We start from the raw sequence: 53015 nt of genomic DNA on the forward strand, positions 1-53015 counted from the left end.
GGGAATAAATAAGTGCAGAACCGTGACCTGCTGAAAGAACAAAACGGTCTCTGTTTTGCCATGTTGGGTTTTTAGGGTTGTGCTTCATATGGTCTGCCCATAATGTATAGGCCATAGGTGCAGAACCTAGTGGTAGACCTGGATGACCTGAATTGGCTTTTTGTACTGCTTCTGCTGCCAGTACACGAATCGTGTTAATTGTTTTTTGCTTAATACTCATGACAGATTTCCTTTCTACTTTTAAATTTTTTAGATGTATTTTATTTCTAAAATTATTTACTTAATTTTTGTTCGAATCCTGCCCAGTCTTGCAAGAATCTCTCGATACCAGCATCTGTAAGCGGATGTTTAGTCATTTGTATAATAACACCATAAGGAACTGTAGCGATATGTGCGCCTGCTTTAGCTGCATCTATAACATGAAGTGGATTGCGTACGCTTGCTGCAATGATTTCAGTATTAATGCCATGGAGTTCAAATATTTGAGCAATATCACTTACAAGATCCATACCCGTTCCGCCGATATCATCTACACGTCCGAGGAACGGACTTACATAAGTTGCACCCGCACGAGCGGCAAGTAACGCTTGACCTGCTGAAAAGATTAAGGTGACATTGGTTTTAATACCTTTAGCAGTTAAAATTTTAGTAGCTTTTAGTCCTTCTGGAGTCATAGGAAGTTTAATAACAATATTTTTATGAATTTTTACAAGTTCCAGTGCTTCTTCTACCATTTTGGGAGCTTCAAGGGAGATAACCTCTGCACTGATAGGTCCATCTACAATGTCAGTAATTTCTTTAATAACTTCTTCAAATACAAGACCTTCTCTTGCAATGAGTGAAGGATTTGTTGTTACACCGCAAATAACACCAAGATCATTTGCTTTTTTAATTTCTTCAGTATTAGCAGTATCAATAAATAATTTCATATTTAAAACCTCACTTTTTAGAATAGAATTAAGACAACGTGTTGTTGTGTCGTCGTGTTGTACCTACAAGTTAAATATAATGCATTTTACATCATTTTTCAATCCTTATTATACGAAAATAAATAAAAATTGTTTTTATCTGTGTTGCTCGATATAAAATTGAAATTGATCAGAGCGATAAATTGCTTCAAAATATTCTATAACAACTTCATTAGAATCTGGGAGCATACCAAATACTTGTCCTTTAAAAAGCATAACAGGAGCGCCTTCATCAACTTGTAACTGAAGGGCAACTTCTTCATTTGCTAGAATGGCTTCCACTGTACGTATAGCTTTATTAATAGTAATACGATAGTCTTTTTCAAGTACTTTATAAAGGGATTCTTGATTGAAATCTATCGCTTCTATACCTGGAACAAGGTGATAAGGAATATAGCTTTTATTTTTATTAATAGGAATCTCGTCGCCATATACAACGCGTTCCATATAAAATGTTTTTTCATCTTCAGTTATATCCAGCATCTTACAAACCCGTTTAGAAGGTTGTCTGATACCTGCGTCTAGTACATGCGGTTTTGGGGTTAAGCCATATCTTTTGATATCCTCACTGCAGCCAGAGAGTCGGATAAGCCCTTGTTCAAAGCCACGGCCTTTTACAAAAGTTCCTTTACCTTGTCTTTTATATAAATAACCTTCATTGACTAGTTCATCTATAGCCTTGCGAACAGTTGTGCGGCTTAAATGATAAGTCTGCATCAGTTTAGGTTCCGAAGGAATAGCAACGTCAGCCTTGATGGCTTCATTTTCTATCATATCTATAATAATTTTTTTGAGTTGATAATACATAGGGATAAAACTATTTTCTCTGTCCATCTTTGCACCACCTGTGTGTTTTCATCTATTATAAACTATTTCATGTAAAAAAAATACTTTAAGCTTAAAGTCTGCGCGCATACTTATAATAATAATCAATAAGTAAGGTTAATGCATAGTCAAAAACAAGAAAACCTAATTGTCCTAAAATCCATAGAACTATGTAACTTACAACAGAGGCATTTAAAACAAAATAGTTAGTTATAAAAGTTTGAATGTTACTAAAAAGCTTATAGCCTAATACATTTTGCATAAGTAATAGCAAAAAGATAGAGATACTATTGAAAAAGATAAGCTTCAATACTATTTCGAGAGGAAGAGATCTTTTTCTTTCAATAAGGTATTTAACAATGCCATAGATACCAAAAAAAAGACTGTATAGAAGTGCAATGTTTAATGGCACTATGATGAAGGAAAGACAAGAAGAACTGATATAGATGAGACAAGCTGTTTTAAGGCTTCCCCTTATAAGACCAATAGGAACCATAAAGGAAGCAAGTGTTAATAGTGTTAAAGTATTAGTTGTTAAAATAGATGTTAAATATAAACAAATAATACTTAATGCGCTTAAGATACCACCTAAAGTCAAGTGGGCAGTTTTCAAGGTTTAATTCACTCCCTTATAATCCTATTTTTCTTTGCAATTACAGGCATGTATAACTTTTGTATATTGATCCATCATGCCTAGGGTAATAATATTTTCAAGAAGTTCTTTGTTTTTATTAACCGGAAGAAGATCTAGATAATATTTGCAGTTATAGCCACAATTAAGAATGGTAAAAGATACAGTATCTTTAATTTGTGGGAGAAGTTCTAAATAAGTCAAATGCGCCTTATTATAGAGAAAGTCAAGCGGATTAAATTTTCCATGTGCTATATCTTTTTGTAAATCGTCTAAAGCATCGATCATATAAATCCATTTACCGAGCGCATAACCAAACTTAAATAAATTCTCCCTCGTCTCATTACTATCTTCTGAAACTGTACAAGGATACATCTTAAAAATATGTGCCACGATTAAGCTAAATGGATCACAAATTTCATCTATAGAAGAGAAGTTTTTCTCTTTTTCCAGCTTGTAAAGATGATTTAAGTTCTCTTCTATAATAAGATTAATTTCACAAACAGAGGGAGAAAATTTCTTTTTATAAGGAGCAAGTGCAAGTGCTAATGTTTTACTCTTTAGACTTTTATCATCTAGAACATCATCTAATAATTTGTAGTACACTAGACTAATATTTATATTGGCAGCATAGGAAAGGGCTTTATTTTCTAGAACAACTGGCTTTTTTTTAAATGGACTTGTCAGGCACTTTTTAGTGAGGGTATTTACAGCAGTTGGATTTAAGCTGTCTAAGAGTATAGCCAAAAAAGTCATGTCATAATTAAGAACCATCCGAGGGAGGTTGCCAAACTCCTTTTTAAGATGAAAACAAAGACCGCAATAATAGCTTTTAAAGGTTGTATATTCGTGCATTTTAAGCTCGTCTTTAAGCGGGGTTATATATCCAAACAATTAAAACACTCCTTTTTGAAGAGACTTTTTTAAATACATTCAATTAAATCTCCCCCCATACACTCACAGCAACTATCTAAGCAAATGAGATCACAACAACTAAAATGACAGCAGCAATCGTCGCAACAACAGCAGCAGCAGCCTCTTCGACGATGAGAATAAGGACTTCTATAGTAATCGTTACTGTAAGGGTGATAGCGTCCCATAAGCTGAGTGAGAGCCTCTTGATAAACAGCATTATCAGGCGCCATAGATAATGCGATTTGGAGATGGTCTCTTGCTGAGTCAAACCATGTTTTATGAATAAGTAGTAAGCTGTATAAATAATGCCACTGGTCCGTTTTAGTGGTGAGCGTATTAAGCTTAGCTTCTGCAAAAGTAAGCTTACCTTTTTTAATGAGAAGGCGTATTTCTTCATAAAAGCTTACAGGTATTGTTTCATTTAAAATCATATTTTAATCACTCCCTTTATAGTCTATTATACTCAAAATAGCAATTAAGTATATACATTAATGTATGAGAAATAGAACAAAAAATAGTATAGAGAAACAACATATAAACTTGAGTTATTCATCACTATAATGTTGTTTCACAGAATGATTTCACATCACATATTATTGTGAATAACTAAAATTTAAAGATGTGAAATCTATATTAAAGCAAAAATTTAACACTAGGAGAAAAAAGAGATAATTCGACAAAATTTAGTAACAGCTTAGCTATTTTTGAATATATTATAACAGGACATCGCGTTCTAATATATTTCAAGAGAGAGGGATGTATATAATGCCAAGAAATGAATATGAGCAGAATGAATTTGTAATGAATCAAAACACACAAAAGCTTATAAAAGAGGCACAGGTAGCCTTTGATGTTTTAAAAAATATTGCTGCACAGATTCCGATGGTTTCAAACGTAACTCAGTTTGCAGAGAGTGATGAAGATGGGGACTTTATTGATGAAATTCTCACTTTAGAAACTGAAGATGATGAATCTGATTTTGATGCGTTTGATGATGAGGACGATGCAGATGCTGTCTATTATGGAAGAGGAATGAATACTGACCAGTTTGGTTATGGCCGTGGCTACAAACCACCGTATGTACCTTATCCACAATCTTATCCATGTGTATGCAGAAAATGTGATTTATTAAAAGCAAAGGCATTTACAAACTTGTTACTAGGTTTAAATGATCTAAAAGATGCTTTTGATCTTTTGCCAATAGTAAAAAATAAGTTTGAAGAAGCTGTTGATTCATTGCAAGATGCTCAAAAACTCTTTAAGAAGGCAAGATTCTGCTCAAATAGATTTGGCTGTAGATGTTTTTGCAAAAGCCGTCCTAAACGCCGCTGTAAATGTCCTAGAAAATAATACACTATATTAGTACACCATTTGAAAGTCTAAAGCAAAAGGGTAAAAGTCCATATCTAAGGACCTTTACCCTTTTACTTACTTAAGGATTGTTTAATTTTCATTAAAGCATAATCAATAGCAGAAGATAAGTTGGCAGTGTCTTTGCCGCCGCCTTGGGCAGAAAAGTAGCTTCCGCCGCCCTTCCCATCAATTAACGTCATAGTGTCTTTTAAAAGATTGCCCATATGCATTTTTTTAAGGTCTTTTGAACACATAAAGATGAGATTAGCTATATCCCCGCTGTTTATGCCAAAGAGAACAATAACATCTTTTGAATCAGTAAGTTTAGAGGCAAGAAGTGTTATATATTTAGGATCCACATGATCATAGAGTGCTTTAACGATCTGAACATGTTGGATCTTCTCACTGTTAAGGAGTAGATTTTGAACCTCATAATCAGCTACTTCAGACTTGAGTTTTCTATTTTCTGAGGAAAGTTTATCAAAATCCTGTGTTAATTTTTCTATTTTTATAAGTGCATCTTTTTCACTGCATTTTAAGGAGCTGCTTAAGGATAAAACAAAGCTACTTTTTGCAAAATAGTCGTTAATAGCTCTTTTGCCGCACAGAAAGTATACTCTCATACCCCCTTTATACTTTTCCCATTTGTTAATTTTAAGGGCTTGTACTTCAAGGGTAGAACGAGGATGCGTACCACAACAAGGGTTTAAGTCTAAATCACCGATTTTAACAAGTCTTAAAGGGGAACGCGTTTGTGGAAGTGGTTTTTTTAGAGGCAGTTTTTTGAGTTCAGATTTAGACGGATACAGTGTTTCAACCGGGATATTATCAAAGATAATATCGTTTGCAAATATTTCAGCTTTTTGAATCATAGAAGCACCTAAGACAGAGTCTATATCAATTGTTATAGACTCTTCGCCTAAATGAAAGCCGACTGTATGCGCGTTAAAAAGTTCAAGAAAGCAAGCCGAAAGTATATGTTGTCCTAAATGCTGCTGCATATAATCAAATCTTCTTTCCCAGTTTAGCGTGCATTTAGTTTTATGAATTTTTATGGGTTTTTTATCAGTAACATGATAAATATGGCCATCACTTTCATAAACAAAAGAAATAGGGGAATCTTCTATAAAGCCTGTATCACTTGGCTGTCCACCGCCCTCAGGATAAAAATAAGTTTGATCTAGTTCGATGTGAAACGTATTTTCTTTTTCTATAACAGCAGTGATCTCGGCGGTAAAAAACTTTTTATAAGCATCTTCGTAATAAAGTTTTTGCATATTTTGAGCTCCTTTTTAATTTCTGGGGTATTCCTTTAAAGGGATTATAATACAAAATACCAAAAGATAATAGTAGATGATGTAAAAATAGGAGCAGCAAGTACATACCATAAATTAAAATAATAAAGAGAATTATAGTGATAAAAGCTTGAAAACATAGTAAAATAAAAATATACAAGGTTATTTAAATAGCCAGAATATGCATTAGGGGGTGTTGTAATGAGAGAAAATCAAACTTATGTCATTACCATAAGCAGACAGTTGGGCAGTGGTGGATCTTACCTTGGTCAAAAGATAGCAGAACTATTGGATATTAAATATGTAGATAGGGAAATATTACTGCAAGGTGCAGAAAAGATGGCAAATCAAGAATCTTTTTGGATGAGCTTTGTTGCTAATTGTTCATATAGCTGGCCCTATGTACCGCCTAGTTATACGATGATAGCAGAAGACAGACTGCATGATAAGTTTGGAACAATGATGCAAAGAGTAGCAAAGGAACATAACTGTGTGATTGTAGGCAGATGTGCGGGATTTATTTTAAGTAAACATCAAAAAACAATCAATCTTTTCTTATATGCAGATAAAGAATGGCGTATTAAACGGGTACAAGAACTTCATGGACTTACAGAAAAAGAAGCAAGAAAAGCAGTGGGTAAAAATGATTCAGAAAGAGCAAATTATCATTATTTACACACAGGTGAAAAGTGGAGAGATGCAACCCAATATGATCTTTGCATTGAAACAAGTAAAGTCGGCCTAGACAAGGCAGAACAAATAGTTATAAACTATATTAAGTCACGCCTTGAAGAATAATACGTGGAGGAAAGCAATGAATATAGAATGTACAAAGGAAGAATTTAAAATTCTTTTAGACTTAGTTTATGCAGGAAATGTGCTTATCAATGGGATGAGGGCTCAAGAAGAAAGAATACAGGCTTATTCGATCATGGAACAGCAGATATTTGCAAAGGCAAAAGAATTTGAACTTGAAGATCTCATAACGTATGATGAAGAGTTTAGAGAATATATGCCTACAGCTGCCTATGAAGAAAATGGTGTTGATGAATATATAGATGCTTATGATACGCAGGTGTTTTGGGAAGAGCTTGTTATGAGGCTTGCCAGAAGAGACGCTCTTAATTATGTGGGAGATGTAGATCAAAATATGACCAAGTCAAAGCTCAAGGAGATGCAAATGAACCTAGAAGAAAAATACGAAGAAGAATTTGAAGAAAGTGGTTTAATGCATCTTAAAATTGTTAAACAGACTGAAGAGAATCTATGATGAATAAAGTACAAGCAGAAATCAAAAATGAGATAAAACAAGATTTTGAGGGTATGGCGGCTAAAGAGATTTGGGAAAAGTCTTATAACCAAATGTTAGACAGCAAAAAACATATCTTAGAATATATTGACTGTATTAAATTATTAAGTAAAGAAAAAATAAACAATGAGCAAACGCAAGCTGTATATATTTTTATAGAAGAACATATAGATGCGATGAAAGCGAGCATTAAGCCAAATACTATTTTGCAGCTTAAAAAGGAATTAAATGCTAAATTAGGGCAATTTGCTCCTAAAAGGAACAAGCAGCCAGATAATCACTTTTTAAAATTTTTTATAGAGGCATACCCTAAGAATAAAAGATACAAAGAATATACATGGGTACTTATGGATCTAAGTCGCATAAATGATGATCAGATACTGCATACACTTAAGTATATTAATGCTTGGTGTTTAAAAAATAAGCTAAATAGTGCAGAGAAAAAAGATATCATAGTGCTTGTAAGAAAATTAATTAGTAAAGGGAATTTAAAGTACATCAATCAAGTCAAAAGCTTAGAAGGACTTACTAAGGGACTTAAGATTAAAATTATTGATGTAAATGGTAAATTTGAAGTAACAGTTTATAACAAATCAATGAGAGCAAAATAAAAAGCAGAGCTTAGCTCTGTTTTTTATTTTGCTTTGTATTTAAGGATAGTTTCATTGACAAAAAAATGTTTAAGGCTATACTAGGGGTAGGGGATAATAAATTAGAAAATTTAAAATAGATAGATATTGGGGAGAGTGAAAAGATGCGTGTAAAAAAAATAATAATGTTTATGAGCTGTTTAGCAATGGGGATTCAGCTGCAAGCGACAGCTGTAAATAGCAATAGACTTAATGAATGGAATATCTCTAAGAACATGGAGCAGCCTGTAACAAGGCAGACATGCAGAGTGCTTTTAGAAGAGACATTTAATACGACAATACATAAGCCTGAGTTTAGCACAAGACCAAATGAATATATTACAAGAGAAGAAATGGCACTTATGATTGTCAATATATTGGGATATGAAGACATTGCAGCCAGACTAAAGACGGCTTCAAGCACTTTTAAAGATGTCAAAGAAAACGTCGGAGCCATCCATATTATGAAAGATCTAAAACTTATAAATGGTGACAATGACAGCCATTTTAATCCCAATAAAAAACTTACTGGTCATGAAATAGCAACAATTATAAAACGCCTGAGCGATAGATTGAATATGAATGTTAAAGAAGTACATAGCACTTATGCCATTAAGTCAAGTGATCAGATAGCACTTATTAAAAATATAGATACTCTTAGCTTTGGGTGGGGTCAGGTTGAATATGATCAAATACATAAAAAGATAAGTATTAATACAACATCTGGGAATAAAAATGATTTTAGTGTACCGCTAGGTTTTGAATTACCCTTAGGGATTGCGAAGCAGGAAGCAGTCGAAACTTACTTCATGGTATATTTTAATGATAGACCGATTGATTTAGTAAATGAAGGAAAGCCTATGACACTAGCGGCTTATATTTTTAATAATCCAACAGAAAGAACAAGTCTTATTAGAGAAATCTTAAATGCATCTTATGAAATAGCACAAAAGGGTGGCGTAACTAACTTCGATGGTATAACAATAGATTTTGAGGATTTTTATGATGCATCGCTTCAAACAGGGTTTAATACTTTTTTGAAAGAACTTAAAAGAGAACTGGATAAAGATAACAAGAAGCTCAATGTAGCTGTGCAGCCGAGGGCGTACTATAAGGGCTATGATTATAAAACAATAGGACAAATAGCAGACAGAGTTATTTTAATGGCTCATGATTATGCAGCTAAAACTTTAAGTGATGCAGAAATGCAATCAGGATTTACAGTAACACCTATTACACCCATTTATGCTATTTATAATGCATTAAAGGAGATTACAGATAACGTATCAGGAATAGATCCCAGCAAGGTCATGCTTCAGATCTCATTTGCAAGTACGCAGTGGCAAGTTAAGGATAATAAGATTATCAATAGAAAACCTTATACACCTTCCTATGATAAGTTATTTGCAAGACTTCAAAACCCGGCTACAGAAATAATTTACTCAGATAGTTATCAAAATCCTTATGCTATTTATTATGACAATAATATTAAGAATGTTATATGGTATGAAAATAAACAAAGTGTAGAGGCCAAAATAGATCTTGCAAAAATGTTTGGAATTAATAAGATCTCCTTCTGGAGGCTCGGAACAATACCGAACTACATAGATATTTCTGGTAAAAATACGCAATTGGATATTGCTGCATGGTTAGCGCAGAAAGATAAATAAGAGTATAGCCAAAAATAAAAAAAGCTTTATGTCTGATTTGAGGGCATAAAGCTTTTTTAGGATAAAGATTTATTAGAAGGGTGCCGATAAATAAAGTAAGAGAGTTGATGGGGTGATAAAATGATAGAAAGTATATATGGCGTAAATTATGAACCTTATACGGCTGTAAGTAACAGCAGTAATACTGCTAAATATAAAAATGAAGCGATTCCAGAAGTGTTTGATCTGCAGGAAATATTAAAGAGCCTTGAGGAATATACGTATTCACAAGAGGATGTAGAATACATAGATGAAAACACTATAAATGATTTCAAAAAGAAATTTAATATAGAAGAAAATGATATCTATAAACTGAAGAAGTATGGTTATGATTTAGAACGCTTATATACAGCTGATATGAGTTATTATACAAGTTTGTATAATACAGAGGGCACTCATGGTATACCAGCTGACGTCAATAATAGCTCTAAAGTTAATCAGCTAGGAGAAAAAATAGATATTATAAAAAAACAAAATGATAATATGTATCTTTATTCACTATATGCCAAGGATCCTATTACTATTAACAGCTTATATCAAAGCAACTATAAAGGAAACTTTCAAAAAAGCAAGACTTCTTATAGTGAACAAGATATAACAAAAATACTTGAAATGAATGGATTAACAAGTACTAAGGGCAATATGTGGGCAGCCGGTAAGCTTGCTGAATATGGCATGGCTATCAATAAAAATGATGTGGTTAAATTGCAAAATATGAAGTCTGCTGTAGAGTGTCTGGATAAACAAGAGGAGTTTGATAAGGCACAAGAAGATATAGCCTGTGGCAAAGAGCCCGGAGAAAGACCACTTATTAAAGATGGTCAGGTCATATATGATCCAGAAGAGATCAAAGCGATTAAAGAAGAATTAGGGCAAGTGAAAGACGCTGATATCGAAGAACTTATTATAAATGATGAAGAAATTACAATCAACAACCTAAGAATCACACTATTTAAAAATACAGATTTAGCCTTAAAACGTAACAGCGCTTTGAGTTTTACGGAAGGACAAAGAAAAACTGCTAATGACATCAAAGAACAAATCCATCATATTAGAACACATCTTACAGCCCAAGCAGCTCAAAAAATAAGTGAAAAAATGCCACTTGAAAGTTCTCAGCTCAGCGATATTGTACAAGAACTAAAAAAGGTGGAAAGTGAAACAATTACTCAAGCAGTAAAAGAAGCTGATATCCCTTTAAGTGAAGAAAATATAACAATTATCCAAAATGTTATGCATGTAAGACAGGAAATCATTGAAAATAGAGCAGAAGCCTTAGAACTTGAAATAGTGTCTAATGAGCAAATTAAGCTTAATGAAATACATGAAGCACTTACCAAGTATGCGCAAAATGAAACACCGGTTGAAAGCAGATTTGGAGAAAGCATTCGAACGGTTGAAAATCAAATAGAGCAGTTACTGCAAACTCAAAATATAATACCAACAGAAGAAACGGTACAAGCTGCTAAAGCTTTGGTTATGAATCATATGGAAGTCAACCCGGAAAATATTAAGCAAGCACTTGATATCATGGTCAAAGTCAATACGTTTATTGAAGAAATGACACCAACCAGGGCGGCAACACTTATCAAAGAAGGGCTAAATCCTTATCAAGCTTCTATAGATACACTGCTAAGCTGGATTTCAAAGGAGACCGTTGAGCAGTTAAAAAGCAGTATTGCAGAGACGATAGTAGCACTGCAAGAAAAAGGGATAATAAGCAGTGAGCAAAAAGATGCGTTAATTGGCTTTTATCGTATTATGCAGGCTGTTAATAATAATAGAGAAGAGGTAGTGGGCTATTTATTTAAAAATAACTTGCCACTTACTGTAGAGAAGTTACAAGAAGCAGCTAAATACATCGGAGAAGACGGTATTATTGAAGCAGCCATTGACGATGGTTTTGGAGAAATTAAAGAACTTAAAGTAATGTCACAAACAGCAAAAATGATTTTAGAGGAAAGTAAAGAGCAGATCCATAAAGGTATTGATATTGTTCAAATGTTAGAACAGATGGAACTTCCTATTACTGATAAAAACATTGAAAAGCTTAAAAAAATAAATGCGCTACTTTATCCACTTATCAAAGAAACGTTTAAAAAAGAGCTTGGTAAATTTGAAGGGATGGAGACTTTGCCAAAAAGTTTTTTAGAAAAGCTGGAGGTTATTAAAAAAGTGGATCCTCAAGTAGTAAGCTATATGCTTAGACTAGGGATATCGCCAACTGTTTCCAATATTTACTGGGCTGACAGACTATTTAAAAGTCCAGATACTTATAAGGAACTTCTTAAAGAAGGGGAGCTTATCCAGGAAAACCTGCCAAAGTCTCTTGAAGCTTTTGAAGAGGAACTAGAGCATCAGGAAGAACAAGCCACAAAAAGCAAAGAAGCTGCATTAGAAAAAGGAAATATCCTGGCGTATAGAACCTATAAACAAATTGAAGAAGTCATACATCTTCAAAAAGAACTCTCGCAAAAAGATGGCGTTTATCAAATGCCTTTTATGATTCAAGGTGAAGAAAAAATGGTGCATTTATATTTTAATAAAAAGCCCAATAAACAGTTAGGCACAGATGCATCTACTACAGCTGTTATGACTTATGATACAAAAAACCTAGGAACAATAACAGCTTATATTAACTTCAAGGAAGAGGACATAAGCTATAAAGTTCAAGGCGAAACAGAAGAAATTACTAAAAAGCTACAAGCAAACAATTCATTCCTAGATCAATTATTAGGACAGATCGGTTATTTGGTGAAGTATAGTGAATACGCATCTTATACAAATGATGAGCAAGTAAATAATAAGCCTTCTCTCATAAAAAGAGGCAGCAGTGACTTTGAAGAAATAGTATAAGGGGGATAAGGTATGGCAAAGGATGATCAAAAGAATTCTAATGAAAAAACAAAACAAGACGATATATTAAGTATAGTCGAGCAGTTTGTTTGTTATTTTGAAAAAATAGATAGGGGTGAAAAAATTGACGACAGTATCCGCAATAGCTAATGCCTCTAAGGGAGAATTGCTGTGTATCACCTATGAAATATTTTTGTACAATATCAAAGAAGCGCTTAATGAAACAGAGGATAAAAGAGCAGAGTATGTCAATAAGGCAATTGATGTTATAAAAACATTAGCAGAAGATTTAGATTTTGAGATACCTATAACCCAAGAACTATTTAGACTCTATGTTTATGTTCAAGGGGTTTTAGTACAGCATAAAGTAACAGATGAAAACCTAGAACATGTTTATGAAATAATAGATAAGCTCTATCAAGGGTTTTTAGAAATAGCGCATAGTGGCACAGAACAAGCGGCACCTAGTATGAAAAATACAGAAGCTATTTATGCAGGGCTTACTTATGGAAAAAGTGACTTGAATGAACTTGTAATCGGTGATAAAAATAGAGGCTTTAAAGCCTAAATAAAAAGTATAGGAGAGGGCTGTTAAATGAAAATTAACCATAATATACCAGCACTTAGAACGCTCAATCAACTTAATAAAGTGAATGATAAAGGCAGTAAAACAATGTTAAGGCTATCATCAGGACTTCGAATTAACTCGGCAGCGGATGATGCAGCGGGCCTTGCTATCAGCCAGAAGATGGATACACAAATAAGAGGGCTGAAACAAGCTAATCGAAATGCGATGGATGGTATTTCGATGATCCAAACAGCAGAAGGCGCGTACAATGAAATCCACGCTATGCTTCAAAGAATGAGAGAAATAACGGTTCAAGGCGCAAATGGCACTTACGATGATCGTGATAAACAAACGATTCAAGATGAAATGATGCAGCTTCAAGAAGAGATCATTGCCATACAGCAACGTACAGAATTTAATAAGAAGAAACTTTTAGATGGCTCTCATGATAAGTTTATGCTTCAGGTAGGTGCCAATGAAAATCAATCCATGAAAATCACTGGTGCAGATATGAACTTAGATGATGTGTTAACAAGTATATATGGGATTAGTACAGAGAATGGGGCTATAACACTAGGAGATTTACCAGATGGAACGACTATTGATGTAAATGGGGAAGTATTTGTTATTGGAACTACAGCACCAGCAGTAACAACTGTTCCAGCATCAGCAGATAGCTTAGTTGTGATAAAACTCCCAGCAACACCACCAGGAACTACAGTAAATGGATTCCCAGTTGCAGCGGGGGAGAAAGTAGTATTTAAGACCGGAACAGCTAATGTTACGTTTAATCAAGTAGCAACACCACCATTGGCACTTAATTCAGGGGCATCTGTTATCTTACCTATACCTAATACAAATAATAACACCTTTCTAGATATCAGTGATAACGAAGCTGCAGGTAAGTCATTAGTTAAGATTGATAAGGCTATTGAAACAGCTTCTAAAATAAGGGCTAAGCTTGGGGCTTATCAAAACAGGCTAGAACATACTGTAAGTAATCTTGGGGTGAGTGAAGAAAACCTCACAGCCTCCTTATCACGTATACAGGATGCGGATATGGCCCTTGAGATGTCAACCTATACGCAGCAAAATATTTTATCACAAGCTGCAACGGCTATGCTGGCTCAAGCGAATCAAAGACCACAGCAAATTTTACAGCTTTTACAAAGATAATCAAAAAGAAGTATTTCATAGCCTAACCTATGGAATACTTCTTTTTTAGTCTAATAAAATCTTAAACAAAGGTGTATAAAAGGCTGGAAGTTTAGGCTATACTCCTACAAAAGGAGGGGTATAGATGAAAAAGAAAAAAGAGAATGAAATGCTGGAGAGGGAGAAGAAGCTACTTGCAAGAGAAGTATATAAAGTACAGGAGGAAATGGCAGCGGCCTTAAGCTGTTTTTCTGATGTAATAGAACCTGAACTTGTAGATTATTATACCTACTGCTATAAGGCAAATGAAATCAAGCACAGTTACTTACTTAAAAAATTAAAACGTATTTATTATAATAGGAATTAATAAAAGAGTTATTTATAGAGAGGTATCTGCATATCCATATAATAGTACAGGCTATCTGGAAAGATAGCTAAAGTAATGGGTATGGGGGGGATTATTATGTTTGGAATACATCCGGCAATTTTAATATCTATTGGCATTTGTATTGTCATTCTGTTATGGGTACTGCTTAAAGAAAAATTTATACAAGCAGTTGTTAGGATGATCGTAGGAGGGATTCTTATCTATTTCCTAAATGGACTATTGCCACAATATGCTATAGGCATTAATGCAATAAGTCTAACCTGTTCGGGGATATTAGGCATTCCAGGAGTTGCAATGCTTTATATAGTCGGAGCTGTTGTATAATTTAATGTATAAATAGCAAGCAGAAAGATCTGGGGATAAGTGCTGTTGATAATAAAATTAGCAGCTTGTGGATTTGTGGATAACATTTTCTTTTAATCCATAAAAGCATTACAAAAACAATATTTTTTAGCTTGACGGTTATTAACAATTGTGGTATTATAAATGTGGATATAGGTGTGGATAATATTTGGTTTTACACACTGTATCCACGTTGATGTTAACAAATACAACAACATATCAATCCCTTAATGCTCTATATATATAGGGCCTTTTTTTTGTAAAAAAATAGATATTCAAGATTTCATGGATTACCATATATAGGTATAAATTATTAGGGTTTTGTATAGAATATAAATACCGATGATAACTATCATATATATGGAGGTCTATATGGATCTATTAGAGAGTATTAATGACTATATTAAACATGTAAAAAATAATCCTTATGTGTACAGTATACAAAAGTCAGGTATAGAGGTATTTGTAAATTATATAAAAAGTAATCATTCAACAGAAGGTTTATTAGATATTCAAGATATTAAAGTTGATAAGCTTTTACTTTATTGGATTCCTAAAAATAAAAAATACCTTAGTGAAGTACAGGCCTATCAAATTGTCTACACGGTGCATGATATTTACCAATATTTGATAAAGCGCAGTGATAAAGATAAGGATAATGATAAAGATATAAGTACCCCTACAATATTAGATTTATATGGGGAGGAATATATGAGGGTGTATAGAGTGAGAAATATGCTGCAAAGAGTCACGAAGGATCCTATTTTGGCTACCGATCCTCTTGTAGTAGATCTCAATTACTATAAAAACAAGAAAAAGAAGAATGACTCTGTAGAAATGGTCACAACCTATGAACAAGCTGTTTTTAAAGTACAGGAATGTAAAGAGGGCGGACAGGTTATTCTTACAAAACTTTGTCAAGAAAAGATTTATAAGCTACTTCTAGAATATCCCACTTATAAGTACTTTAAAAAAGGCGATCTAATTCATGCCATTATAAAAAGAAAACTATTTTATGTTTATTGGGAAATAGAGGAAATCAAATCATATTATCTGCCAGAAGCAGAAGTTTACTTATAAATAGAAGCTTTTCTTTAATAGCAAACTTAGGTATAATGATTATATAATATTCTGTAAAATATAATTAACCTAAGCTTGTTATGGTGGATTAATATATGGGTAGCTACATAATCAAAAAACAGTCACCAACATTCATTGTAGATTATAATGATAGAGTGCATAAAGAGCTATAATAGTATTAAAATGAATATGGCGCTTAATATAGGAGGGAATAACTATAATGAAGGTTACACTTATACTTGCTCAATGTACAACACAATACTTAAAAGACAGTATAGCTATTATTACAAGGGTCTTAAAAGAATTAGATGTAGAAGTCACTCAGATACAACTTGATAAACTGCCTTATTTTAATGGCAAAAAGACTAAAGAAATGGATCAGGTCGTTCAAAGTATTTATTCGAGTAAAGGTGTTATTGCGATAACACATGTGCCTATGTTATCAATGCATGGGGCTATGCAGACATTTTTTGACTCGGCAACGATGTATAGTTCAGAAGAATTTGATAAGCCTATTTTAGCGATTACATATAGCGAATGGTTAGGAGAGGTAGAGGCCTCAGAAAAAATTCTTAAAAACTGGAGTATAATAGGGGGAGCAGAAGGTTATAAAATAGGTCTTAACAAAAACATGGCATTTAGTGATATTTCTCAAAGACTTGAAAGATTAACAGAGGATTTCTATAGACTTATGAAACAAGACAGACAGAATATAGCATCAACAGAAAGATGGCTATACAATTATCTGAGGTCAGGACAATCTCTAGAAAGACTAGGTAGTCCTATTGAAGAAACGAGTATAATACCACAAGAAGAGCAACCTTCTTATATAGCAGAGCCACAAATAAAAAGTTTTGTAGACCTTTTAAAGCAAGAAAATAAGATTCAAAGTTCAAAGGTGTTAGCTGAAGAGACACCTGCTAATTTATCCACAAAAGAAAAGACGATTAAAGATATAGCACATCTCTTAAAGAAACAAGTAAGTGAAGAGCCAGAAGAAGATAATGCTCAGACATTTACTGCTATGAGTGCTGGTATATATAAAAAACCCAGTTTAACAAACATGTCACAAGCAAGTGTTAAAAGATTGCATCAAATTCCACATTATTTTATAGCTAAACACGATAAGAGTCTAGAAATGGTACTTAAATATACACTTACTAGTTCTAATGAAGAAGGCTTTATTATTATTAATAATGGAGACTGTGAGTATGTAGAAAATACGACAAGTGCGCCTGTTGTTGAATTTATGCTATCAGAAGAGGTGCTCGCAGAAATTTTAGCAAAAAAGATTACGTATCAAAAGGCATTTATGTTAGGCAGGCTTAAAGTAAAAGGAAATTTTGCTATTTTACCCAAACTAGATCAGATTTTTACATCAATATAAAAGGAGATAAGAAATGAAAGAAGAGTGTATTTTTTGCAAAATTATTAGTGGAGATATTCCCTCATTTACAATTTATGAGGATGAGAGGTATAAAGTGATATTAGATAGGTTTCCAACATCTCCAGGACATGCGCTTATTTTGCCTAAAAGTCATCATGTAGATATATTTGACATGCCGGATGAAACGGCATATGGTATGTATCCATTAGCTAAGAAGATAGCGGTGCTTCTTAGTAAGGCGATGCAAGCAGATGGCATCAATATAGTTCAGAATAATGGAGAAGCTGCTGGACAAGCAGTGTTTCACTTTCACCTGCATCTCATTCCAAGAAAATATGGAGATGGGGTAAGACTTAATCAAACATCTGGTCAGGATACTACTATCGAGGAATTGGCTGAGGTATTTGAAAAAATTAAAAGTTGTGGATCAATATAGATTTCACATTTTAAAATATAACTTTGTTTTATAAAATACCAAAAGCTCCCTTTTGCAAACAAAAGGGAGCTTTTGGTATTTTATCATGTTTTAAATAGATTCACCAAAGTACTCTTTATACCATATCAGGAACATAAAGACAGTCCAGATTTTACGGCTGTTATCTGCTTTACCTTTGCGGTGATTATCGAGTAAACTAATAAGTGCCTTAGTATCGAAATACTTATCTGCTACGCCGCTTGTAAAAGTATCTTTGACAATATTGTAGTAGGTATCTTCTTTAAGCCATACTCTTATAGGAACAGGAAAACCTAATTTTTTCTTATTAGCTACTGCTTGTGGCAGATTGCGTTTGGCAGCCAGCCTCATAGCATATTTAGTGTTTTCTTTATTAACTTTATACTTGACCGGAATTTTCGAGGCTATTTCAAACACCTTTTTATCTAAGAAAGGTACACGAAGCTCGAGTGAATGCGCCATACTCATCTTATCTGCTTTAAGGAGAATATCCCCAGCAAGCCACATATGCATATCCAGATACTGCATTTTAGTCACATCTTCTTTTGTTTTAACCTTATCATAAATAGGTTTTACAAACTCAAAAGGGTCTTTAGCAGAGGTTGTTACTTTAAGGAGTGCTTTACGTTCTTTCACAGAGAACATGTAGGCATTACCTACAAAACGCTCTTCAATATCTTTGCTTGCGCGAATTAAGAAGTTTTTACCTTTAAAACTAAAGGGGACAAGCTGAACTGCGGTAGCTAAAAATTTACGAAAAGCTTTAGGAAGACTTCGATATTTTGCAGTATCTATAGGTTCTTTATAGATATTGTATCCTCCAAAGAGCTCGTCCGCACCTTCACCGGATAAAACCCCTTTAACATGCTTGCTTGCAAGTTCACTTACAAAATACAAAGCAACTGCAGAAGGATCCGCTAAGGGTTCATCCATATGGTACTGTACTTTAGGAAGTACTTGCCAATATTCTTCCGGAGAGATTACTTTGTGTTTATTAGGAATGTTAATTTCTTTAGAGAGTTCTTTGGCATAACTTATTTCGTTATAATTTTCGTTATCAAAGCCTACAGTAAAAGTATTATCACCATTAAAGCAGCTTGCCACATAGCTTGAATCAACACCGCTGGATAAGAAACAACCTACTTCTACATCGCTGATTTTATGAGCTTCTATAGACTCTTTCATCCCTGCATCTATAGTGTCTACAAAGTCTTCAAGGGTACCATCTGTTTCATTAAAAACAGGCTCCCAATAACGGTTTATAGTCATTTTGCCTTCTTTAAGCACAAAGAAGTGAGCGGGAGGAAGTTTGAAAATATCTTTAAAAAACGTTTCAGGAAGTGCAGAATACTGAAACGTAAGATAAGTTTCAAGAGCTTCTTCGTTAAGTTCTTTTTTGACCCCGGGGTGATCAAGTATAGATTTGATCTCAGAAGCATATACAAAACTATTGTTAAAAAGCGTGTAGTAAAAAGGTTTTATACCAAAAAAATCTCTTGCGCCAAATAAGGTCTGTTCTTCTTTGTCCCAAATGACAAAAGCAAACATACCTCTTAAATGGGATAAAAGATCTGTGCCGTATTCTTCATAGCCATGTATAAGGACTTCGGAGTCGCTATGGGTTTTAAAGACATGACCAGCTGCGATAAGTTTTTCTCTAATCGCTTGAAAGTTATAGATTTCTCCATTAAAGGTAAGTACAAAACGACCATCTTCGTTATAAATGGGCTGTGCACCAGCGGCAAGATCTAGGAAACTAAGGCGTCGAAATCCCATTCCAATATAATCATCTATATATTTACCAGAACTATCTGGTCCACGATGCGCTATTTTATCCATCATATTTGTTAAGACTAAATCTTTATCATCTAAATTTGTATCTATAAAGCCACAAAAGCCACACATATGTAAGGGCTCCTTTCTTAAGATATACACAATGACTTTAACATATATCTCGTCTAAAATCAATCTGATGATTAACATACTGTTAGAGTATTACCGGCAAATCATATAATAAACATGTTTAGAAAAATATATTAAAAATTTATTAGGACAATCCCTATAAAATAAAATTCTAAAATATAAAGCTTGTGGAAAGTTATAAAAATAGTTAAGATATACTTAAACCCTTTGGTAATATATGATATAATTATATTGTTTGGACATGGCAGTTTATAATGTTCTTTAAATAGAGGGACAAGTGGCTTACTGGGTGCAGCATAGGAGGAAAGAAATGAGTCTGTATAAAATACTTTTAGTAGATGATGAAGAAGAGATCCGAAAAGGGATAATTAAAAAGATAAAATGGGAAGAGTTAGGCTTTTGTGTTATTGGAGAAGCTGAAAATGGTGTAGAAGCTCTTGATATTATCGATAAAACGGTTCCGGATATTGTTTTTACAGATATTAGAATGCCTTTTATGGATGGTATTAAACTTGCTGAAAATATTAAATATCGTTTTCCTACTACAAAAGTAATTATACTATCAGGTTTTGATGATTTCGAATATGCACAAATAGCTATTAAGCTTGGGGTTATGCGCTATATTTTAAAGCCTATTAATTCTATCGAGATGAATGAGATTCTAAGAGAACTTAAAGGCATATTAGATGAAGAGATATTAGCCATAAATAACATAGAAAATCTTAAAATAAACTATCAAAAAAGCTTGCCGCTTTTAAGGGAACGCTTCTTAAATCATTGGATTACAGAGTATGTAACAGAGGAAGTTATTGCTGAGAATATAAGTAATTTTGAACTAAGCTTAGCAGCAGACAGATTTATTGCAGCGGTGATTAGGCCAGATGATTTTAATAAGGAAACAGCAGACTCTAATTTAGCCAAAAATAAAAGTTTATTAAAAATAGCTATTTTTAATATTTGTGAAGAGATTGTTAATCTTAAAGATTTAGGTATCGCCTTTATGAAGATGAACGAAATCGTACTTATTATCCCTCTCCTAGAAGGGGATGATTTAAAAACAAATGAAATGATATTTTTAGGATTAGATCAAATTAGAGCCACAGTGCAGAAGTATTTAAATACAACGATTACAATAGGTGTAGGAACAGTATGTACGAATAAACCTATGCTTTATAAATCCTATGAAGAGGCTGTGGCGGCGCTTGATTATACAGTCATTGTGGGAAGTAATAGAATTATTTATATAGAAGATATAGAGCCTGCGCACTCTTTTGAAGTAGTTTTTAATGAAAAGGATGAAAGAGAACTTTTAGCAGCTATTAGAATAGGGAATGCCAATCAGATTGAAGAAGTTATTAGTATGTTGGTTGGCAGAATAGAAGGGGTCACGCTGGCACTTAAAGACTATCAGCTTTATATACTGGACATTATATCCAGTATTCTTAAATTAAAAAGAACGATGGAACTTGGTTTATCCAGCTTGTTTAATAAAGAAGATAATTTTTTAACTATTATTAATAACTTTAAAACCAAAGAAGAAATAAAGGAATGGCTTTGTAATATTTGTATTATACTATCAAAAGAAATTTCTCTTAAAAGAAATACGAATAAAAATGAACTCATAGAACGCGCTAAGGAATATATTAAACAAAACTATTCTGATGAAGAATTAAGTGCGGAGAAGCTATGCAACTACCTGCATATCTCCACGAACTATTTTTCTGCTCTTTTTAAGAAAGAAACCAAACTTACATTTACAAATTATTTAACACTCATTAGAATTGATAAGGCAAAAGAGCTCTTAAGAACCACTGAACTTAAGGCTTTTGATATAGGCAACAAGGTAGGCTATTCAGAAGGACATTACTTTAGTTATGTATTCAAGAAAGCTACTGGTATATCACCAACGGAGTATAGAAATGGCAAAGTCTAACAGACAAGATAAAATCTCAAAGTTAAAAAGTATTAAGTCACTGATGATTATTTACTTTACAACCATTATTGTCATTGGCATGCTTTTTACAGGCGTTTCACTTTATGAAAAATTTAGTTCTACCTCAGAAGCCTATGCAAGTAAAGCCGTGGATCAGCTGCTTACTCAGGTTAAATATAGTTTAGATACGTATACGCGTAACATGATGAATGTCTCAAATACGCTCTATTATAAAATTATTAAAAAGCAAAATATAGCAAGTAATAATTTTGCAAGTGAAATGAATGTTATTCAAACAACTAATAATGATATTGCAAGCCTTGTACTCTTTAAGAGTAATGGTGAACTGATAGCAAACAGTCAGTATGCTAAACTGAAAGAAGGAATAGATGTAACCCAGCAAAAATGGTTTCAAAATTCGCTCAATAGACCAGAAAATATTCATTTTTCAAGCCCTCATAAACAAGATTTATTTGAAGGTCATGATCAGTGGGTGATATCATTAAGTAGAGCTGTATCACTTAATGAAAATGGCAGAATTATACAAGGCGTTTTGCTTGTAGATATGAACATGAAAGGGATTGAAAATATATGTGGTGCTATTTCAGAAGATGATGTAGGCAGTATCTCGATATTATCTTCAAGCGGCAGCATGATTTATGGTGATGAGAACCAAATAGGTCTTTATGATGAACAACTTGCTTATTGGGAAGATGGCAACTACACACGTAGAATAGATGGTAAAAGACTACTTGTTACTGTTAAAACAGCTGGCTATACAGGATGGAAGATTGTAGCTACATGGAGGCTGGATAAAATTTTATTTACCTACACGGAATTAAACCGTTTTCTAATTATTGTTTTAATGATAGGCATTGTGATGTGTGTAATAGGGACCCTTTTTATCTCGTCACGACTATCTTCCCCGCTTTATAAATTGCAAAAGTCTATGAACCTTGTAGAAGAAGGCAGATTTGATATACAAATAGATGAGAGTGGTGAGTATATTGTTTCACATCTAGCAAAGAGCTTTAATGCGATGGTAAGCAGGATAAAAGAGCTCATGCATGAGATTGTTATAGAGCAAGATGATAAGCGTAAGAAAGAGTTAGAAGCTCTTCAATCTCAAATCAATCCTCATTTTCTTTATAATACGCTTGACTCTATTATATGGCTTGCAGAAAGTGATAAAATAGAAGAAGCGATTATGATGATTACAGCCCTATCAAGATTTTTCAGAATAGGTATAAGTTCTGGAAGAAATATCATTACAGTAAGAGAAGAACTTGAACATGCTAGAAACTATTTAGCTATCCAAAAGATAAGATATAAAAACAAGTTTGAATTTAATATTAAAACAGATGAAGAGGCGCTTAATGCCAAAACATTAAAGCTTATTTTACAGCCCCTTATTGAAAATGCATTATATCATGGTATTGAATATATACTTGAAAAAGGAGAGATAAACATCTCTGTGAAAGTTGATGCGGATAAGCTTATTTATGAAATAAGTGATAATGGCATAGGTATGTCAGAAGAAACACGGCTGAAGCTTTTTGATAAAGAACAAGAGATAAAAACAAAGGGATCAGGCGTAGGTGTTAAAAATGTTAATGAGAGAATAAAATTATATTATGGACAAGATTATGGCATGCAAGTAGAAAGTAAGCTTGAAGAAGGAACAACCATATACATCAAAATACCTTTAACTTATACTTGATTTTAGAATCTTTAGAGAATAGGGGCTAAATATAAGGAGGGATTAGAATGAGGGGAAGTTTTAAAAAGATAAAGTCTCTAATACTAGTAAGTATTACGGGGCTGTTAAGTTTAGGGGGATGCATGCCTTTATCTATTACAGATACTTCTTTAGCGTCTGCAAAAAATCAGATGAGAGTGGGGGTAGTACTTTATAATGCTGCGGATCCTTTTGTTATGAATATAGCTGATAGTATTACGAGGTACGCAGAAGAAGAACAAGAACTTTCGCAAGGCAAGATTATAATTGATGTGCTGGATAGTAAAAATGATCAGCAGCTTCAAAATACACAAATAGATGAACTTATTAAACAAAAATATGATGCTATAGCTATTAATATAGTTGATCGTGCAGAGTCAGCTAATGTTATTGATAAAGTAAAAGAGGCTAAAATCCCTGTCGTTTTTTTTAATAGAGAACCTGTACCACAAGATATGAATAAGTGGGATCAGGTTTATTACATAGGCGCGCATGCTGCAGAGGCGGGAGAGATGCAAGGTCAGATACTTCTTGATGCGATTACTGGTGGTATGAAAATTGACAGAAATGGCGATGGCATCATTCAGTATGTCATGCTAGAAGGAGAGCCTGGTCATCAAGACAGCATTTTAAGATCTTATCATAGTATTAAGGTTTTAGAGGATGCGGCAATTAAAACAGAAAACCTGGCTATGGATACGGCTATGTGGCAGCGAGGGGAAGCGAAAGATAAAATATTAGAATGGATCGAGCAGTTTGAAAATCATATAGAAGTTATTTTATCTAATAATGATGAAATGGCGCTGGGAGCAATAGAGGCTTTGGAAGCAAGAGGCTATTTTAAAGATAATAAAAGTATTCCAGTAATAGGAGTTGACGGATTAACCCAAGCACTGCAAGCTATAAAAGATGATAAGATGCTGGGGACGGTTTTAAATAATGCGGATGCGCAAGGAAAAGCTATTTTTGGCAAGTTGTATAATTTGTCTACAGGCGCGCAGTCTCAAATTGTATTAGATTATGAGAATGACGGGAAGTATCTATGGATACCTCATAAAATAATTACTAAAGAGGCCATAAACTAAGTAAAAAATTATAACAAAGTGGATAAAAAATAATACCTGGAGTATGAAAGTATACTTTGGGTATTCTTTTTTTAGGTAAAAATAACACATAACATCATAAGAAAACTTATTCAAGTTAGAAGTATTTATGAGTACAATGAGTACAGATACACAAACAAGTATCCAAAACATAATACTCAAGGGGGAAAAAAATGAGAAAAATATTTAGTTTTTTACTTATCGCAACAATGGCTATGGGAATAACAGCTTGCTCACCAAGTAAACCAGCAGCAGACACTAGTGCACCAGCAGAAAGTGCAAAAACTGAGGCTGCAGCACCAGCGTCAGAGGAGTTGCCACTTATCGGAGTAACTATTTATAAATATGATGATAACTTTATGTCTTTTGTAAGACAAAACATTGAAAAAGCAGCAGATGGTAAAGCACAGCTTATCATGAATGATTCACAAAATGACCAAGCAAAACAAAATGATCAAGTAGATGCAATGATTGCAAAAGGCGTTAAAGCACTTGCTATTAACTTAGTTGACCCAGGTGCAGCACCAGCAATAGCAGAAAAAGCAAAAGCAGCAGGTATCCCTGTAATCTTCTTTAATAAAGAATATCCAGATGGTACTGATAAAGTTGGGTATGATAATGCTTGGTATGTTGGAACAACATCAGCTGAATCAGGTGTAATCCAAGGTGAACTTATCGTAGATGCATGGAAAGCTAATGCAAACTGGGATAAAAATGGTGATGGCAAAATGCAATATGTAATGCTTATGGGTGAACCAGGACATCCAGATGCTGAAGCAAGAACAAAATATTCAGTAGATACAGTTGTAGCAGCTGGTATTGAAGTACAAGAACTTGCTAAGCAAACAGGTATGTGGGATGCAGCGAAAGGTAAAGAGCTTATGGAAACATGGCTTGCAGCTCATGGTGATAATATTGAAATGATTATCTGTAACAATGATGGTATGGCTTTAGGCGCTGTAGAAGCTTTAAAAGCTGCTGGATACTTTGAAGGCGATAAATTTATGCCGGTTGTTGGTGTAGATGCTATCCCAGAAGCACTTGACCTTGTTGAAAAAGGACAAATGGCTGGTACAGTACTTAATGATGCTGACAATCAAGGTAAAGCAACTTTAGAGTTAGCGGTTAATGCAGCCCTTGGCAAAGATGTTGTTGAAGGAACAAACTGGGTATTAGATGCAACTAGAGCTGTTCGTGTACCTTATGTAGCTGTAACAAAATAATTACTTATTTAATGTGCAGGCAAGGACCCAAACTGAAGTTCTTGTCTGCAAAATATTTTATAGTAAAGTGTGGTGAACTCTATAATGACAAAGACAATGTATCTGCTAGAGATGAAAGATATCAATAAAGAATTCCCAGGAGTTAAAGCTTTAGATGGTGCCCAGCTGAGTCTTAAAGCAGGAACAGTTCATGCGCTGATGGGAGAAAATGGGGCAGGAAAATCAACACTTATGAAATGTCTGTTTGGAATCTATTTGGAAGATTCTGGAGAGATCTACCTAAATGGTACTAGAGTTAATTTTATCAATCCTAAACAAGCATTAGAACATGGTGTATCCATGGTACATCAAGAATTAAATCAAGTAAGACAAACAAGAGTTATGGATAATATTTGGCTTGGCAGATTTCCTAAAAAAGGAATTGTAATTGCTGAGAAAGAAATGTATGAAAAAACCAAGAGTATTTTTGAAGACTTATCAATAGATATAGATCCAAAAGAAAAGATTGAGAACTTATCCTTATCACAGCAACAAATGGTTGAAATAGCAAAAGCGGTTTCATATAACTCTAAAGTTATTGTAATGGATGAACCAACCTCATCACTTACAGAAAAAGAGGTTGAACATTTATTTAGAATTATTAATAAGCTAAAAAGCCAAGGATGCGGCATTATATATATATCACATAAAATGGAAGAGATTTTAAAAATATGTGATGATGTTACAATTATGAGAGATGGTAAATGGATTGATACACTGCCAGCAGCAGAACTAACAACTGATAAAATTATTAATTTAATGGTGGGAAGAGACTTAAGTCAGCGTTTTCCGCCTAAAGATAATGTACCTGGGGAAGTCATTTTAGAAGTTAAGAATCTTACAGCCACCTATCAGCCTTCTATTGTAGATGTGTCATTTGAACTTAAAAAAGGCGAGGTGCTTGGGGTTGCAGGGCTTATGGGCTCAAAAAGAACAGAAATTGTTGAAACCATATTTGGTGTCAGAAAGAAAGAATCTGGAGACGTTATTTTACACGGTAAAACGATCAATAACAAACATGCTAAAGAGGCGATTAAAAATGGGTTTGCCTTACTTACAGAAGACAGAAGACAAACCGGTATTTTTGGAGTGCTGGGGATTAGATTTAACTCTATAATAGCTAATCTTAATGCATACGCAAATAAATTTGGTATATTAAATGATAAAAGGTTAGAGAAGGATACGGAGTGGGTTATTAGCAGTATGAAAGTAAAAACACCTTCTCAAAAAACACTTATCAGGTCTTTATCTGGAGGTAATCAACAAAAGGTTATCCTTGGACGATGGCTGCTTACCGAACCGGAAATACTTATGTTAGACGAACCTACAAGAGGGATAGATGTTGGCGCTAAGTACGAGATTTATCAACTCATTTTAGATCTTGCTAATAAGCAAAAAGGAATAATCATGATTTCCTCTGAAATGCCAGAGCTTTTAGGGATAACGGATAGAATTCTGGTAATGAGTAATGGCCGGGTTGCTGGTATAGTAAATACCAAAGAAACCAATCAAGAAGAAATTTTAAGGCTTGCAGCCAAATATCTATAAGGGAGGAAATCATAATGGAAAAAATACAAAACACACTTAAAAATATAGATAGAAAAAGCATTGTAGATTTTTTGCTTAATAATGCTATTTATGTAGTACTTTTAATACTTGTAGGTATTATTATTTCTATGGATAATTCATTTTTATCTATGAAGAACTTTACTTTTATTATTACACAAGCTTCTACACGTACAATACTTGCACTTGGAGTTGCAGGACTTCTTGTACTCGCAGGAACTGATCTTTCAGTCGGACGTATGGTTGGACTAGCCGCAGTAGTATCCGCTTCACTTCTTCAGTCTCCTGATTATGCAAGAAGGATTTTCCCAGAACTTCCTCAACTTGCAATTATATTACCTATTTTGTTATGTATTACACTCACAACAATTGCTTCAACTATTAATGGTGTAATTATAGCAAAATTCCATGTAACACCTTTTATTGCAACACTGGGGATGCAGCTTGTCATTTATGGGGTCGCATCACTGTATTATGATGCGGTAGGAGCTTCTCCGATAGCTGGACTTGATCCAAAATTTACTAAGTTTGCGCAAGGCAGCTTGCAAATAGGGGACATTGGTATTCCTTATCTTGTAATCTATGCAGCCATTACAGTACTCATTGTATGGTTTATTTGGAACAAAACAACGCTTGGTAAAAATATGTTTGCTGTTGGAGGTAACGCAGAAGCAGCGGCAGTTTCCGGTGTAAGTATTACAAAGACTATTATTCTTGTATCTGTTATAGCTGGGATACTTTACGGTTTTGCAGGATGTTTGGAAGTTGCACGTACAGGAAGTGCTACAAATAACTTAGGAAATGGTTATGAACTAGATGCTATTGCAGCCTGTGTAGTTGGCGGGGTTTCCTTCAGCGGCGGAGTAGGTTCTATAGCTGGTATTGTAACAGGGGTATTTATCTTCCAAGTTATCAACTACGGACTCGCGTATGTTAATGTAAGTCCTTATATTCAATATATTATAAAAGGTCTTATTATTATCATAGCTGTTGCAATTGATACAAGAAAGTATATTAAGAAAAAATAAGAGTTAGTTTATAGGTCCATTAAAGGGCATCATAAATAGATAGCATAAAACAGGCTGCCTCGGTTCTTGAAAAAAGAATAGGTGGCCTGTATTGTTCTATAGGTAGCAATTAATAATGATGTTTAGCTGGTTAAGGTGGAGCGAAGCTATGCTAAAATATTATAGTGCGCCTATTAATGTATATTGACTTCATATAGAATGAAATAGTATTATTAATATAATAGAAGAATAATAAAAATAAGATTTAGGCTCATAAATAGTATGTATTTGTTTATGAGCTGCACTATTTTGGGAAAAATATAGAGGACGCGCCCAGTTGCTAAAGGAGAATTAAAGAATGAATTTAAGGGAAAAAGCTTTACAAATGCATGAAATGTGGCAAGGAAAGCTAGAGATTGTTTCTAAATCAAAAGTAGATAATAAAGAGGATTTATCTATAGCATATACACCAGGCGTTGCGGAACCATGCAGAGAAATAGCTGCAGACAAAGAAAACGTGTATAAATATACTATGAAGGGTAATACAGTTGCTGTTATCTCAGATGGGACAGCTGTACTTGGGCTTGGCGATATTGGGCCGGAAGCAGCCCTGCCAGTTATGGAAGGAAAAGCAGTGCTTTTCAAAGAATTTGGTGGTATTAATGCTATCCCAATTTGTATAGATACTAAAGATACGGATGAAATTATTAAATTTATCAAACAGATTGCGCCTACATTTGGTGGTATTAATCTAGAAGACATTGCAGCACCTAGATGTTTTCAAATAGAAGAAGCTCTAAAAAAAGAGCTTGATATCCCAGTGTTTCATGATGATCAGCATGGTACAGCAATTGTTGTTTTGGCAGGGGTTATTAATGCACTTAAAGTAACACATAAAGACAAAGAGAGCGTAAAAGTTGTTGTAAATGGAGCTGGTTCAGCGGGAATAGCTATTACGAAATTACTCTTATATTACGGCTTCAAAGATATTACGATGGTGGATAGATTGGGTATTTTAGAAGACAGTGAGACATGGATGAACTGGGCCCAAAAGGATCTTTGTAAATGTACCAATTTAAGGAAATTAAAAGGTTCACTAAGTGATGCGTTAAAAGAAGCCGATATATTTATTGGAGTATCTGCACCTAATATTGTTTCTAAAGAAATGATAAGCAGTATGAACAAAGATGCTATCGTTTTTGCTATGGCGAATCCGACACCAGAAATCATGCCAGATGATGCAAAAGAAGCAGGTGCACTGATCGTCGGAACTGGCAGATCAGACTTTCCAAATCAAGTTAATAATGTGCTTGTATTTCCTGGGATATTTAAAGGTGCGCTTATGGCAAGGGCTTCACAAATTACCGAAGATATGAAAATTGGGGCAGCAGAGGCGATAGCCGGTATGATAGATGCCGATGCGTTAGCGCCTGATAATATACTTCCTAAACCTTTCGATAAAGGCATAGCAGATAAAGTGGCAAAAGCTGTCATTAATTCAATAAAATAAGGAGGTCGGTTAAGTGAATACCATTGTACTTACAGGTGGTGGCACCGCAGGACATGTAACACCTCATATTGCATTAATACCAAGTCTTAAAGAAAATGGATGGGATATTAGATACATTGGGAGTTTCCAGGGGATCGAAAAGGAACTTATTACAAAAGAGGGTATTCCCTATTATGGTATTGCATCAGGAAAATTAAGAAGATATCTTTCGGTTCAAAATCTAAAAGATCCTTTTAAAGTTATTAAGGGTTTCTTCGATGCTTATAAGATCTTAAAAAAATTAAAGCCGAAGGTGGTTTTTTCTAAGGGAGGATATGTTACAGTTCCAGTTGTTTTGGCAGCGAATACGCTAAGGATACCTGTTGTACTGCATGAATCAGATATTACACCGGGTCTTGCAAACAAAATTGCAATGAAAGGTGCTAAAATAATCTGTGTTAATTTTGAAGAGACACTTAGATATGTTGGGGATAAAGGTATTTTAACAGGATCACCTATTAGAAAAGCACTCTTTGAAGGCTGTGCAGAAAAAGGCAATCAACTTTGCAGCTTTAAAGCTCAAAGGCCAGTTCTTTTGATGATGGGAGGCAGTTTGGGATCAGTTAAAATTAACAATACTTTAAGGAAAGCTCTTCCGGTTCTAACGAAAACATTTAATGTTATTCATATCTGTGGAAAAGGCAATGTGGATGATTCACTTAGAGAATTGGAAGGGTATAAACAATTTGAGTATGTAGGAAAGGAATTGCCAGACCTATTTGCAATGACAGATCTTATGCTGTCTCGAGCAGGCGCTAATGCGCTTTCAGAGATTGTTGCACTTAACATTCCAAGTTTACTTGTTCCATTATCACAAGCAGCAAGCAGAGGAGACCAATTACTTAATGCCAATGCTATGAAAAGTAAAGGATATTGTGAAATTTTGATTGAAGAGGAACTTAACGAAGAAACACTTATAGAGCGTTTGAATTTGCTTCATAAAAATAAACTTAAGTATAAAAATGCCATGCAGCAAGCTACTCAAATAAAGGCAATTGATAAAATCATAAACATTTTAAATAAGTACCGCTAAAGACAATCAAAACTAAGGGGGATACAATATGTTTATTAAAAAACAAGAAGTAGAGTTAGTTAAGAGGTTAGCAGAAGGAGAACTTGAGGTCTTACTTGAAGCCTTAAGTAAAAGTAAGCAATCCATTTTAAAGGCAGAGACAGTAGAAGAAATTATCGCAATAAAAGCAAAAACAAATCATCTATTATTAGATTTACAAGGTATAAAAGGTGATGTAGATGGATTGAAAAATGTAGCAGCAAAGGAAGTAAGTGTTTTAACAGATCAAATAGGAAGACTTACTGATATTGAAAGAGCGGTAGATAGTAAACTTGGAACTTTTGCAGCTGTAAAGCAAAAAGCATCAGCAGAGTCTGAAGAAATAACCACAACTGTTAGTGGAATCAATGAAAAGATCAAAGTATCAGCTGATACAACAGAACATATAGAAAAGCTGCTTGTAACAATTACAAAAGCTGTTAGAGGAATTAATACAACAGCACAGTCTATGAAAAAACAAGTAACAACATTTATTGAAACTGCGCAAAATGTAACAAGTAATATCACAGGTATTTCCTCTATAGCAGAGCAGACGAATCTGCTTGCTCTTAATGCTTCAATAGAAGCAGCGAGAGCTGGTGAGGCAGGAAGAGGTTTTGCAGTAGTTGCAGAAGAGATTAGAAAGTTATCGGATGGGACTAAAGAACTTCTTGATAATATGACTAAATTTTTAGGAGAGCTCGAGCAAGCATCTCTTAAAACCAGTGAAGAAGTAGAGGCAACTACAATTGGTATAGGAAAAATTGAAGCAAAGATTGAGCAAGTTGATAAAAATATACAAGATAGTAAGACAAATACAGCTGAGATCCAAAAAGAAATGAGCAGTATTAATCACTATATTAAAGAGCTTACACAGAATGCAGATGCTTCATGTGCATGTGCCCAAAATATAGAACAAGAAGTCGCACTTATTAATACAACAGTTTCCACGCTGCAAGGATTAGAACATGATATGCAGGAAATGCTGATGCAAATAGGTACCGTAAATACAAAATATGAAGCTTTGATAAGTAATGTAAAAGAGTTTAAGAATTATAAAGTATTAGGTTTGAAAAAATAAACTTAAGTTTAGTACTTAGGCATAATAAAAAGAATGTAAAAATCTCCTGATTAAAAAGATGGGGATTTTTATGTTGAAAAGAACAAAAAACTTTGCCACTTATTGTTAGATACTAGCTAAGAGGATAAAAATATATCTAAAAACAAAAGATAATGATAACGTTACTTGACACTCTGCTATTATAATAATAAAATATAAAGGTTGATGATGAGAAGATATAAATACAAATATTGTTGAGGTGAAAAAATGTCTACAAAATATATTTTTGTTACAGGAGGAGTTGTTTCAGGTTTAGGTAAAGGGATTACGGCTGCTTGTTTAGGAAGGCTTTTAAAAGCAAGAGGGAAAAAAGTTACAATTCAAAAATTTGATCCATATATTAATATAGATCCAGGTACAATGAGTCCTTATCAGCATGGTGAGGTGTTTGTAACAAATGATGGCAGTGAAACGGATTTAGATTTAGGCCATTATGAAAGATTTATTGATGAGAAACTCAATAAATACAGTAATGTAACTACAGGGAAAATATACTGGTCAGTTTTAAATAAAGAACGTAGAGGCGATTACCTAGGTGCGACAGTTCAGGTCATTCCTCATATTACGAATATGATTAAAGACTGTGTGTACAGAGTAGGCAATACAGGAGATACCTCAGATATTGTTATTACAGAAATTGGTGGAACTGTAGGAGATATTGAAAGTTTGCCTTATCTTGAAGCGATTAGACAAGTTGCAACAGATGTGGGGAAAGAAAATGTGCTATATATCCATGTAACACTTATCCCTTACCTTGGCATGTCAGGTGAAATGAAAACTAAGCCGACACAGCATTCGGTAAAGGAGCTTCTCTCTATCGGTATCCAGCCAGATATTATTGTATGTCGTACAGAACATCCGATATCAGAAGATATGAAGTATAAAATCGCACTATTTTGCAATGTTGAAAAAGACTGTGTTGTCCAAAATCTTGATGCTGAGACCCTCTATCAAGTACCACTTATGTTAGAAGAAGAAGGACTAGCTAAAATAGTCTGCAGAAAACTTCATATGGAGGCGGGTACACCAGACCTAACTGAATGGCAGGCAATGGTCGAAAAGGAAAGAAATCGAGATAAAAAAACAAAAATAGCATTAGTTGGGAAGTATGTAGAACTGCATGATGCCTATTTATCTATTGTAGAATCTCTTCACCATGCAGGTATTTATCATGGATCATTTGTAGAAATTGATTGGGTTAATGCAGAGCAGGTTACACGTGAAAATGTTGAGGATATGCTAAAAAATGCAGATGGTGTACTTGTACCAGGTGGATTTGGAGATAGAGGCGTTGAAGGAAAACTGGAAGCTGTAAGATTTGCAAGAGAGAACAAGATTCCATTTTTTGGTATTTGTTTAGGCATGCAGTGTGCAGTTATTGAATTTGCAAGAAATGTAGCTGAGTTAGACGGTGCACATAGTTCTGAACTTTCTCCAAATACGAGATATCCAGTGATAGATCTTATGCCAGATCAAAAAGATATTGAAGATATGGGTGGGACTATGAGGCTTGGGGCTTATCCTTGTAAACTCAAACCAGAGACTAATGCGTCAAGAGCTTATGGGAAAGATGCGGTTGAAGAAAGACATAGACATAGGTATGAATATAATAATGAATACAGGGAGCTTTTAACAAGTAAAGGTCTTAAAATAACAGGTACATCACCGGATGACAGACTTGTAGAAATTGTAGAAATCGAAGATCATCCATGGTTTGTAGGGGTTCAGTTCCATCCAGAATTTTTATCAAGACCTAATAGGCCACATGCGTTATTTAGAGATTTTATAGGTGCAACGCTAAATAACAAGTAATTTAAGATTTTATTGAAGTATAGTTATAAAATAATCCCTCTGAAGCCGATATCCTTTTTGGATACGGACTACAGAGGGAAAAATTTTACAATTATTTTGATTTTACAAAGTATCTTAAACTATCAAGAAGGAGAATGATAAGTCCTCCAACTAAAAAAAACATAAAGTTAAAGGTTTCAAAACTCATAGAGGCGAGAGGCTTATCTAAAGTTGTAGGACCCATAAATACTGCATAAAGAGAGCCAATCATTAACCCTAGGATGAAGTATATAAGCTGAGAACGCTTTGTTTTAAGTAAGTGATTTAAAAGTCTTACAAAGGTTATAACCCCAAATAAAATACCTAAGCCAAAAACAATTAAAATAGGTAGGTAAGCAAAGTTAAAAAGAATAACATGTTTAGCAGCGGTAATAATAGGGGTATATAATCCAAATATTAATAACAGTGTAGAGCCAGAAATACCAGGAAGAATCATAGCAGAGATTGCAACAGCTCCAGCTATAAAGATATATGCAGCTAAACTTGGAGAAAGTTGATTAATAGAAATATTTTTAATCGCTCCATTAGAAACAGGATTAAAATAAGTGATCAAAGACACCAAGATCATGCCTATTAATAAGTATATAAGATGATTATAATTTGATTTTAGATTCTTTTTTTCTTCTTTAAGAACGATAGGAATGGAGAAAAGAATAAATCCTACAAATAATGAACTGATATCATAAATTTGACGTTCAAAAACAGATGAAATAAAAAGAATAGACGTAATCATGCCAATGCCCCAACCTAGTCCTATTTTCATCAAAAAGGTAAGGGCCTTCTTTTTAGTTTGAAAAGAAGCTCCAGAGGCTAAAATACTTATAGAACTAATAAATTCATTATAGAACCCCATTACAAAAGCTACTGTTCCTCCAGAAACGCCTGGTACACTGTCTGCAAAGGCCATAAACATGCCTCGTATTAAATTTAAAATAATCATACAATAACCCTCAATTTATAGCATAGTATAAACACTTTCTTTTTCATATATTGCTCTATAGAATAGTATATAGTACACCGCGAATACAAGCAATACCAAAGCATTAAATATGTGCAGTAAAACTATCTGAGCTTTATATAGCATATGACAAGCTTTCTGAATGTAGTACAGGTATTATAAAAATGAAGGGTTATAAAAAAAATAAGATATTGATAAGATAGTACACGTGTAAAATATTAATTGCGAGGTAAGCTAGTATAACAATATTTATAAAAATAGTACATAGCTTAATAGAGGTAAGGCTTTCTTCTTTAAGATGAGGAAGTACTGCGAGAATTAAGACAGCTGGAAAAATGATCTTAACTAATATACTTAAAAAGGGGTTAGAAACGATAGGGCGCATGATTAAATTTGCTTCATAAAAATGACCTGTTTTGAGTAAAGTATAAGTAAATAGCATATCCGTGCAATTTAAGATATAGATAAGTGTGAATTTAGTTTTTATAGCTGTCATAGAGTGTTTGAAAAGTGATTTAGCCATATTAGACACCTCCTAAACTTATTATTACCAAAAAATGAGAAATTTATTAATGTTACAGAGAATCAATATAAAATTGGGTTATTCTTGACAATACAAACATTACACTTTAAACTTTGAATATGAAAAAGTTTGAGAATCAAAATAACTAAATCAATAACAAGAGGAGGCAACCTATTTGAAGGGGTCAATTAAAATTGTTAATGAGCTGCTCGTAGAACTATTTAATGATATACTTACTATTGAAAAAACAGCACTCCAAAACAGCAGATTTAGTGATTTATCCATTACAGAGATGCATGTTCTAGAAGCCATAGGCGAGACGCCAAGAACGATGACAGACGTAGCGGGGCAAGTCGGTATTACTGTAGGGACACTTACAACTTCAATTAACCGACTAGTAAAGAAAGAGTATGTCGTAAGAAAACGTTCAGAGGATGACAGACGATTTGTAGAAATAGAATTATCGCATAAAGGAAAGCTTGCCTATAAGGTACACGAGAGTTTTCATCAGACGATGGTTAAAGCAATGGTAGATAAATTATCAGATGAAGATAATGAGGTACTGATTAACTCGCTAACAAGACTTAATCAATTTTTCAAGGACCAATATCATCTTATACAATCTAAAAATGTGGATTTAAAGCGTCCTTAAAATAAGATGAAAATATAAAGTTTAGTAGATTGTTAAGCAATATGTCTACACACAAATCATGCCTCATAAATTAATATAAAGGAGGCGGTTACATGAATGGGTTAAAAAAACAATTTATAAAAAGTTTTATTAAGTTGACGATTGTAGAAAATAAACCTGGTGTATTAAAGATACATATTGCAAAGCTATCTGAGCTAGATAAAAAATATAAGGTATACGATAGATATATAACGGAGGCTTTTAAATTATTAAAAGGGATACAATCTACTTATATTGATTATATGCACAGTACGATAATTATTAATTACAGTGAAGAAAGTGTAACTTCACAAAAAATAATGCGCTGGATACAAATTATATTAGATGTGGCTATAGACAATTTGGACTTTATAGAAAAGCATGGGGAAACCAATACAGATTATATGTTAAAAAGGCTGGAAGAAATATTGCAGCGTAAATTACAGATACTTAATAGATCAATTTAGAAATCAATAAGTTGTATGTTAAAGAGGATTTGCATTAAAATGCTAGACTCGCAAGCAACTATTTAAAATGTAAAAGCTATAAATACAAGATATATATACTGAGAGGAGTAAACAAATGATAGGCATTATAGGTGCAATGGATGAAGAGGTTATTTCACTTAAAAGAAAGATGGTCATTAAAGATATTAAGACAGTAGCAAGTATGGAGTTTTGTACAGGCGCGATAAATGATAAAGAAATTGTTGTTGTAAGATGTGGCATCGGAAAGGTCAATGCTGCGGTATGTACTCAGGTTCTTATAGATCAATTTCATACACAGTGTATTATAAATACAGGTGTTGCTGGAGGTCTTCATCCTGAGATCAATATCGGGGATATTGTTATATCAAGTGATACAGTAGAACATGATATGGACGCTTCAGCCGTAGGTAATCCTAAAGGAGAAATCCCGCGTATGAATAAAACTTATTTTGAAGCAGATGAGCGTCTGGTACAAATTGCGCAGGATGCAGCAGAAAAAATAGATGGAGATCATAAAGTGCTTGTGGGAAGAATAGCAAGTGGTGATCAGTTTATTTCGAGTATCAAAGTAAAAGAAGCGATCTATTCTATGTTTACAGCTTATTGTGCAGAGATGGAAGGTGCGGCTATAGCACATACTTGTTATCTTAATCAAGTACCTTTTGTTATAATAAGAGCCATATCTGATAAAGCAGATCATAGTGCGGATACAAATTTTGAAGAGTTTGTAAATATTGCAGCTAGGAATGCCAGTAAAATGATAGAAGCAATCTTGGAAAATTTATAAAGCTATAGTATGAAACAATATATGAGGGAAAAGGCATCTATTCATCCTATTTAGGATAAAAGATGCCTTTTTTATAATCAATTTAGAAACTTATACTTGAATAAATGTAAAAAAATGGTAAAATAATAATAACTACTAAAGATAATATAGAGTCCAGTTAAATACAAAAGGAGGAAGTATATGCTTATAGCACTATTTATAACAGAACTTATATTAGCAGCTATTATTATTTTTACAACGTATATGATGAGTAATAAGTTTAAAGGTATAGAAATAAGCCTAGGAATATATAGCAGTCCAAGAGCTTATAAAACACAGTCCCATGTGGCCTTTATAGAAAAAGTTATTAAAAAGTATAAGGAATGTATTGATACTATTGGAGAAGAAGCTAATATAGAAAGTATTATTAAATCAACTTTATATAAAGAATACATAGGAAAATTTCCTTTTGCAGCAGTAAAAAGTATTGCACTTAAGGCTACGAGGGTAATGTGGGGGATTATTTTTTTAGAAGGTATTGTTGCATTTATTAATAATACAACCCATGAAGTACCAACTATCCTTATTATTACTACAAGCATTTTACTTACTATTATGATTGAGATGTTCAAGTATATTAAAAGTGTAGAAGATCAAAATGATGTTGTTATCATGTTAGTACAAGATTATCTGCTTAATGTTTATCCTATGGAAGTTAGAAAAAGTCTTACGAATAAAGAAATCGTTCGGCTAAGGACAAGAGTAACGGAACTTGAAAGAGAATTGAAGACAGAAGATGCCATAGAGTCTGCAATAAGCGAATACCGCGAAAAAGAAAAAGTATCAAATGATGAATTAAGCATGCAGGATATTGTTAAACTAATAGGGATATTTCAATAAAAGAAGCTTATAAAAGAGCTTCTTATTCTATTTGTATAGCTTTGCTATAAAAGTTTTTAAACTTGACCTAATCAGATAATTATTGTATATTTAAAAAAAATATAAATTGATTTATAATGTGATAGGAATGTTATCCTATCAAATGCCAGGAGGGTATAGATCATGAAGAAGATTACAGTTGATTACTCTAAAACAGGTGTACAACCCTATGAATTAGAGTTTTTAAAAGAACAAGTAAAATTAGCTCATCAGATGTTACACGAAAAAAATGGTGCTGGAAGTGATTTTTTAGGATGGATAGACTTACCTGTAAATTATGATAAAAACGAATTTGAAAAAATAAAAAAATCAGCTGAAAAAATTAAAGCTGATTCAGATGTTCTGATTGTAATAGGTATAGGAGGCTCTTACTTAGGCGCTAGAGCCTGCATAGACGCGCTTAGTCATACCTTCTATAATGCACTTAGTAAAGAACAAAGAAAGACGCCTGAAATATATTATGTAGGTAATAATATTTCGGGTTCATATCTTAAGGAGCTCTTAGATATATGTGATGGTAAAGAAGTAAGCGTGAATGTTATTTCAAAGTCAGGCACAACAACAGAGCCGGCTATTGCGTTTCGTGTATTTAAGAAATTTATGGAACAAAAGTATGGTAAGGAAGGCGCGCGGGAGCGTATTTTTGCAACTACAGATGAAAAAAAAGGTGCACTTCTAACCTTAGCAAAAGAAGAAGGGTATCAAACTTTTGTTATTCCAGATGATGTAGGTGGTCGTTTCTCAGTACTTACAGCAGTTGGTCTGCTTCCGATAGCCGCAGCTGGTATTAACTTAGATGAGATGATGCAAGGGGCAGCTGATGCAAGGGCTGAATATCAAAATCAAAATGTTGATGAAAACGAATGCTACAAATATGCAGTGATTAGAAATGCTCTTCTTAGAAAAGGTAAAAATGTTGAAGTTGTAGTAAATTATGAGCCTACACTACAGTATTTCGGTGAGTGGTGGAAACAATTATATGGAGAAAGTGAAGGAAAAGATCAAAAAGGGATTTATCCTTCATCGGTTAATTTTTCAACAGACCTGCATTCATTAGGACAATATATTCAAGATGGTCAACGTCTTTTATTTGAAACAGTTATCAATATAGAAACACCTAAACTTGATATTACCCTAGAAGAAGAGCCTGTAGATTTAGATGGATTAAATTATTTAGCAGGACAAACGATGGATTTTGTTAATAAAAAAGCATTTGAAGGAACGCTTCTTGCACATGTAGATGGGGGTGTACCTAATATGGTTATTAATGTACCTGAGCTTACACCTTATCAGATGGGTAAATTGATCTATTTCTTCGAGAAAGCTTGTGGAATAAGTGGATACTTACTCGGTGTTAATCCATTTGATCAACCAGGGGTAGAAGAATATAAGAAAAATATGTTTGCATTACTTGGAAAAAAAGGGTATGAAACACTTCGAGAAGCACTTTTGAAAAGAATAAGTCAGTAGATTTTAAAATAGTTCAGGCTGCAAAGCTTGAACTATTTTTAGTTGTATAGTTTAATAATAAGTAATAAAAGTTTATAAGAGAGGATTAAACCAATGGATGGAGAAAAAAGAAGAGAACTTATTCTAGGCTTTCTAAATGAAACGACACAGCCAACTAGCGGTACACACTTGTCAAAAGAACTTAAGGTGAGCAGACAGATTATTGTACAAGACGTAGCGCTTTTAAGAGCCTCAGGCTATGATATATTGGCTACTGCAAGAGGCTATATTCTTAATCAAGAAGCAGGAATGATGCAGAAACGTGTGATATTAGTTAAGCATACACCTGAAGAATTAGAAGATGAACTTAATACAATCGTTGATAATGGGGGGAGAGTAAGAGATGTCATTATTAGTCACCCGATATATGGGGAATTAGTTGGAGACCTCATGTTAAAAACAAGAAGAGACATTAAGCAGTTTGTTGATAAAGTTAATAATACAAGTGCAACACCGCTTATGCATCTTACAAATGGAATGCATATGCATACAATTGAGGCAAGCAGTAAAGAGGAGTTAGATATTATTGAAGAGGAACTTCATAAAAAAGGTTATTTAAGAGATACTATTCACGAAGAGTAGTATCTCTTAAATATATAAGCCCTTGATTTACAAGTGATTTAGGATTTATGTATTTGTGTCTGGAACTGGTTTGGTACTATTTTTAAAAATATCTAATCTTTCCGCAACCTCATCATGTTTGTTAGGGTAAAGATGTGAATATATCTCCAATGTAGTTTGAACTTTTTCATGGCCTAATCTTTCTGATATTAAAATAGGGTTTGTATTCATTTCACGTACAAGTAAATGCTTACTGAAAGTAAATAATCTATCAGTAGCTTGATAATCGTATAATAATGCAACATAATTATTTATTTCATCGACTAAAAAATGTGGGATAGTTATTATGCGTTTACTTTTAGGTGTTTTAGGAGGATTAATAAGATCCTCTTTATTAAGGCGTGCATAAGATTTGCTTACATTGATTATTTTTGCGTCTAGGTCTACATACTTTAAGCTAAGGGCTAAAAGCTCGCCACACCGCATTCCTGTCCAAAATAAGAGCATAAAGGCTAATCTTGATTGAGGCTTATCTGATACGAATTCATGGACTTTGATGTAGTATTCCAGCAAATGACAGATTAAATAAAAAATATGCAAAATAGTGTCCCTCTTTGGAATGATAGCATACGTTATTAGGGGAAGTACTTTTTGTACTATCACTATAAAACAAGGAGGAATTGAATATGTGTAAATGTAAGAAAGATTGTGAAAGAAAACCAGAAAATCTATTAGGTGGATGTGAGCGCGAAGAAGCACTAGAAAGAGCAATTAGAAAATTGGGGCGAGGCAGCTGTAGAGGAGAAGATCGTTCAAGAAAGCATTGTTGTTCAAGAACTTGTTGTAGATAATTTAAAAGGTTTAAGAGGAGCACGTGAAATTATTTTTCTATGCTCTTCTACATATCATGAGAGATAACAAATTGACTATTTATAAGTGGATAAAAATTTAAAGACTTAGTAGGGTTGATTCGACTAAATCATTAAATAAAATACACTTTATGGTTGTAAAAGAAATTCTTCAATTGCAATGAGAGTATATAAGGCTGATATTCTAGCGTGAAAAAAATTTTCTAGTTGTATAACTTTTTCAACCTTGTTTGATGTAGAGGATAATTGTTCTAAATAAAATAACTGGTTGTTAATATGATTAAGAATATTAAAGAGAAGCACTGTGTCTCTAGTTTGTACACCAGTAGGTTGCACATGGGAATGATATTCTCGAAGTTCTCTCCGGATGGAATGAACTTCGCTTTTGATAGAATTAATACTTCGTATTAGAGCTTCTATATCTCTTGGAGGTGTATCAAGCGTAAGTTGGACTAGTTGAAAAATCCTATTATGCATAGATTTCAATCGATTAATATAATTGGTCACAGTTTGGTGATGCTCCAGAGCAGAAACAGGTGGTGCAGGTTCAGGAATATTAGAAATAACTGGACCAAGTATCAAAGCTTTATCGGTTGCAGAGACATGGGAAAACAAGGTGATTATTAGGATAATAGATATTAATAATTTTAATCTATTTATGTTTTTCATATAATACCTCAAGGTTTTTATAAATACTCAAATTTAGAATAGCCATTTTTTTATGTAAGTATGTGTTTTATGAAAAACTAATAAAAATGAATTTTTGTTTGATTCAGGCAACAATTATAGAGATTGAGCTATGAAAATAAAATAGGCAATAGATTTTCTTATGCTGAAGTGTTTAGCGTTTTGACACGAATGAAAGTAAAAGTACTATTAAAGCCAATGTCAAACCCACTGCAGCAAGCATAATAAGTACTATGCCGTATGAGCGTATTTCCATGATTTGATTTATCATGAGCACCACATCCTCCTTCCTTGCCTTGCTTTTAAATTGACCCTTAAGAGCCAATTGAAAGGGGAATAACATAATAACCCTTTAGAAAGAAGTGGCTGAATAAATAATATAAGAAATCTATTGCCTATTAAACGAGTTTATCAGAAATAGATGTATGTATCAATAAAATTCTCTAAACAGCATCATATCACATTAATTTAAAAGCTTAATATTGTAAAATTCAATTTTGATAGAAAAAGAGGCTACTAATAGCCTCGGCCAGTTAAAAATACATATACTGAAAAAAATATGAAAAATACTGCTGAACATAAATTAAATATAAGATTGCCATTTTGTTTAAGTTTATACGCGTTATAAGCAAAAAATAATTGTTGAATGCTGATGCCAATATAGATAATTCCAGGAGATACTAGTCCTAGCATATATGGGATGATAGTAGCAGTGAGAAATAATCCAGTATAACAAATAATAAAAGTTTTAAATTTTTTATTATAGTATTTCAATATTAAGTTCCTCCTCGATTTATTTGACAATTCTAACATATTCAAATAAACAATAAAAGAGCTTAATGAAAATTGATATTGGTAGGAGGATTAAAATTTATTTTTTTCTTTTCTGCAATAAAAGATTAATTAACTTTGCCAAGCCTAGTTTTTCACCTACATAATTAGCTGCAACCATACCGATTTTTGTAACCACTATATATAAAACTACAGCAAGTAATAACATTAAGATAAAAGTAATAGCGTCCATAAATTCTCCTTCTAAAGCTTGAATTATCTAACACATATTTTAATTATAGGAGAGTATCACAAAGTATTCAATCAATAAAAGATATTTATTAAAAGTCAGATTTGTAAGAAGTTGGAATAGGCAAGGCATAATAAAAGTATCTTCAGAACATCCAAATAGCACATTTGATAAGCAACACTTATGTAAGCTATTTGGATATTTGAATGAAGCTACTCAAGATTTTCATACTAAAGTTTGACGTAAGTAGTTTTATGGCATCTTGGGCAAATGGGTAATGTGTCAGTATTATTATTGAGCGTAACAATTTCACCACATACAGTACATTCATAATCACCTTTGCCTGGTCTTTCACCTGTGTTTAACATATAAAACACCTCCTTATCTTTAGTATATATTCATAATATCACTAAACAATAAAATATTAAATAAAATCAAAAGATAACCTAATAAAATCGAAAATTGAAAAGGAGAGATAATAATGGATCATTTAGATACAAGTGTTGTAAAAATCGTTGAAGAAAGCTGTAAAGGATTAGATTTTTTAGGGAAAATAATAACCCACGAACGTTTAGGCAAAGGAGTTGTCGTGGGTTACAGTTCAATTTCAGGAGAGCCTTTTGCATTTTTCTATGAACAACAAGAAATAAGTGATAGGGTTTTTTGTTTTAGTCATAGAGAAATGCTTATAGGATTAAATTATTAGAATATTAATCTGTTACCTTTATATCTATAATCAAAAATATCATTTTAATTAGTGTAGGGAGAGAGTTTTCAATCTCTCCCTTTTGTTTTTACTTGCCTGATTCTTTAAGAGTACTTTCGTATGTATTCAAAGCATCATCAAGTTTTTGGCTAGCAACAAGTACTTCAGGATCTAATAAGCTTTGTTTTTCATTTATCAAGCTCTGGAGTAATTGTCTTATCTCGCCGATTGTTTGAGTTGTTTCTTCAAAATTTCCCATATTGCCCCTCCTTTCACTATATAATTATAGACAAGGGCACAATAATAGGTTTTTGTATAAACATATGTCGAGAGAACACACCGAATATCATATATTAAAAGTAATAAAAAGCAGTAGGGGGAATTTTTGTAGGGGAAAAATAGTAGGGGAAAATAAATAGGGGAATTTTTAGCTGTTTTTGCGCATATTTTGCACATAGACACACTTAGTTTGCTCTACATAGTCTTAAATTATATCTGCTATGTGAAAGGAGATCATACAAATGACTTTTAAAGTAGCACTAATGGAATGGTGCATATGTGACAGCTGTGGTGAAATAATGAGCCTTATGGATCACTGGAATCAAGATGGCATATGTATAAAGTGTTTTGGAGCATGGATTGATGAGATGGACCCATTAACAAAAAAATCTGAGCGCAAGTGAGGTCGCTGTAAACTACATTAACGAGCCAGTGAAAGGTGTAATCAATTTCTATAAGTAGTAGTCACACATTATTTCTCCTTGGCGTGCAGTTAAAACAAGGCAGTATAAAAAACATTAAAATTACAGGAGATGATTGAATGTACCAAAAAAAGAGAATCTAAAGTCAAGTTGCTACTACAGATGATTAAAGAACAGACGAAAAGAAGCAAAGAAAAAAGACTAATTAAGATGAAATTAGCCGGAGAAGAACTTGAGAGAGATGAAATCAAGTATAAACTAAGTGAGTTAAAGCTAAATAATGTTAGAAATACTATGTATGACCTAGAGCAATCCAAGTTCTCACGCTTCAATGCTCTAGATCTAGATGTTATTAACTCTATAGATGAACGGCTTGAAGATCTTCGTAAAGAAGAACGTCAAATTGTCAAATATAGATTGCAAGCTTAAAAATAAGCATAACTACAGGTGAACAAAGTTCTAAGTTGTAGTTATGCTTTTATTATGTCTCCGAATTGGGTATTCTATGTATAGTTTTGTACATAATATGCTTAAGAGGTGAGCTAATATGGATTACAGAACACATATTATTGGTGGTATTGCCTTAGCGTATGGAGCACATCAACTAATACAAATAGATCCACAGCAAGTTGTTATATTTTACGGATGTTGCACTTTAGGAAGCATTCTTCCGGACATTGATCATCCAGAGGCATTTATATCGAAATTTATTCCACTCCTACCATATGCTCTTTATAATTCAGTTGGGCATAGGACTTTAACTCATGGCATACTATTTACAGCGATTATATTTTTGCTGGTTGCTTTTATTAATATAGTTGCTGGAGTAGGAATAGCGCTCGGCATTCTAAGCCACATCGCACTAGATATGCTTAGTCCTTATGGTGTTGCATTCTTATATCCATTTAATAAAGAAAGAATTAAAATTATACGCCACTAGATATATTATGGTACTAATAGGGTACTTAGATTTTTCTATCTTTAAAAGCTTTGTAAAATAAATAGAATTAATACAATAAAAATACTATAAATAAGGAAATAACACATCAAATTACATTGCGGTCACTCACGAAGAGTAGTATCTCTTAAATCTTTATGGGTCTCTTAAAGATCTATAAAAAGGGTAAATATATAATATTGACATGTGACATGACAGGTGTTAATATTTGTGTAGGTGTTATCTTGTTTTAAGGAGGAATAGATATGCATGATAAAAAAGAATGGACATTATATGTAAAAAAGTTTACAAACAGGTATCTGATTAATGGACTCAGTGGTATGGCATTAGGGTTATTTTCTACGTTGTTGATAGGGCTTATTCTTAAACAAATAGGATCCTTTATGCCTAATTTGTGGTTTGGACAATTTTTAATGACACTCGGGCAGATAGCTGCTGTACTTACAGGAGTCGGTATTGCAGTAGGTGTTGCTCATAATTTAGGAGCGAGTAAACTTGTGCTTTACTCAAGCGTGCTTAATGGACTTATAGGAGCATATGCTGTTAAGCTTGTAAATGGGCAGCTGATTACAGAGGGGGGGATTTTACTAAGTGGTGCAGGAGATCCTCTGGGGGCTTTTCTTGCAGCAGTGATAGGGGTAGAGATAGGAAGACTAGTAGCAGGAAAAACAAAGTTAGATATACTTATTACACCGGCTGTAACTATTATTGCTGGTAGTATAACGGGGCTTATTATTGGACCGCCAGTGTCAAGTTTCATGAATGTACTGGGAGATTTTATTAAAGTGGCTACAGAACTTCAACCTTTTTTTATGGGGATAGTCGTATCAGTCTCGATGGGGATTTTTTTAACACTGCCTATTAGTTCAGCTGCTATTAGTATGATACTTGGATTATCAGGTATTGCAGCGGGTGCGTCAACAGCTGGCTGTGCTGCCCAGATGATAGGATTTGCTGTAATGAGTTATAGAGAAAATAAAATAAATGGCTTATTAGCACAAGGGCTTGGAACATCTATGCTTCAAATGCCTAATATTATTAAAAATCCGAAGATCTGGATTCCGCCTATTCTTGCAAGTGCCATAACAGGTCCGTTGGCAACGATGGTATTTAAAATGGAAAATGTTGCGGCGGGAGCTGGTATGGGGACTTCAGGGCTTGTTGGCCCGATACTTACTTGGCAGACGATGTCACAAGCCGAGACAAGTCAAACAGTATTACTCATAAAAATATTAGCAGTATACTTTATAATACCAGCAATACTAACGCTTCTCTTTGCTTCTTTTATGAGAAAGAAGAATTGGATTAAAGACGGAGATTTAAAATTAGAAGTTTAATAAAGAATATAATTATTTATAATACCTCCATAGGCAATACTTTATACCAGAAGAAATGGTATCAGCCATTTTCATAACAAGTGATAGTCTGGTATTTTGAAGTATTACCATATTCATAAGGCTGCTGAAGTTAACAATGCCTGTAATATGAATATGGCCTATCGGAGGTAATTCTTTTTGTACACCAGCACCAGGGCGTATAGAGCCTTCGCCGATAGTTATACACCCTACATTAGACATTGCGCCTAGACAAGCGTCAATAGCTATAACAAGGGCATTAGCATGCAGCAGTTTGATATTATCTATGATATCTTCTAAATTTTTAGCATGTACTGGATTGTCTAAATCACCGTACAATGAAACTTTTTGGTATTTAAGGTCTTTAAGTTTATAACCGATTAATGGCCCTAAACTATCACCGGTAGCGCGATCCGTACCAATACATACAATAACTAACTCATGATTATGACGAGGCAACAAATGCGTTAAATAATCCTGAAGATTATTACAAAAAGTATTGAAATGATGGCTGTCATTTGTATTAATATAAAGGGGTTTTACCTTAGGACTTAATTCTGTATACATATCTTTATCACCACTTTCGCTATCTCATTATAGTTTCCCATTTTTTTGGATATTTATTTACTATTTTAATTGGAATTTATTTACATAATGAAAAATTATAATAATAAATTAATATATTAATAAAAATCTTAAAGTGCTACAAATTTTATGATATCTTAAAAAACAATAAAATATTTATTTAAAAAAAAGATATAAACATACATATAAATGTAAAATGGTATAAAATGGAATAATAACAAAAAAAAAGAAAATAAAAAAACTAAGATGATCGACAATAAAGATTAAATTATTTATCAAAGTCTATAGTATCCTAATTAAAATGGATAAAAATGGAAGGTGGTATACATGGGAAAAATAACTTATAGACCAAAGGAGCATAGAAAAAACTTAGATAATCTTAATCCGAAAAATAACGATCATCATTATAAAGCACATACATCTGAAAAAAGCATACAGGAAGATAGTAAGTTATTAGAGATAGAAGATAAAAACATTAAAGACAATAATAGTCATATCAGTGAATTAAGCAATGTAAAACCTATAGGAGACCTAGAATGTGACTATCATATTTATTTAGAAGACTATGTGTATACTTATTTATACCAGTATGCTTTAGCAGATTTATCTACAGAGAATTCAGCTGTTTTTTTAGGACAATACTATCCTGAAAGCAAGGAAGTTATAGTAAGAGGGATCATTCCAATTCCAATGGACCATTTAGGCGGCGAAAGTGAATGGATTGACGAAGAAGTACTAAAAGAAGTAGAACAAGAAAGAGAAGAGTACTTTAAGAATGAACAAATTATTGGCTGGATGCATATGCAGCCAGGGTATGGTACTATGCTTACGATGAAAGAATTGCGGGAACATAAAAGGGTATTTGGTGAAAAAGATAGTATATTTATGCTGGTAGATGCTGTTAATAAGATTGAAACACTTTATGTGTATGAAAATGAAGAACTTAAAGAACAGAGTGGCTACTATATGTATTATGAAAGAAATGAAGAGATGCAAAGATATATGCTTGACCATCCTTTTGTAAAAAAAGAAGTACAAGTCATCGAAGATACAGTAGTAAACCAATTCAGAGAAATTGGTAAAATGCGTAAGCATGAATACATACAAAGAAAAAATGTTAATGCAACAGTTATAGTAGCAAGTATTATTTTAATAGGACTCACAGCTGTTATTGTAAAAATGAATGATAATAGAAATACTAAAAGTATTGCTGCCTCTAATACGAATATAGCAGCTAATGGCGTATTACCTGGTTTAGAGAATATAACTAAAGAAGACGATGATATCAAATTTATTATTCAGACAAACCAGCTTGAGGCAGAAAATAAGATAGAACCAACCCATGTTATAGGGGAGTTACCCAAGGGTACAGCAGAAGAAGTAATCGAAGAAGTTGTAATAAATCAAGAGACAAATTCTGAAAAAACAGCAATTAAAGAAAAAGATGAAACGGTGGAGCCTCTAAAACAAGAAGAAAAGAAAAGTAACAGCGAGAAAGAAAATATTAAACAGTATGAGGAATATATCGTTAAAGAAGGGGACACTTTAGCTAATATAAGTTATAATATATACGGCAGTTCGAAGATGTCAAAAGAGATAGCTCAGATTAATGAACTTGGCAATACCGATTTTATTCGAGTTGGACAAAAGCTTAAACTTCCGGCAGAGTAAGGTGAAAATTAGCAATTTTTAATATTATACTATACAACTAATTAGTTAAAAGTGTATTATAGAAAGAGACGAGTTTATTAAAGTTTTAAATCAGGAGGTATGAAGGTGAAGGATATACCACTTAAGTGTTTATTTGTATCAAGCGAAGTAGCACCTTATGCAAAAACAGGTGGGCTTGCAGACGTAGTTGGTGCGTTGCCGAAAAAGCTTAAAGAACAAGGGATAGATGCACGCATTGTCATGCCTTACTATAGTTCTATTGAAGGCAAGTTTTTTGAACATGATGAACACTTTTTAACAAGTTATGATGTGCATTTAGGGTGGAGGATTCAAGGGATAGGCGTTTATTTTGATGAGCAGATAGTTCCCACATATTTTTTGAAAAGCGATACTTATTTTTCAAGACCTGAATTCTATGGCTATGAGGACGATTATGAAAGATTTGCATTCTTTTGTAAAGGGGTACTAGAGCTTATTAAGCATATAGATTTTGTGCCGGATGTTATTCACTGTAATGATTGGCAGACGGGGCCACTATGTTTACTGCTGAAAGACCAATATAGTTATGATCCACTATATGCTGATATTAAAACGGTATATACCATTCATAATATGAAATACCAAGGGATATTTGGAAAAGAGGCATTGGATGTTCTTGAATTATCATCAGACTATATGTCACCAGATAAAATAGAATATCATGGAGCTGTCAGTTATATGAAAGCAGGACTTATTTATTCTGATAAAATTACGACGGTAAGTCCAACTTATGCAGAAGAAATAAAAACTTTTGAATATGGATGTGGACTGGACAGGTTGTTAAGTGAAAAATTAGAGTATAAAATCGAAGGGATACTTAATGGCATAGATTATGACATCTATAATCCTAAGACAGATCCTAACCTATATGTAAATTATACATACAGATCTCTTCATAAAAAAAAGCAGAACAAGGCTTTATTTCAGAAAGAACATGGACTTCTGGAAAAAGACTGTATGGTTATAGGCATTGTTTCTAGAATTACTGATCAAAAAGGTTTTGATCTAATGAAGGAAACGATAGAACATGTATGGGTTATGGATAAGATTATGCAGATGGATGTACAGCTTGTAGTACTTGGCACTGGAGAAAAGGAATACGAGGATATGTTTAGACATTTAGCCTATAAGTATAGAGAAAGAACAGGTGTTTTTCTTACCTTTAATGAATCTTTAGCCCAAAAAATATATGCTGTAAGCGATGTTTTTTTAATGCCATCACTCTTTGAACCTTGCGGACTTGGGCAACTTATAGCTATGCGATATGGTTCTGTACCTATTGTAAGAAAAACAGGAGGATTAAAAGATACTGTTATTCATTATAATATGCAGACAAAAACAGGAACAGGATTTGAATTCGAAGAATGCTCAGGGTACTGGATGTATCGTAAGATTGAAGAAGCGTATTGGTATTATAACGAGCGCCCAGAACATTTTAAACAGATACAGCTTAATGGTATGAAAAAAGGGTTTTCCTGGAATGATGCAGCTAAAGTCTATATCAATTTATATCAAGGTATAGTAGAATAATCATAAATATAGCCTCTATATATGGTATAGAGGCTATATTTATCCTATAATTGAAGCGTAATCAGGAGGTAGGGCAAGTGAGTAGACTAAAAAGTAAGAGGGCACTAGGACAAGTGGTAAGTGTATTAATTATGATTGTGATCATCATAGTTACTTATTTATTATTTGTTAGAGGCTCATTAGTTGATACCCCTAAGAATTATACAGTTTTAGAACAAGAAAAAGAACTTATTCAGTTAGATATACTGAGTGCTACATATGTAGGGATAAATAACAAACAGCTGATTAAAGTTACTGAAAATGGAATAGTGGCGTATGATTTCGATGGAGAAGAACTGTGGTCAGATACGCTAACACTTGATAACTATATTGTAAGACAAAGAGAACCCTATATTGCAATAGCTAATAAAATGGGAAATACTATTACAATATTTAGTGATAAAGGTAAACAAGGGGAAGTTGTTTGTCAAAATCCAATAGCTTACTTTTCTATTAATAAGAATGGCAGTGTAGCTGTAATAGAAAATTTAGGTGACTCACATATTGTATCAGCCTATGATGAAAAAGGGAATTCATTAGGTGTACAAAGAGTAAGCCATGTAAAAGCCAAAAATACAGGGTATCCTGCAGCAGCTGAAGTGTCTCCTAATAATGAACTGCTTTTAACAAGCTATATTGATGTAGATAATCCAGTTCTAACCTCAAATTTACTTGCTATACAAATTCAAAAACCTAAGGAAGAAAAAATAGATAATAGTTTATACGGCATAGAACAAAAAGATAACTTCATCTATGAAATAGAGTTTATCAAAGATAACGAGTGGGTAAGCATTGGGGATAAATGGATGACCTGGTATACTATGAGTGGTCAGGAAATTGCAAGGCAAGAAAATGTATTAGCCTATTTTAGTCCGTATATTGTTAAAGCAAGCAGCTATGGAGATGGGTTTTTACCTATTATTTCTGCTAAAGATTTAAATAAAAGCACTATACATAAGCAAAATGAGCTTTCATATTTTAATGCAAAAGGAGAAATGTTTTTTAATCTAAAATTGGATGAACCCGTTACTTACTTTTATGCGAATGATAAAGGGGTAGTACTTGGACAAAGAAATTTTTTTATGGGCTACAACAAGATGGGAATAAAATTATTTGAATTTAATACTTCATTAGATGTAAGTAAAGTATTTTACCTGCCCGATAGAAAAGCAGGCATTGCTGTAACTAAGGATAAAGTGATATTACTAAAACCAAAGAAGGAGAGAAAATAGATATGCTTGATCTTATTATTATTGGTATCATTATAGTATTTGGAATGATAGGATATTATACAGGGCTTTTAAAGACAATCATCACATTGTTAAGTTCTATCATAGCATTTGTTTTGTCGTTTTTAATGTATCCTATTATTAATTCGTTTTTAAAACTAACGCCTATTTATGGCATCATCAATAAATGGATTGCCAGCAAGCTGGCGCATGTTGAATTTGGCACAGGTATACAAACTCAGGGAAACGCTATTAGTGAAAATATAACATGGCTGCCAAAGTTAATGAGTGAACAGATCATAAAAAATAATAATCAAGAAGTCTATAAACTACTTAATGTATCACATGTAGGCGACTATGTCAGTACCTATTTGACGCATATTATATTAAGTTTGCTTTCGCTTTTGGTAACATGGTTAATTCTAAAAATATTATTAACGATATTCTTAAATACTACACATGTAATGGTATCTCACTTACCGGTAGTGTCTACTGTAAATAAAATCGGTGGACTTGGAGCAGGGATAGGAAAAGGGTTACTAAGTATTTGGATTGTTTGTTTACTCGTACCATTTGCTATAACCTACCCTTATTTTGCAGGTATTGAAGCCTATATAGCAGATAGTCAGCTGGCAAAATGGCTTTATGAGAATAATATGATACTAGTTGCCTTTCACTCTCTTTTAAATATATGAAAATCATCAAACTTAAATATACAAAAATGATCAGAAGAATTGATAGAAAACCTCTATGAAAGATTGTTGTAAAAAAACATAAAAAAAACTAAAAAAGTGGTTGACAAGAGTTAAGCACCATGATATTATTAAATACGTCGCTGAGGACAACACAAGTTAGCCCAAGCGGTGAAAGAAGAAATGAACTTTGAAAATAGAATAGTAACCATAAAACCAGTCGATTCAAAAGAACTTTATACAAAGTTCGAATCAAGTGCTTAAAGAATAGCGATATTCTTTAAAAGTACAAGTAATTAAGTCAAATACAACTTAAATGTTGTAGGACAAACTTTTATATGAGAGTTTGATCCTGGCTCAGGATGAACGCTGGCGGCGTGCTTAACACATGCAAGTCGAACGGACTAAGAGAGCTTGCTCTCTTGGTTAGTGGCGGACGGGTGAGTAACGCGTGGGTAACCTGCCCTATGCAGGGGGATAACAACGAGAAATTGTTGCTAATACCGCATAATCTACCGAGGTCGCATGACTTTGGTAGCAAAGATTTATCAG

At 33.5% G+C, this 53015-nt stretch carries 56 protein-coding genes, 1 rRNA gene and 1 pseudogene; 41 read left to right on the forward strand and 17 right to left on the reverse strand.

The genetic code is table 11. The annotated features are described in order from the left end of the window. From BN3326_RS18000 to BN3326_RS18025, 6 genes and pseudogenes are all read right to left on the reverse strand, one after another. Window positions 1-220, reverse strand: a pseudogene (locus tag BN3326_RS18000) (transketolase); the annotation flags it as partial. Window positions 221-272: 52 nt separating this feature from the next. Beyond that, window positions 273-929, reverse strand: a complete 657-nt coding sequence (fsa, locus tag BN3326_RS18005; protein ID WP_070000645.1) for a fructose-6-phosphate aldolase — start codon at window positions 927-929, stop codon at window positions 273-275. 135 nt (window positions 930-1064) lie between these two features. Next, on the reverse strand, window positions 1065-1802 hold the full coding sequence (locus tag BN3326_RS18010) for a GntR family transcriptional regulator (RefSeq protein WP_070000646.1): 738 nt from the start codon (window positions 1800-1802) through the stop codon (window positions 1065-1067). Between the two features lie 64 nt (window positions 1803-1866). Beyond that, entirely contained in the window at window positions 1867-2406 is a 540-nt protein-coding gene (locus tag BN3326_RS18015; RefSeq protein WP_070000647.1) for a hypothetical protein, read from the reverse strand. Between the two features lie 24 nt (window positions 2407-2430). Next, entirely contained in the window at window positions 2431-3318 is an 888-nt protein-coding gene (locus BN3326_RS18020) for a DUF5685 family protein (RefSeq protein ID WP_070000648.1), read from the reverse strand. Window positions 3319-3347: 29 nt separating this feature from the next. Continuing rightward, on the reverse strand, window positions 3348-3770 hold the full coding sequence (locus BN3326_RS18025; protein ID WP_070000649.1) for a molecular chaperone DnaJ: 423 nt from the start codon (window positions 3768-3770) through the stop codon (window positions 3348-3350). A gap of 334 nt (window positions 3771-4104) precedes the next feature. Between BN3326_RS18025 and BN3326_RS18030 the strand changes: the two genes are divergently transcribed. After that, on the forward strand, window positions 4105-4689 hold the full coding sequence (locus tag BN3326_RS18030; RefSeq protein WP_070000650.1) for a hypothetical protein: 585 nt from the start codon (window positions 4105-4107) through the stop codon (window positions 4687-4689). A gap of 74 nt (window positions 4690-4763) precedes the next feature. Here BN3326_RS18030 and BN3326_RS18035 read toward each other — a convergent pair whose 3' ends face one another. Then, window positions 4764-5969 (reverse strand): alanyl-tRNA editing protein, encoded by a 1206-nt coding sequence (locus BN3326_RS18035; RefSeq protein WP_070000651.1) that lies wholly within the window; start codon window positions 5967-5969, stop codon window positions 4764-4766. Window positions 5970-6188: 219 nt separating this feature from the next. Here BN3326_RS18035 and BN3326_RS18040 point away from each other — a divergent pair, with 219 nt between their 5' ends. From BN3326_RS18040 to BN3326_RS18095, 13 genes are all read left to right on the forward strand, one after another. Further along, complete coding sequence (locus tag BN3326_RS18040; RefSeq protein ID WP_070000652.1) at window positions 6189-6785, forward strand: cytidylate kinase-like family protein; 597 nt, start codon at window positions 6189-6191, stop codon at window positions 6783-6785. Window positions 6786-6801: 16 nt separating this feature from the next. Continuing rightward, complete coding sequence (locus BN3326_RS18045; RefSeq protein WP_070000653.1) at window positions 6802-7257, forward strand: hypothetical protein; 456 nt, start codon at window positions 6802-6804, stop codon at window positions 7255-7257. Next, window positions 7257-7907, forward strand: a complete 651-nt coding sequence (locus BN3326_RS18050) for a hypothetical protein (RefSeq protein WP_070000654.1) — start codon at window positions 7257-7259, stop codon at window positions 7905-7907. Before BN3326_RS18045 ends, BN3326_RS18050 begins: the two co-directional genes overlap by 1 nt. Window positions 7908-8050: 143 nt before the next feature. After that, window positions 8051-9595 carry a glycosyl hydrolase family 18 protein gene (locus tag BN3326_RS18055; RefSeq protein WP_070000655.1) on the forward strand — a complete coding sequence of 515 codons (1545 nt, stop codon included), beginning with the start codon at window positions 8051-8053 and terminating at the stop codon, window positions 9593-9595. Window positions 9596-9715: 120 nt separating this feature from the next. Continuing rightward, the gene (locus tag BN3326_RS18060; protein WP_070000656.1) at window positions 9716-12490 is read left to right on the forward strand and encodes a DUF6240 domain-containing protein; all 2775 of its coding nucleotides are present in this window, start codon (window positions 9716-9718) and stop codon (window positions 12488-12490) included. 12 nt (window positions 12491-12502) lie between these two features. Continuing rightward, complete coding sequence (locus tag BN3326_RS22085; protein ID WP_171903861.1) at window positions 12503-12640, forward strand: hypothetical protein; 138 nt, start codon at window positions 12503-12505, stop codon at window positions 12638-12640. After that, complete coding sequence (locus BN3326_RS18065) at window positions 12615-13058, forward strand: flagellar protein FliS (protein ID WP_070000657.1); 444 nt, start codon at window positions 12615-12617, stop codon at window positions 13056-13058. Before BN3326_RS22085 ends, BN3326_RS18065 begins: the two co-directional genes overlap by 26 nt. Before the next feature lie 27 nt (window positions 13059-13085). Beyond that, window positions 13086-14234, forward strand: a complete 1149-nt coding sequence (locus BN3326_RS22595) for a flagellin N-terminal helical domain-containing protein (RefSeq protein ID WP_070000658.1) — start codon at window positions 13086-13088, stop codon at window positions 14232-14234. 124 nt (window positions 14235-14358) lie between these two features. After that, window positions 14359-14580, forward strand: coding sequence for a DUF2508 family protein (locus BN3326_RS18075; protein ID WP_070000659.1), 222 nt, complete (start codon window positions 14359-14361; stop codon window positions 14578-14580). Between the two features lie 96 nt (window positions 14581-14676). Further along, the gene (locus tag BN3326_RS18080; RefSeq protein WP_070000660.1) at window positions 14677-14925 is read left to right on the forward strand and encodes a pro-sigmaK processing inhibitor BofA family protein; all 249 of its coding nucleotides are present in this window, start codon (window positions 14677-14679) and stop codon (window positions 14923-14925) included. Window positions 14926-15315: 390 nt separating this feature from the next. After that, on the forward strand, window positions 15316-16023 hold the full coding sequence (locus BN3326_RS18085) for a hypothetical protein (RefSeq protein ID WP_070000661.1): 708 nt from the start codon (window positions 15316-15318) through the stop codon (window positions 16021-16023). Window positions 16024-16243: 220 nt separating this feature from the next. Next, on the forward strand, window positions 16244-17410 hold the full coding sequence (locus tag BN3326_RS18090; RefSeq protein ID WP_070000662.1) for an SCP2 sterol-binding domain-containing protein: 1167 nt from the start codon (window positions 16244-16246) through the stop codon (window positions 17408-17410). 13 nt (window positions 17411-17423) lie between these two features. After that, entirely contained in the window at window positions 17424-17846 is a 423-nt protein-coding gene (locus BN3326_RS18095) for an HIT family protein (protein WP_070000663.1), read from the forward strand. A gap of 90 nt (window positions 17847-17936) precedes the next feature. On the opposite strand, the gene asnB is transcribed toward BN3326_RS18095, so the two are convergent. Further along, the gene (gene asnB / locus BN3326_RS18100; protein ID WP_070000664.1) at window positions 17937-19769 is read right to left on the reverse strand and encodes an asparagine synthase (glutamine-hydrolyzing); all 1833 of its coding nucleotides are present in this window, start codon (window positions 19767-19769) and stop codon (window positions 17937-17939) included. A 328-nt stretch (window positions 19770-20097) separates the two neighbouring features. Here asnB and BN3326_RS18105 point away from each other — a divergent pair, with 328 nt between their 5' ends. The 10 genes from BN3326_RS18105 (at window position 20098) to BN3326_RS18150 (ending at window position 33928) form a co-directional block, all read left to right on the forward strand. Continuing rightward, window positions 20098-21720, forward strand: a complete 1623-nt coding sequence (locus BN3326_RS18105) for a response regulator (protein WP_083258920.1) — start codon at window positions 20098-20100, stop codon at window positions 21718-21720. Then, entirely contained in the window at window positions 21707-23440 is a 1734-nt protein-coding gene (locus BN3326_RS18110) for a cache domain-containing sensor histidine kinase (protein ID WP_070000665.1), read from the forward strand. The genes BN3326_RS18105 and BN3326_RS18110 overlap by 14 nt, the downstream gene beginning before the upstream one ends. A gap of 47 nt (window positions 23441-23487) precedes the next feature. Next, the gene (locus BN3326_RS18115; protein WP_070000666.1) at window positions 23488-24543 is read left to right on the forward strand and encodes a galactose ABC transporter substrate-binding protein; all 1056 of its coding nucleotides are present in this window, start codon (window positions 23488-23490) and stop codon (window positions 24541-24543) included. 191 nt (window positions 24544-24734) lie between these two features. After that, window positions 24735-25784, forward strand: coding sequence for a galactose/glucose ABC transporter substrate-binding protein MglB (mglB, locus tag BN3326_RS18120; protein ID WP_070000667.1), 1050 nt, complete (start codon window positions 24735-24737; stop codon window positions 25782-25784). Window positions 25785-25868: 84 nt separating this feature from the next. Further along, window positions 25869-27371 carry a galactose/methyl galactoside ABC transporter ATP-binding protein MglA gene (mglA, locus tag BN3326_RS18125; protein WP_070000668.1) on the forward strand — a complete coding sequence of 501 codons (1503 nt, stop codon included), beginning with the start codon at window positions 25869-25871 and terminating at the stop codon, window positions 27369-27371. Between the two features lie 14 nt (window positions 27372-27385). Continuing rightward, window positions 27386-28417 (forward strand): galactose/methyl galactoside ABC transporter permease MglC, encoded by a 1032-nt coding sequence (gene mglC, locus BN3326_RS18130; RefSeq protein WP_070000669.1) that lies wholly within the window; start codon window positions 27386-27388, stop codon window positions 28415-28417. Between the two features lie 337 nt (window positions 28418-28754). Next, entirely contained in the window at window positions 28755-29906 is a 1152-nt protein-coding gene (locus tag BN3326_RS18135; protein ID WP_070000670.1) for an NAD(P)-dependent malic enzyme, read from the forward strand. 13 nt (window positions 29907-29919) lie between these two features. After that, window positions 29920-30978, forward strand: coding sequence for an undecaprenyldiphospho-muramoylpentapeptide beta-N-acetylglucosaminyltransferase (locus tag BN3326_RS18140; RefSeq protein ID WP_070000671.1), 1059 nt, complete (start codon window positions 29920-29922; stop codon window positions 30976-30978). 28 nt (window positions 30979-31006) lie between these two features. Next, window positions 31007-32077 carry a methyl-accepting chemotaxis protein gene (locus BN3326_RS18145; protein WP_070000672.1) on the forward strand — a complete coding sequence of 357 codons (1071 nt, stop codon included), beginning with the start codon at window positions 31007-31009 and terminating at the stop codon, window positions 32075-32077. 246 nt (window positions 32078-32323) lie between these two features. Beyond that, a complete protein-coding gene (locus tag BN3326_RS18150; RefSeq protein ID WP_070000673.1) occupies window positions 32324-33928 on the forward strand; it encodes a CTP synthase in 1605 nt (534 codons plus the stop codon). Window positions 33929-34019: 91 nt separating this feature from the next. On the opposite strand, the gene BN3326_RS18155 is transcribed toward BN3326_RS18150, so the two are convergent. Both BN3326_RS18155 and BN3326_RS18160 read right to left on the reverse strand, forming a co-directional pair. Further along, window positions 34020-34907 carry a DUF368 domain-containing protein gene (locus BN3326_RS18155; RefSeq protein ID WP_070000674.1) on the reverse strand — a complete coding sequence of 296 codons (888 nt, stop codon included), beginning with the start codon at window positions 34905-34907 and terminating at the stop codon, window positions 34020-34022. A 190-nt stretch (window positions 34908-35097) separates the two neighbouring features. After that, window positions 35098-35448: a DUF5658 family protein gene (locus tag BN3326_RS18160; RefSeq protein ID WP_070000675.1), complete on the reverse strand. Its 351-nt coding sequence runs from the start codon at window positions 35446-35448 to the stop codon at window positions 35098-35100. A gap of 175 nt (window positions 35449-35623) precedes the next feature. On the opposite strand from BN3326_RS18160, the gene BN3326_RS18165 reads away from it, so the two are divergent. The 6 genes from BN3326_RS18165 (at window position 35624) to BN3326_RS18190 (ending at window position 40402) form a co-directional block, all read left to right on the forward strand. Beyond that, window positions 35624-36100 carry a MarR family winged helix-turn-helix transcriptional regulator gene (locus BN3326_RS18165; protein ID WP_070000676.1) on the forward strand — a complete coding sequence of 159 codons (477 nt, stop codon included), beginning with the start codon at window positions 35624-35626 and terminating at the stop codon, window positions 36098-36100. 92 nt (window positions 36101-36192) lie between these two features. After that, window positions 36193-36585, forward strand: a complete 393-nt coding sequence (locus tag BN3326_RS18170) for a hypothetical protein (protein ID WP_070000677.1) — start codon at window positions 36193-36195, stop codon at window positions 36583-36585. A gap of 115 nt (window positions 36586-36700) precedes the next feature. Next, window positions 36701-37393, forward strand: a complete 693-nt coding sequence (locus BN3326_RS18175) for a 5'-methylthioadenosine/adenosylhomocysteine nucleosidase (protein ID WP_070000678.1) — start codon at window positions 36701-36703, stop codon at window positions 37391-37393. A 180-nt stretch (window positions 37394-37573) separates the two neighbouring features. Continuing rightward, a complete protein-coding gene (locus tag BN3326_RS18180) occupies window positions 37574-38272 on the forward strand; it encodes a hypothetical protein (RefSeq protein WP_070000679.1) in 699 nt (232 codons plus the stop codon). A gap of 162 nt (window positions 38273-38434) precedes the next feature. After that, window positions 38435-39781, forward strand: a complete 1347-nt coding sequence (locus BN3326_RS18185; RefSeq protein ID WP_070000680.1) for a glucose-6-phosphate isomerase — start codon at window positions 38435-38437, stop codon at window positions 39779-39781. Window positions 39782-39874: 93 nt separating this feature from the next. Further along, entirely contained in the window at window positions 39875-40402 is a 528-nt protein-coding gene (locus BN3326_RS18190) for a transcription repressor NadR (RefSeq protein ID WP_070000681.1), read from the forward strand. Window positions 40403-40447: 45 nt separating this feature from the next. Here the strand turns inward: BN3326_RS18190 and BN3326_RS18195 are convergent, their stop codons facing one another. Then, a complete protein-coding gene (locus BN3326_RS18195; protein WP_070000682.1) occupies window positions 40448-40981 on the reverse strand; it encodes a site-specific integrase in 534 nt (177 codons plus the stop codon). A gap of 86 nt (window positions 40982-41067) precedes the next feature. Here BN3326_RS18195 and BN3326_RS22090 point away from each other — a divergent pair, with 86 nt between their 5' ends. Beyond that, on the forward strand, window positions 41068-41232 hold the full coding sequence (locus BN3326_RS22090; protein WP_171903862.1) for a hypothetical protein: 165 nt from the start codon (window positions 41068-41070) through the stop codon (window positions 41230-41232). A gap of 147 nt (window positions 41233-41379) precedes the next feature. Here BN3326_RS22090 and BN3326_RS18200 read toward each other — a convergent pair whose 3' ends face one another. The 4 genes from BN3326_RS18200 to BN3326_RS18215 form a co-directional block, all read right to left on the reverse strand. After that, window positions 41380-41919 carry a hypothetical protein gene (locus tag BN3326_RS18200; RefSeq protein ID WP_070000683.1) on the reverse strand — a complete coding sequence of 180 codons (540 nt, stop codon included), beginning with the start codon at window positions 41917-41919 and terminating at the stop codon, window positions 41380-41382. Between the two features lie 534 nt (window positions 41920-42453). After that, the gene (locus tag BN3326_RS22260) at window positions 42454-42711 is read right to left on the reverse strand and encodes a hypothetical protein (protein ID WP_070000685.1); all 258 of its coding nucleotides are present in this window, start codon (window positions 42709-42711) and stop codon (window positions 42454-42456) included. A 97-nt stretch (window positions 42712-42808) separates the two neighbouring features. Then, entirely contained in the window at window positions 42809-42961 is a 153-nt protein-coding gene (locus BN3326_RS22095; RefSeq protein WP_171903863.1) for a hypothetical protein, read from the reverse strand. 227 nt (window positions 42962-43188) lie between these two features. Further along, window positions 43189-43326: a zinc ribbon-containing protein gene (locus BN3326_RS18215; protein WP_070000686.1), complete on the reverse strand. Its 138-nt coding sequence runs from the start codon at window positions 43324-43326 to the stop codon at window positions 43189-43191. 113 nt (window positions 43327-43439) lie between these two features. On the opposite strand from BN3326_RS18215, the gene BN3326_RS18220 reads away from it, so the two are divergent. After that, window positions 43440-43664, forward strand: a complete 225-nt coding sequence (locus BN3326_RS18220) for a hypothetical protein (RefSeq protein WP_070000687.1) — start codon at window positions 43440-43442, stop codon at window positions 43662-43664. Between the two features lie 88 nt (window positions 43665-43752). Here BN3326_RS18220 and BN3326_RS18225 read toward each other — a convergent pair whose 3' ends face one another. Continuing rightward, window positions 43753-43923 carry an aspartyl-phosphate phosphatase Spo0E family protein gene (locus BN3326_RS18225; RefSeq protein WP_070000688.1) on the reverse strand — a complete coding sequence of 57 codons (171 nt, stop codon included), beginning with the start codon at window positions 43921-43923 and terminating at the stop codon, window positions 43753-43755. A gap of 262 nt (window positions 43924-44185) precedes the next feature. Here BN3326_RS18225 and BN3326_RS22100 point away from each other — a divergent pair, with 262 nt between their 5' ends. The 4 genes from BN3326_RS22100 (at window position 44186) to BN3326_RS18240 (ending at window position 46660) form a co-directional block, all read left to right on the forward strand. Continuing rightward, window positions 44186-44347 carry a hypothetical protein gene (locus tag BN3326_RS22100; protein WP_171903864.1) on the forward strand — a complete coding sequence of 54 codons (162 nt, stop codon included), beginning with the start codon at window positions 44186-44188 and terminating at the stop codon, window positions 44345-44347. 129 nt (window positions 44348-44476) lie between these two features. Beyond that, window positions 44477-44794 carry a hypothetical protein gene (locus BN3326_RS18230; RefSeq protein WP_207646371.1) on the forward strand — a complete coding sequence of 106 codons (318 nt, stop codon included), beginning with the start codon at window positions 44477-44479 and terminating at the stop codon, window positions 44792-44794. Between the two features lie 118 nt (window positions 44795-44912). After that, on the forward strand, window positions 44913-45305 hold the full coding sequence (locus tag BN3326_RS18235; protein WP_070000690.1) for a metal-dependent hydrolase: 393 nt from the start codon (window positions 44913-44915) through the stop codon (window positions 45303-45305). Between the two features lie 263 nt (window positions 45306-45568). Next, window positions 45569-46660, forward strand: a complete 1092-nt coding sequence (locus tag BN3326_RS18240) for a PTS sugar transporter subunit IIC (protein ID WP_070000691.1) — start codon at window positions 45569-45571, stop codon at window positions 46658-46660. 12 nt (window positions 46661-46672) lie between these two features. On the opposite strand, the gene yyaC is transcribed toward BN3326_RS18240, so the two are convergent. After that, a complete protein-coding gene (yyaC, locus tag BN3326_RS18245; RefSeq protein ID WP_070000692.1) occupies window positions 46673-47245 on the reverse strand; it encodes a spore protease YyaC in 573 nt (190 codons plus the stop codon). A 345-nt stretch (window positions 47246-47590) separates the two neighbouring features. Between yyaC and BN3326_RS18250 the strand changes: the two genes are divergently transcribed. From BN3326_RS18250 to BN3326_RS22265, 5 genes are all read left to right on the forward strand, one after another. Next, on the forward strand, window positions 47591-48934 hold the full coding sequence (locus BN3326_RS18250) for a LysM peptidoglycan-binding domain-containing protein (protein ID WP_070000693.1): 1344 nt from the start codon (window positions 47591-47593) through the stop codon (window positions 48932-48934). A gap of 105 nt (window positions 48935-49039) precedes the next feature. Then, window positions 49040-50503: a glycogen synthase gene (locus BN3326_RS18255; RefSeq protein ID WP_083258928.1), complete on the forward strand. Its 1464-nt coding sequence runs from the start codon at window positions 49040-49042 to the stop codon at window positions 50501-50503. A gap of 77 nt (window positions 50504-50580) precedes the next feature. After that, window positions 50581-51774, forward strand: coding sequence for a DUF5711 family protein (locus BN3326_RS18260; protein ID WP_070000696.1), 1194 nt, complete (start codon window positions 50581-50583; stop codon window positions 51772-51774). Window positions 51775-51776: 2 nt separating this feature from the next. Continuing rightward, the gene (locus BN3326_RS18265; RefSeq protein ID WP_070000697.1) at window positions 51777-52466 is read left to right on the forward strand and encodes a CvpA family protein; all 690 of its coding nucleotides are present in this window, start codon (window positions 51777-51779) and stop codon (window positions 52464-52466) included. Window positions 52467-52797: 331 nt separating this feature from the next. Next, window positions 52798-53015, forward strand: a 16S ribosomal RNA gene (locus BN3326_RS22265); the annotation flags it as partial.

Source organism: Cellulosilyticum sp. I15G10I2, from assembly GCF_900095725.1.
Lineage (GTDB): Bacteria > Bacillota > Clostridia > Lachnospirales > Cellulosilyticaceae > FMMP01.

Bases quoted from the DNA above. Each gene is read 5' to 3' on its own strand.
- BN3326_RS18090 (WP_070000662.1), top strand. From the start codon at position 16,244: ATGAAGGTTACACTTATACTTGCTCAATGTACAACACAATACTTAAAA.
- BN3326_RS18040 (WP_070000652.1), top strand. From the start codon at position 6,189: ATGAGAGAAAATCAAACTTATGTCATTACCATAAGCAGACAGTTGGGC.
- BN3326_RS18075 (WP_070000659.1), top strand. From the start codon at position 14,359: ATGAAAAAGAAAAAAGAGAATGAAATGCTGGAGAGGGAGAAGAAGCTA.
- BN3326_RS18240 (WP_070000691.1), top strand. From the start codon at position 45,569: ATGCATGATAAAAAAGAATGGACATTATATGTAAAAAAGTTTACAAAC.
- BN3326_RS18135 (WP_070000670.1), top strand. From the start codon at position 28,755: ATGAATTTAAGGGAAAAAGCTTTACAAATGCATGAAATGTGGCAAGGA.
- BN3326_RS18215 (WP_070000686.1), bottom strand. From the start codon at position 43,326: ATGTTAAACACAGGTGAAAGACCAGGCAAAGGTGATTATGAATGTACT.
- BN3326_RS18095 (WP_070000663.1), top strand. From the start codon at position 17,424: ATGAAAGAAGAGTGTATTTTTTGCAAAATTATTAGTGGAGATATTCCC.
- BN3326_RS18150 (WP_070000673.1), top strand. From the start codon at position 32,324: ATGTCTACAAAATATATTTTTGTTACAGGAGGAGTTGTTTCAGGTTTA.
- BN3326_RS18225 (WP_070000688.1), bottom strand. From the start codon at position 43,923: ATGGGAAATTTTGAAGAAACAACTCAAACAATCGGCGAGATAAGACAA.
- BN3326_RS18185 (WP_070000680.1), top strand. From the start codon at position 38,435: ATGAAGAAGATTACAGTTGATTACTCTAAAACAGGTGTACAACCCTAT.
- BN3326_RS18085 (WP_070000661.1), top strand. From the start codon at position 15,316: ATGGATCTATTAGAGAGTATTAATGACTATATTAAACATGTAAAAAAT.
- BN3326_RS18190 (WP_070000681.1), top strand. From the start codon at position 39,875: ATGGATGGAGAAAAAAGAAGAGAACTTATTCTAGGCTTTCTAAATGAA.
- fsa (WP_070000645.1), bottom strand. From the start codon at position 929: ATGAAATTATTTATTGATACTGCTAATACTGAAGAAATTAAAAAAGCA.
- BN3326_RS22100 (WP_171903864.1), top strand. From the start codon at position 44,186: ATGACTTTTAAAGTAGCACTAATGGAATGGTGCATATGTGACAGCTGT.
- BN3326_RS18045 (WP_070000653.1), top strand. From the start codon at position 6,802: ATGAATATAGAATGTACAAAGGAAGAATTTAAAATTCTTTTAGACTTA.
- BN3326_RS18175 (WP_070000678.1), top strand. From the start codon at position 36,701: ATGATAGGCATTATAGGTGCAATGGATGAAGAGGTTATTTCACTTAAA.
- BN3326_RS18115 (WP_070000666.1), top strand. From the start codon at position 23,488: ATGAGGGGAAGTTTTAAAAAGATAAAGTCTCTAATACTAGTAAGTATT.
- BN3326_RS22085 (WP_171903861.1), top strand. From the start codon at position 12,503: ATGGCAAAGGATGATCAAAAGAATTCTAATGAAAAAACAAAACAAGAC.
- BN3326_RS18200 (WP_070000683.1), bottom strand. From the start codon at position 41,919: ATGAAAAACATAAATAGATTAAAATTATTAATATCTATTATCCTAATA.
- BN3326_RS18180 (WP_070000679.1), top strand. From the start codon at position 37,574: ATGCTTATAGCACTATTTATAACAGAACTTATATTAGCAGCTATTATT.
- BN3326_RS18160 (WP_070000675.1), bottom strand. From the start codon at position 35,448: ATGGCTAAATCACTTTTCAAACACTCTATGACAGCTATAAAAACTAAA.
- BN3326_RS18060 (WP_070000656.1), top strand. From the start codon at position 9,716: ATGATAGAAAGTATATATGGCGTAAATTATGAACCTTATACGGCTGTA.
- BN3326_RS18030 (WP_070000650.1), top strand. From the start codon at position 4,105: ATGCCAAGAAATGAATATGAGCAGAATGAATTTGTAATGAATCAAAAC.
- BN3326_RS18010 (WP_070000646.1), bottom strand. From the start codon at position 1,802: ATGGACAGAGAAAATAGTTTTATCCCTATGTATTATCAACTCAAAAAA.
- mglA (WP_070000668.1), top strand. From the start codon at position 25,869: ATGACAAAGACAATGTATCTGCTAGAGATGAAAGATATCAATAAAGAA.
- BN3326_RS18055 (WP_070000655.1), top strand. From the start codon at position 8,051: ATGCGTGTAAAAAAAATAATAATGTTTATGAGCTGTTTAGCAATGGGG.
- BN3326_RS18025 (WP_070000649.1), bottom strand. From the start codon at position 3,770: ATGATTTTAAATGAAACAATACCTGTAAGCTTTTATGAAGAAATACGC.
- BN3326_RS18110 (WP_070000665.1), top strand. From the start codon at position 21,707: ATGGCAAAGTCTAACAGACAAGATAAAATCTCAAAGTTAAAAAGTATT.
- BN3326_RS18250 (WP_070000693.1), top strand. From the start codon at position 47,591: ATGGGAAAAATAACTTATAGACCAAAGGAGCATAGAAAAAACTTAGAT.
- BN3326_RS18080 (WP_070000660.1), top strand. From the start codon at position 14,677: ATGTTTGGAATACATCCGGCAATTTTAATATCTATTGGCATTTGTATT.
- mglC (WP_070000669.1), top strand. From the start codon at position 27,386: ATGGAAAAAATACAAAACACACTTAAAAATATAGATAGAAAAAGCATT.
- BN3326_RS18145 (WP_070000672.1), top strand. From the start codon at position 31,007: ATGTTTATTAAAAAACAAGAAGTAGAGTTAGTTAAGAGGTTAGCAGAA.
- BN3326_RS22090 (WP_171903862.1), top strand. From the start codon at position 41,068: ATGTGTAAATGTAAGAAAGATTGTGAAAGAAAACCAGAAAATCTATTA.
- BN3326_RS22595 (WP_070000658.1), top strand. From the start codon at position 13,086: ATGAAAATTAACCATAATATACCAGCACTTAGAACGCTCAATCAACTT.
- BN3326_RS18230 (WP_207646371.1), top strand. From the start codon at position 44,477: ATGATTGAATGTACCAAAAAAAGAGAATCTAAAGTCAAGTTGCTACTA.
- yyaC (WP_070000692.1), bottom strand. From the start codon at position 47,245: ATGTATACAGAATTAAGTCCTAAGGTAAAACCCCTTTATATTAATACA.
- BN3326_RS18235 (WP_070000690.1), top strand. From the start codon at position 44,913: ATGGATTACAGAACACATATTATTGGTGGTATTGCCTTAGCGTATGGA.
- BN3326_RS18035 (WP_070000651.1), bottom strand. From the start codon at position 5,969: ATGCAAAAACTTTATTACGAAGATGCTTATAAAAAGTTTTTTACCGCC.
- BN3326_RS18050 (WP_070000654.1), top strand. From the start codon at position 7,257: ATGAATAAAGTACAAGCAGAAATCAAAAATGAGATAAAACAAGATTTT.
- BN3326_RS18170 (WP_070000677.1), top strand. From the start codon at position 36,193: ATGAATGGGTTAAAAAAACAATTTATAAAAAGTTTTATTAAGTTGACG.
- mglB (WP_070000667.1), top strand. From the start codon at position 24,735: ATGAGAAAAATATTTAGTTTTTTACTTATCGCAACAATGGCTATGGGA.
- BN3326_RS22095 (WP_171903863.1), bottom strand. From the start codon at position 42,961: ATGGACGCTATTACTTTTATCTTAATGTTATTACTTGCTGTAGTTTTA.
- BN3326_RS18220 (WP_070000687.1), top strand. From the start codon at position 43,440: ATGGATCATTTAGATACAAGTGTTGTAAAAATCGTTGAAGAAAGCTGT.
- BN3326_RS18105 (WP_083258920.1), top strand. From the start codon at position 20,098: ATGAGTCTGTATAAAATACTTTTAGTAGATGATGAAGAAGAGATCCGA.
- asnB (WP_070000664.1), bottom strand. From the start codon at position 19,769: ATGTGTGGCTTTTGTGGCTTTATAGATACAAATTTAGATGATAAAGAT.
- BN3326_RS18265 (WP_070000697.1), top strand. From the start codon at position 51,777: ATGCTTGATCTTATTATTATTGGTATCATTATAGTATTTGGAATGATA.
- BN3326_RS18155 (WP_070000674.1), bottom strand. From the start codon at position 34,907: ATGATTATTTTAAATTTAATACGAGGCATGTTTATGGCCTTTGCAGAC.